The following is a 56,607-nucleotide window of genomic DNA, read 5'->3' as shown; positions in this document are numbered from 1 at the left end:
TCGGCAAGCTCACGATCGGCCGCAGCGACGACGAGTCCGCCGACTTCGGACCGCTGGTCAGCAAGGACGCCGTCGAGCGGGTGAACAGTTACATCCAGATCGGCATCGACGAAGGCGCGGAGGCCGTGATCGACGGCCGCGGCTTCACCCTCGAGGGCCACGAGAACGGCTTCTTCGCCGGCGCGACCCTGTTCGACAAGGTCACCACCGACATGCGTGTCTACAAGGAAGAGATCTTCGGACCCGTCCTACTGGTCGCCCGCGCCGCGGACTACGAGGAGGCGCTCCGCCTGCCCACCGAACACGAGTACGGCAACGGCGTCGCCATCTTCACCCGCGACGGCGACACGGCCCGCGACTTCACGAACCGCGTCAACGTCGGCATGGTCGGCGTCAACGTGCCGATCCCCGTGCCGATCGCGTACCACACGTTCGGCGGCTGGAAGCGCTCCGGCTTCGGCGACCTGAACCAGCACGGTCCCGACTCCTTCCGCTTCTACACCAAGACCAAGACCGTGACGCAACGTTGGCCCTCCGGCAAGAAGGAACAGACCAACCACTTCGTCATCCCCACCATGAACTGAACGGAACTCCATGTTCACCTTGACCGATGACGAGCGGGCGATCAGTGACACGGCCCGTGATTTCGCGGCCGAGCATTTGGCGCCGCATGCGGTGGAGTGGGATCAGACCAAGCATTTCCCGGTCGATGTGCTGCGGAAGGCGGCGTCGTTGGGGATGGGCGGGATCTACGTCCGCGAGGACGTGGGCGGCTCCGAGCTGACCCGGGTCGATGCGGCCCGGATCTTCGAGCAGTTGGCGAAGGGGTGCCCGTCGATCGCGGCCTATATTTCCATCCACAACATGGTGACCTGGATGATCGACCGGTTCGGCACCGAGGAGCAGCGGCATGCCTGGGTGCCGGGGCTGTGTGCGATGGATCAGCTGGGCAGTTACTGCCTGACCGAGCCGGGTGCCGGCTCGGATGCGGCGGCGTTGAGCACCCGGGCGGTCCGGGACGGCGACGACTACGTTTTGAACGGGGTCAAGCAGTTCATCTCCGGGGCCGGGACCTCGGAGGTGTATGTGGTGATGGCCCGCACCGGGGAGGGCGGGCCGCGCGGGATTTCGGCGTTCATCGTCCCGAAGGGTGCGGTCGGGCTGTCGTTCGGGCCGAACGAGGTGAAGATGGGCTGGAACGCCCAGCCGACCCGGCAGGTGATCTTCGAGGACGTGCGGGTGCCGGCGGCAAACCTGCTCGGCGACGAGGGTGGTGGGTTCCGGATCGCGATGGCCGGCCTGAACGGGGGCCGGCTCAACATCGCCGCGTGCTCGGTCGGTGGGGCGCAGACCGCGCTGGAGCGGGCGGTGGCGTATCTGGCGGACCGGAAGGCGTTCGGGTCGTCGTTGCTCGACTCGCAGGCGTTGCAGTTCCAGCTGGCGGACATGCGCACCGACCTCGAGGCGGCCCGGACCCTGTTGTGGCGGGCGGCGGCCGCGCTGGAGGACGGTGCCCCGGACGTGGTGGAGTTGTGTGCGATGGCGAAGCGGTTCGCCACCGACACCGGGTTCGAGGTCGCCAACCGGGCGCTGCAGTTGCACGGCGGGTACGGCTATCTTGCCGAGTACGGGATCGAGAAGATCGTCCGCGACCTGCGGGTGCATCAGATCCTCGAGGGCAGCAACGAGATCATGCGAGTGGTCATCGCCCGCAGCGTCGTCGGAAACCGAGGAGTGGCATAAATGAGCGAACCAATCACCGACCCCGAAGTCCTCATCGACCAGCGCGACGGTGTGGGCCGGATCGTGCTGAACCGCCCCAAGGCGATCAACGCCCTCAACCACACCATGGTCCGGCGGATTGCGGCGGCGCTGGCGGAGTGGGCCGGGGACGACGCGGTGCGGGCGGTGCTGATCACCGGCGCCGGGGATCGCGGGTTGTGTGCGGGCGGGGACATCGTGTCGATCTACCACGACGCCAAGGAGGGGGGTACCGGGTCGCGGGAGTTCTGGCGGGACGAGTACCTCCTCAACGCGACCATCGCGAACTACCCGAAGCCGTATGTGGCGGTCATGGACGGCATCGTGATGGGCGGCGGGGTCGGGGTGTCGGCGCACGGGAGTGTGCGGATCGTGACCGAGCGGTCGATGATCGGCATGCCCGAGACCGGGATCGGGTTCGTCCCCGACGTCGGCGGCACCTACCTGCTCGCCCGTGCCCCCGGGGAGCTCGGTACGCACATCGCGCTCACCACCGCCCGCCTGGGTGCCGGGGATGCGATCGCGTGCGGGTTCGCCGACCACTTCATCCCGTCGGAGAAGATCGAGCAGTTCGTGCAGAAGTTGACGGACACGTCGGTGGAGGAGGCGTTGGCGGCGTTCACCGAACCGGCCCCGGAATCGCCCCTGCTGGCCCAGCAGGGGTGGATCGACGCCGCATATTCCGCCGACAGCGTCGCCGAGATCGTCTCGCGGCTGCAGAACAGTGGGGTCCCGGAAGCGGCGAAGGCGGCCGAGCAGGTTTTGGCGAAGTCGCCGACCGCGTGCGCGGTCACCCTCACCTCGCTGCGCCGGGCGCGGGTGGCGGGCAGCCTCGAGGAGGTCCTCAACGAGGAGTTCCGGGTGTCGGTGGCCTGCCTGGGTTCGGCTGATCTGGTCGAGGGGATCCGGGCGCAGGTCGTCGACAAGGACCGCAACCCGCGCTGGTCACCCGCCACCCTCGACGACGTCACCGACGACGTCGTCGCACAGTTCTTCACCCCCCTCGGCGACCTCGAACTCGGCCTCACGGCCCCGCAACCGCAGCACTGACCACCAGCCACACGCGTCCAGGAGGGACTGCTATGAGCACTACCGTCGGATTTCTGGGACTCGGCCACATGGGTGGTCCCATGGCGGCCAACCTCGTCAAGGCGGGGCACACGGTGGTCGGCTTCGACCTCGCGCCCGCCGCACTCGAGCAGGCAGTGAAAGACGGTGTCACCGTCGCCGATTCGGCCATCGAGGCCGTACGGGAGGTGGACGTCGTGATCACGATGCTGCCGAGCGGCAAGCACGTTCTCGGGCTCTACGCGGAGATCCTGCCCGCCGCGAAACCGGGCACCCTGTTCATCGACTCGTCCACCATCGACGTCGCGGACGCCCGCGCAGCGCACGACGAGGCCGTCGAGGCCGGACACCGCTCGGTGGACGCACCCGTCTCCGGTGGCGTCGTCGGCGCCACCGCGGGAACTCTCGCGTTCATGGTCGGCGGCACGGCGGACGACTTCGAGTCCGCGAAGCCGTTGCTCGACGTGATGGGCAAGAAGGTCGTCCACTGCGGCGACCCGGGCAACGGTCAGGCCGCGAAGATCTGCAACAACATGATCCTCGGTGTGTCGATGATCGCCGTCAGCGAGGCATTCGTCCTCGGCGAGAAGCTGGGGCTGAGCAACCAGGCGCTGTTCGACGTCGCGTCCAACGCGTCGGGGCAGTGCTGGGCGCTGACCACCAACTGTCCTGTGCCCGGACCGGTTCCGACGAGCCCGGCCAACAACGACTACCAGCCGGGCTTCGCGGCCGCGCTGATGGACAAGGATCTCGGTCTCGCCGCGAACGCGCTGAAGACCAACGGCGTCGAGGCCGAACTCGGCCTCCGTGCCGCCGAACTGTACAGCCGGTTCCATGCCGCCGGCGGTGGTGGTCAGGACTTCTCGGCCATCATCAACGACATCCGCGAACGTTCCACCGAGGGAGAGCAGTGACCGACTTCGAGACCATCCTCCTGGAGCGCAAGGGCCGGGTGGGGATCATCACCCTCAACCGTCCGAAGGCGCTCAACGCCTTGAACTCCGAGCTGATGCGTGAGGTCGTGTCGGCGGTGGAGGAGTTGGAGAAGGATTCGGAGATCGGAGCCATCCTGATCACCGGTTCCGATCGGGCCTTCGCGGCGGGCGCCGACATCAAGGAGATGCAGCCCAAGTCGTACATGGACGTCTACCTGGACGACTTCTTCGCCGCGTGGGATCGCCTCGCCGCGGCCCGCAAGCCCACCATCGCTGCCGTCGCCGGCTACGCGCTCGGCGGCGGGTGCGAACTGGCGATGCTCTGCGACATCCTGCTCGCCGCCGACACCGCGAAGTTCGGTCAGCCCGAGATCAAACTCGGTGTCATCCCCGGCATCGGCGGCTCACAGCGCCTGACCCGCGCCGTGGGCAAGGCCAAGGCCATGGAACTGTGCCTGACCGGCCGGAACATGGACGCCGAGGAGGCCGAACGCGCAGGGCTGGTGTCGCGGATCGTGCCCGCCGCCGACCTCCTGGACGAGGCCCTGCAGACGGCGACCACCATCGCCCAGATGTCCCTCCCGGTCGCGATGATGGCGAAGGAAGCGGTGAACCGCTCCTTCGAAACCACCCTCACCGAGGGCGTCCGCTTCGAGCGCCGGGTGTTCCACTCGACGTTCGCCACCGAAGACCAGAAGGAAGGGATGGCGGCGTTCGTCGAGAAACGTCAGCCCGTCTTCAAGCACCGCTGAACAGCCGTACTCACCACTTGGTCGGCGCGTCTCCGGTGTCGAAATCGCCTGCCTCGCGGCGCAGTTCGGCGAGGATGGCGACCAGTTGTTCCAGCTTGTCACCGGACACGCCGGGGTGGGAGAACACCTGCGCGTTGAGCCGCTCGGTGGACTCGACCGCCAGTTTCCTTCCCGCGTCGGTGATCTCGATCAGCGTGGCGCGGCGGTCGCTCGGATGTGGAACACGCCGCACGAGATTCGCCGTCTCGAGCCGGTCGACGGCGTTGGTGACGCTCGTCGGGTGAACCTGAAGGCGCGCGCTGGCCTTCGCCATCGGAAGTGCACCGGTGCGCGTGAACGTCAGCAGTGTCAGCAATTCGTACCGGGCGAACGTGAGCCCCGACGGTTTGAGCACCTCTTCCACCCGCGCGATCATGATCTGATGGGCGCGCATCACCGAGGTCACCGCGGCCATGCCGTCGGCGACATCACCCCAGCCGTGCTTGGTCCACTGCCGGTGGGCCTCTTCGATGGGGTCGAGATGAAGTGGTGACGGTGGTGGCATGCGTCGATCATCCCATGTCGGGTGATGGGCCGTGAAAGTCTGCCGAGCGTGTCGTCAGCGGGCTTCCGCCTTCGCGGCGGCGGCCAGCGCCACCAACCCGAAGCCCGTGCACGCGGTCATGGTGACCGCAAGCGCGACGCCGGTGTTGCCCAGCACGCCCACCAGGGGAGCGATCAGGGCGCCGACACCGAACTGCAGGGCGCCGAGCAGCGCGGCAGCCGTGCCCGCCGCCTCCCCGTGCCTGCCGAGGGCCAGGGCCGGGGCATTGGGCAGGACGAAGCCGACACCGCCGAGGAGGAACCACAGGGGAACGACGAACCCGACGAGCCCGCCGAACTCGACATGCGCGGTGGTGATCAGCGCCAGCCCGGCCACCGTCGCGAAGCCGAGGGACGCCACGGTGATCTGCAGCGGCGACCAGCGCGCGAGGGCGCGGACGTTGAGTTGCGAGGCACCGATCAGGGCGATCGCGCCGGAGCTGAACAGCAGCGCGAACTGCTGCTCGTCCAGGCCGTACTGGTCCTGGAAGACGAACGACGCACCGGAGACGTACGAGAACAGAGATCCCATCGCCACGCTCGACACGAGGGCGAGCACCATGAACGCCCGGTCTCCGAGCAAGCTCCTGTAGGTGCCCAGCACGGCGACGAGGTTGCTCTTGCGGCGGCGCTCCGGCGGCAGCGTCTCCGCCAGACCCCACGCGCCGATCAACGCGGTCAGCGTGCCGATCACGGCGAGGACGACGAAGATCCCGCGCCAGTCGAGGGCGATGAGGAGCGCCCCGCCGATACTCGGGGCGAGCACGGGTGCGACGCCGAGGACGAGCATCAGCCGCGACATCACGACGGCGACGGTGTTCCCCGAGAACAGGTCGCGGACCACGGCGAGGGCGACCACCGCTGCGGCTGCGGCGCCGATGCCCTGGAAGACGCGGAGTACCCCCAGCACGGCCACGGTCGGCGCGAACACCGCGAGCACGGACGCGGCGACGTGCACACCGATACCGGCGATGAGGGGGCGCCTGCGCCCCAGACTGTCCGCCAGCGGTCCGACGATCAACTGCCCCAGCGCAAGGCCGAGCAGGGTGCCGGTGATGGTCAACTGGACCGCGGACGAGGATGCGCCGAGGTCGGTTCCGATGTCCGGTAGCGCCGGCAGATACATGTCGATGGTGAAGGGGCCGAGGGCCACCATCGCGCCGAGTACGAGGATCACCCGAAGGCTGGGCCGGGAGGTTGTCCGCTCGCCGGTCGGGGCGGCGCGTTCTTCGGTGTCGGTCATGAAGGAACACAGCAACGAGGGCACACGGTTTGTTCCCGCCCCGGCGTGTCGATTCAGAATCACCGTGAGCGCAACCCTCGCGCCCTCCGCGGCGGCGGGGCACAGTGGTCATCGATGCGGGTGTGACTGAGTGGTTGAGGTACCGGCCTGCAAAGCCGTTCACACGGGTTCGAATCCCGTCACTCGCTCGGGTGAGAACCGGCAGGTGATGCACCTGCCGGTTCTCTCGTGCGCGTGTTCACACGTCTTCGAGGCGAATGCCCTTGGTCTCCTTCATAAACAGGCACGCGACGCCGGTGAGGACGGCCAGCGCCATGATGTAGACGCCGAACACCCAGCCGAGGTCGAGTCCGAGGAGAAGCTGGTTCAGATACGGCGCCGTGCCACCGAACACCGCGACCGAGAACGAGTACGCGAACCCGATCGCCTGGGTGCGCAGTCGCGTCGGGAAACTCTCCGACAGCGTGGAGGACAGAATCGACGCCGGGACCGCGACGATCAGCAGCGCCACGGTGGTCGCGACCAGGAGGGTCCATCCGTCGGACGTGATCATCATGGTCAGCGGCAACTGCAGCGCGAACATCAGCACCGCGAAGGCACCCAGCATGGGTCGCCGGCCGATCTTGTCGGAGAGCAACCCGAGGAACGGCAGCGAGACCAGAGCGATCAGCTGAGCGATCACGAGCATCCAGTACGCGGTGTCGGGGTTCATGCCCTGCTGGGTGATCGCGTACGTGGAGACGTACGACGTCCAGGTGTAGTGCGCAGCCGTGATTCCCGACGTCATGCCGATCATCAGGAGGATCGCGCGGACGACGGTCCGGCGCGGGATCCGCGGCTGATCGTCGTCCTTCTGTCCGGCATCGAAAACGTCGCTTTCGTCCATGCTGCGGCGCAGGTAGAGGGCGACGAGCGCCAGCAGCGCGCCGATGAGGAACGGGACGCGCCAACCCCATTGACCGACAGCGGTGTCGGACAGGGAGGAGGTGACGACGCCGCCGATGGTGTACGCCAGCACCGAACCACCGAAGATCGCGACGAAGGCGACGCTGCCCCACATGCCGCGCCGGTGTGGAGGCGCGATCTCACCGACGTACGAGTACGCGGTCGCGGATTCGCCGCCGTGTGCGAAGCCCTGCATGACCCGCGCCGCGAGCAGGATCAGCGACGCCCACGCGCCGATGGCCGAATAGGTGGGCATGATTCCGATGATCAGGCTGCCGGCCGCCATCATCAGCATCGTCGTGACGAGGACGAACTTGCGTCCACGCTTGTCGGCGATCCGGCCGAAGATGATGCCGCCGAGGGGACGCATGAGAAATCCGACCGCGAACACGGCGAGCGTCGACAGCAGGGCCGACACGGGGTCGGACGTGCTGAACATCGCCGCCGCGATGAACGGAGCGAAGACCGCGTACGCACTCCACTCGTACCACTCGAGGACGTTGCCGACGGAGCTGGCGAGTAGCGATTTCTTACGGGAAGCGAGGGTGGGTCCGGACTGGGTGTCAGGCTGCGCCTGGCGAGTGATGTCGACGTTCACGTGCAGTCACTTTCATCGGGGGCGTGGAGTCGCTGGGGAGAGGGGAAGAGTCGTCAGCGCAGGTCGCTACGCCGGATCTTGCCGGTCTGCGTCTTCGGCAGATCAGAGATGATGTGGACGAGCCGCGGCCGCTTGTACGCGGCGAGCCGGTCGCGGGCGAACGCGACCAGTTCGTCCTCGGTGGCGCTCGCGCCCTTGCGAAGCGAGACGTAGGCGACCACCGATTCGCCCTGGTAGTCGTCGGGCTGCCCGACGACGGCCGCCTCGTGCACGGCCGGGTGTTCGTAGAGTGTGTCCTCGACCTCGCGGGGCCACACCTTGTAGCCGGACACGTTGATCTGGTCCTTGAGCCGGTCGACGAGGTACACCCACCCGGAATCGTCGACGATCGCGACGTCCCCGGTGCGCAACCGTCCGCCGGGCAGGGTGTCCCGGGAGGCGGTGGGGTTGCGCCAGTAGCCCGAAACCACCTGTGGTCCGGCGATTTCCAGTTCGCCGGCAGTGTGGGGTGCAACGGGGTCGCCATTCGGGTCGACGACCCGGAGGTCGACCCGCGGGAGCGGGAGACCGATGGACAGTGAGCCACTCGACGGGTCGACCGGTGCCCGCTGTCCGGGTGGCACCGCGATCACTCCGGCGGTGGTCTCGGTCATCCCGTACGCATTGTGGATGTACTTGCCGAACCTGGCCTCGAACTTCTCCACGGTCGCAGGCGGGATGGGCGCACCACCCGAGTAGAGGGTCTTCACCGAGGCGAAGTGGTCCGCGCTCACACCCGGCACCTCGGAGAGCGCGTTGAACACGGTGATCGAGCCGATCGTGTACGTCACCCGGTGCTCCACGAACGTCTCCAGCGCGACGGCCGCGCTGAACCGATTCGCGAACACGAGCACACAGTCCCGGATCAGGGCCACACCGGCATTGAGCACGGCGCCGGTGATGTGGAACAGGGGAGCGACCGCGAACACGACGTCCCCGTCGACGACCCCGGCGCAGTCGCCGAAGTCGAGTGCGGTGGCCAGCACGTTCGCGTGGGAGTTGAGCGCACCCTTGGGTGGGCCGGTGGTCCCGGAGGTGTAGGTGAGCAGGGCGAGGTCGCCTCCGCCGACTTCGACCCGTGGTGGTCGCTGTCCGCGGAAGCGCTCGAGCAGGTCGACGAGGTCGCCGTCCGCTGCCGGAGTGGCCCGCGCGGTGGCTTCGAACACTCGCGGATCGTTGCGGGTCTGGAAGTCGAGGGAGCTGGTGCTGATCGAGAATCGCACGCTGCTGTCGCGCAGCGTCTCGGCCGTCGCCGCGGCGGTCGCGTCCTCGCAGATGATGCCGATCGGTTCGGCGTCGTCGACGAGGCGGCGGAGTTCGTGTCCGCGGTACATCGGATTGAGCACGAGCGCCGCTGCGCCGACCTTCCACAGCGCCAGCAGGGCGAGCGCGTACTGCGGCACATTCTGCAGGTAGATGCCCACCCGGTCGCCTCGCCCGACACCCCGCTCGTCCAGCGCGACGGCGAGGGCGTCCGACAGATCGTCGACCTCGCGCGCCGTCAGGACGGCATCGAAGTAGGCGACGGCCGGGTGGTCGGGATACGCCTCCACCCGCGATCGCCAGGCGTCGAGAGCGGTCGCTACTGCTGGTTCCCGGCTTCCGTCGTTGTGCAACGTCGACGACACGCACGTCCCCTTTCTCCGGCTCCGATCCGAACGGGATGTCCGAATTCGAGCGGCCGACCGATCACTCGCTCGGTCAGTGTGGGCAAGTGTTGTGCGTCACACGTCGTGTGTCAAGTCGGCCCTGCGGGGAGTCACTGTCCGGCCATGATCTCACCGACCGTTGCGGCTCATATTTCCGTCTGGCAATATGAGGTCATGAGCGCCTACGCCGCACTGGCCGAGCCGCACCGAAGGCAGATACTCGACCTGCTGCGTGAGGGTGAGCGGCCCGCCGGAGAACTGGTCGAACGCATCGCGCTCAGTCAGCCCGGCGTGTCCAAGCATCTCAAGGTGCTGCGCGAGGCCGGGCTCGTCGTGGTGCGCGCGGACGGTAAGCACCGTCTGTATGCGCTGCGCCCGGAACCCCTCGCTGAGGTCGACCACTGGCTGGAGCCGTACCGCGCTTTCTGGTCGAGCCGCCTCGATGCACTCGAACGACACCTGGAGGAGAACCCATGACCGACGGAACCCTGGAGACGATCGACGGCCGCCCGGCGCTGCGCTTCGAGCGCACGCTCACCCATTCGGTCGAGCGCGTGTGGCGGGCGGTCAGCGAACCGGCAGAACTCGAGCGCTGGTTTCCCGCCGCCGCGGACTGGACGCCGGCCGCGGGGGAGACGTTCGAGGCATACGGCGCGACCGGAGAGGTGACCGAGGTCGACGCGCCGCATCGGCTCGCGTGGACCTACGGCGACGAGCGGTACAGCTTCGACCTGGCGGCAGAGGGCGACGGCTGTCGCCTGACCTTCACGCACGTGTTCGGTGACCGCGCGATCGCGGCGCAGACCGCAGCCGGCTGGGAGACCTATTTCGCGCGGCTCGAGCCGCATCTCGCCGGCGGGTACCTCTCCGAAGCGGAGGCGCACGGGTCGTGGGACCAGTGGGAGGAAATTCACGAACGCTACGCCGAGCGCTTCGGCGTCGATCCGACGCCCGGGCGGCGCTTTCTGGAGGCTCAGCGCGCCGGGCAGTGACCCCTTCGGGTCGTTTCGCGTGCGGTCGGATCAGCGTGTCACGTCGAGTGCGTCGACGTCGACGCCTGCCGCAGGAAGCAGGTGGTAGAACGCGCGCTCACAGAGGTCGATCATCTCGGTGCGTTCCATGCTCGGCTCGTCGAGCCACGACAGCACGACCTCCTCCATGAACGCCTGCCAGCCCGAGATCGCGGCGTCGAGCGCGGGTGTCGTCGGCACGCCGAACTCGGCCAGTGACACGCCGATCCACCGGGTGAACGTCCGCCGCATGCCCCGGTAGATCTGCCGCATCCTCTCGTCGCCGCTACCGGCCATCCCCATGACCGCGAGGTAGATGGTCGGGTGTTCGATCACCGCGTCCGCGAACGTTTCGACGCCCGCCCGGAGTTGTCCGTGCACCGGGAGCGTCGCGTCGGGTGTCATCCGCCGCTGCAGTTCGGACGCCGAGGCTTCGAGGACGGCGTTCCGAAAGCCCTGCTTGTTCTTGAAGTAGTGGAACAGCAGTGGCGCGGACACACCTGCGTCGGCGGCCACCTGGTCCATCGACAGGTCGTCGAACGACACCGTGTCGAGAAGTCGGACGGCCACGTCGAGGATCTGCGCGCGCCGATCTTCCGGAGAGCGGGGTGCGGCGGCCACCCCTGCACTCTATTGACGAACCCCCGGGCCGTCCATTGACTTTTACTCAACCGCATACGTAACCTCGGGTAACACATACCGAGTGTGAGGAGCGCGACAATGCCGGATTTCGATGTGGTCGTCAATGGTGGGCTGTGGTTCGACGGAACCGGATCCGCGCCGCTGCGCCGCAATCTCGGCATCCGCGACGGGGTCGTCGTCCGGGCATCGGCACGCCCGCTGCCCGTCGGCCCCGGCACCGAGGTCGTCGACGCCGCAGGCAAGTGGGTGCTCCCCGGGTTCGTCGATGTGCACACCCACTACGACGCGGAGGTGCTCGTCAGCCCCGGCTTGCCGGAGTCGGTACGACACGGCGTGACCACCGTCGTCCTCGGAAACTGCTCCCTGTCCACCGTGTACTCGACGCCGCGCGAGTGCGCCGACCTGTTCAGCCGGGTCGAGGCGGTGCCGCACGACTCCGTGCTCAGGATCCTGGAGGAGAACAAGATCTGGCAGAGCCCTGCGGAGTACGTCGAGGCACTCGAGTCGCTGCCGCTCGGCCCCAACGTCGCCGGGTTCATCGGGCACTCCGACATCCGCACCCACGTCCTCGGCCTCGGCCGGGGCACCGACAAGCGGATCGAGCCGACCGCGCCCGAACTCGAGCGGATGGGCGCGATGCTCACCGACGCCGTGGACGCCGGCTTCCTCGGCCTCTCCTCCATGACGAACGCGCTCGACAAGATCGACGGCGACGAATACCGTTCCCGCTCACTGCCGTCCACGTACGCGCGGTGGAAGGAGTTCCGCTTCCTCAATCGCATCCTGCGCGAGCGCGGCAAGATCCTGCAGAGTGCGCCCACGATCAACCTGCACCCCAACATTGCCGGATTCTTCGCGGAGAGTTCAGGCTTCGGGCGGCGCAAGCCACTCAAGACGTCGCTGCTGTCGGCTGCGGACTCGAAGGCCTACCCGCCGATCGTGTACTTCATGCTTGCCGCGGCGCCGCTGCTGAACCGCTTCGCCAAGACCGATTTCAAGTGGCAGCACCTGCCGGTGCCGTTCACCGTCTACGCCGACGGCATCGACCTCGTCGTGTTCGAGGAGTTCGGCGCAGGCGCGGCGGCACTCCACCTCGAGGATCAGGTGGAGCGAAACGCCCTGCTGCAGGACGAGTCCTACCGACGCCGGTTCCGCAAGGACTACGACAACAAGTTCAGCCCCCGCATCTGGCACCGCAACTTCTACGACGCGGAAATCGTCGGGTGCCCGGACGAGACGCTGATCGGCAAGACGTTCGGCGCCGTGGGCGACCTTCGCGGTGTGCACCCGGTCGACGCGTACCTCGATCTCGTCGTGAAGTACGGCACCGACCTGCGGTGGCGGACCACCATCGCCAACCATCGCCCCAGGTTCGCGAAGAAGCTCGCGGCCAGTTCCGGGGTGCAGATGGGATTCGGCGACGCCGGCGCCCACCTGCGCAACATGGCGTTCTACAACTACCCGATCCGCTTGCTGAAGAAGGTCAAGGACGCGCAGTCCGACCGCAAGCCGTTCCTGACCGTCGAGCGGGCTGTTCACCGGCTGACCGGCGAGCTGGCCGACTGGTACGGCATCGACGCCGGCCACCTCCGCGAAGGTGACCGCGCCGATCTGGTCGTCGTCGACCCGGCGGGTCTCGACGCCACGGTGGACGGATTGTTCGAGGCGGAGGTCCCCGAATACGGCGGGTTGCGGCGGATGGTGAACCGCAGCGACGGCGCCGCGGTCGCGACGGTGATCAACGGCAGGCTCGTCTACCGCGACGGCGATTTCACCGGCGGATTCGGGGTCACCAGGACGGGACGCTTCCTCCGCGCCGGAGAGTCGTCCGCAGACCGCAGCGAGCGTGAGACGATCGTCGGATGAGTCGCACGGAGCGGATCGGCACGTTCACCCGCGACGGACTGGTGTTCGACGTCCGCGACGAGGGCCCGATCGACGGCACACCGGTGGTGCTGTTGCACGGGTTTCCGCAGGACTCGCGGTCGTGGGAGGCGCTGGCGCCGCTGCTGCATCGGCGCGGGTTCCGCACCCTGGCCCCGGACCAGCGAGGCTATTCGCCCGGTGCCAGGCCCCGCGCCCGCCGCGCGTACCGCAGCACGGAACTGATCGCGGACGTCGTCGCGCTCATCGACCGGGCAGGCCTCGGCCCGGCGCACGTGGTCGGACACGATTGGGGCGCGGCGGTGGCCTGGGGTCTCGCCGCCGAACGCCCCGACCGGGTCCGCACGCTCACGGCGCTGTCGGTGCCGCACCCGGCGGCGTTCGTGCGGGCGATGCTCACCAGCCGTCAGATCCTGAAGTCCTGGTACATGTTCGCGTTCCAGCTGCCGTGGATCCCGGAGCGGGTGCTCACCCCGGACGGCTTCGGCTACCGGGCCCTGCTCGCCAGCGGCCAGTCGCCGGACGACGCGAAGCGCGACCTCGGGCCCATGCGCGATCGGACGCGGGCCCGGGGCGCCCTGAACTGGTATCGCGCGATGCCGTTCATCTCGCCCCGATCTGCCTCCCGGAAGGTCCGGGTGCCCACGCTGTTCGTGTGGAGCGACGGCGACACGGCGATCGGTCCGGTGGGGCCGAAGCTGACCAACCGATTCGTCGACGCCCCGTACACGTACGAGGTGCTCCGCGGCGTGAGCCACTGGATCCCGGACGAGGCGGCCGAGCGCGTCGACGAACTACTCGGCAAGCACCTGCTCGATCAGTCGTGACGCCGATCGATCCGTCCGCGCCACGTCGCCGGTGACCAAGCGGTCGAGGAGGATTCCCCGCAGTCCGGACACCGCGACCGTCGCATTCTCGCGGGCGTCCTGAGCAGTGGTTCCGCATCGGACCATCGCGTCGGCGACGGCGTCGATCAGCGTGTGGATGGCCGATGTGGCGAAGTCGGCGAACGGGCCCCGCTGCACGCTCGCCACCCCCATCACCTGCAACAGAATCTTCGTGCTGACAGACGATTCGCCCTGTGTGGTCGACGTCCACAACTCCGCGAGGCCTGCACGCAGCCCGTCCCGGTCCGTGACGCCGGAGAACAGGGACGAGAACCCAGGATGCTGCGTCGCCAGCGCCTGGACCAGCAGCTCCTCCTTGGTGCCGAAGTAGTAGATGAGCATGCGTGAACTGGTGCCCAGCGCGGCGGCGAGCGGCCGGAGCGACAGGTCCGCGAGTCCGTGTTCGGCGATGTAGCGGACGACGTCGGCGAGGAGCTGCGCACGCTTGGCGTGGTCGAGGGGGCGGGCCATTCGGTTGACTGTAGCGGACGGTACAGGTATTCATAACGACATGACTGTAACGACTGCTTCAGAAACGCGGAAGCTCGGGCGGCCAGTGGTGGTCACGGGATTCGCCGCCGCCACGTCGATCGCGGACGACGCCGACGGAACGTGGGAAGGGTTGTTGCGCAACCAGTCCGGCATCGGCTCGCTCGACGAGCCGTTCGTCGACGACTACGACCTTCCCGTCCGGATCGGCGGCAAACTCACGGCGCACCCCGCCGAGCACCTGTCGCGTGTGGAGCAGCGCCGCCTGTCGTTCGTCGAGCAGAGCGCGCTCGTCCTCGGTCGGCGGGCCTGGGCGAGCGCGGGCGCACCCGACGTCGACGGCGAGCGGCTCGCCGTCGCGATCGGCACCGGCCTGGGCGGCGGGGACGCCCTGGTCGGGGCCGTCGATGCGATGCGCGCGAACGGGTACCGCAAGGTCTCGCCGATGTCCGTTCCCATGGTCATGCCGAACGGTCCCGCCGCCACCGTCGGGCTGGAGATCGGTGCGAAGGCGGGGGTGTTCGCGCCCGTGTCCGCGTGCTCGTCCGGATCGGAGGCGATCGCGCACGCCTGGCGGCTGATCGCCACCGGCGAGGCGGACGTGGTGGTGGCCGGCGGGGTCGAGGGGCAGATCGACGCGGTGCCCATCGCGAGTTTCGCGATGATGCGCGCGATGAGTACCCGCAACGACGAACCCGCACGGGCATCACGGCCGTTCGATCGCGACCGGGACGGTTTCGTGTTCGGTGAGGCCGGCGCGGTGCTCGTGCTCGAATCCGAGGAGCACGCCCGGTCTCGCGGTGCGGAGACCCACGGCCGGATCCTGGGGGCCGGAATCACCTCGGACGCTTACCATATCGTCGCCCCTGATCCGCAGGGCGCCGGAATTGCGCGCGCCATGCGAAAGGCGCTCGACACGGCGGGACTGATCGGCGCGGACGTCGATCACGTCAACGCCCACGCCACCTCGACGACTGTCGGCGACGCCTCCGAGGCCATCGCGATCGCCGCCGTCGCCGGACAGGCGTCGGTGTACGCACCGAAATCGGCACTCGGGCATTCCATCGGCGCGGTCGGAGCCCTCGAGACGATCCTCACGGTCCTGACGGTGCGCGAACAGGTCGTCCCGCCGACACTCAACCTCGACAATCAGGACCCCGCTATCGACCTGGACATCGTCACCGGGTCACCCCGCCGTCAGCGCATCGACTACGCACTGAGCAATTCGATCGGTTTCGGCGGGCACAACGTCGCGCTCGCCGTCGGGCGGTACTGATCGGCTGTCCGCTGTCGGTGAACGCCGCGGCGTCCGGGTGCGTCGTCTGGAAGACTCCGGAGGTATGGAAGCTCAGCGCAGACTGACGCTGGTCACGGCCGCCCCCGAGCGTTCGCGGGAGGAGCCGCTGGTGCGTGAGCTCTACGGACGGGTGCTCCGCGAGGCGCGCCGGGACCAGGACCGGAGCCTCGAGGACGTCGCTGCCGCCGTCGGCATGTCGAAGCAGTACCTCTCCGAGATCGAGCGCGGGAAGAAGGAGCCGTCCTCCGAAATGCTGCGCGCCGTGTGCGGCGCCCTCGGTCTCCCGGTCGAGCACCTGCTGTTCCGGTCCGGGCGCCGGCTCGGCGCGGCGAACCGGAACTCGGCGACCGGGAACCCGAACCGGCAGGTGCCCACCCTGCTCGCCGCCTAGTCTTCGCAGTCACTCCGCGACGAGCGTGTCGGCCAGGCCGTAGTCGATGGCCTCCTGAGCCGTGAAGATGCGGTCCCGGTCCGTGTCCCGGCGCAGGCGTTCGACGCTCTGCCCGGTGTGTTTGCTCAGAATCGCCTCGGTCTGCGAACGCACCCGCATGATCTCGGCGGCCTGCAGCGCCAGGTCGGAGATCGTGCCGTTGCCCTGCGTCGACGGCTGGTGCAGCAGCACCCGGGAATGCGCCAGGACGTGGCGGTGGCCCGTGGTTCCCGCTGCCAGGAGAACCGCCGCGGCGGAGGCGGCCTGCCCCATACAGTAGGTGGCGATGGTCGGGCGCAGGAACTGCATCGTGTCGTAGATGGCGAGCATCGCGGTCGTGGAACCACCGGGAGAGTTGATGTACAGCCCGATCTCCTGATCGGAACTGTCCGCCTGCAGGTGCAGCAGCTGTGCCATCACGACATTGGCGACGCCGTCGTCGATCTCCGTGCCCAGGAAGACGATCCGCTCGTTCAGCAATCGGCTGAAGATGTCGAACGACCGCTCGCCTGCCGGGGTGCGTTCGATGACGTGGGGAATGGTGTATTGGGACATGGCTTCACAATCCAATTCTCGGGGCGGTGGTGTGCGGGGCGATCTCCGCGAACGAGGACACGACACGGTCGACGATCCCGTAGTCGCGGGCCTCGTCCGCGGTGAACCACCGATCCCGGTCGCTGTCCTCGGCGATCTGCTCGACCGGATGCCCCGTCTCCGCGGCCAGGATCTCCTGCGACTGTCGCTTCATCCGTTCGAGGCTCTCGGCCTGGATGGCGATGTCGACGGCGGTGCCTCCGATTCCTGCCGAGGGCTGGTGCATCATGATGCGGCTGTGCGCCAGGCTGATCCGCTTGCCGTGGGTTCCCGAGCACAGCAGCACCTGGCCCATGCTGGCGGCGAAACCCATGGCCACGGTCACCACGTCGTTGGGGACGAGTTTCATCGTGTCGTAGATCGCCAGGCCGGCGAAGACGGAACCACCCGGCGAATTGATGTACAGCACGATGTCGCGTTTGGGGTCGGCGGCCGCGAGCAGCACCAGTTCGGAGCAGGCCCGCTCGGCCATGGCGTCGTCGACCTCGCCGGTGAGGAGGATCGTGCGCTGGCGAAACAGTCTGTCCGCCAACAGGTCGCGGTAGTTCAGGTCGGGTAGCGCGGCTGTGGTCATGTCTTCATTACTACCGCCGCGCCGGTGCCGGGCCGTCCATTGTCTGCTGTGGGCGGACGACAGTGAATGGGGTGTTCGTGAATCGAGGTGACCGTGAGGAGTCCGGCGGGTGAACGACCCACCACGCGCGGGTGAACTGTAAGAACAGACCGCTCGGACAGTGGAATCGGGCTCGCTTGTGGGCGGAGCCGCTGGTTAGGGTGCCCTCATGCACGTTCTGTTCGTCTGTAGCGGAAACGTCTGCCGCTCGCCGATCGCAGAGCGTCTGACGCGCGCGTACGCGCTGGCCCACGATCTGCCGCATCTCACCGCGGAGAGCGCCGGCGTCCGCGCCCTCGTGGGCTTTCCGATCGAACCCGTCGCCGCCCGCGTCATCGAGGGCCTCGGTGCGAGCGCCGACGGCTTCCGGGCGCGCCGCCTGCATCCCGAGATGATCAAACGCGCCGACCTCGTCCTGGCGATGACCGAGCAGATCCGTGACCGTTCGATGGAACTGCTCCTCGGGACGAGCCACTGCACGTTCACCCTGCGGGAGGCACGCAGGATCGCCGCCGCAACGGGGGCCCGCACCGTCGCCGAACTCGCGGTCGCCCGCCGGGACTACGGGACGGTCGAGGAGCCGAACATCAGCGACCCGGTGGGTCTGGCCGAGTCGGCGTTCACCGAGGTGGGCGACCGGATCGCCGCCGAGTTGATACCGCTGCTCGACGCGCTCGACCTGGGCAGCGGTACGACGTGGTCGCCGGAACCGGAAGCCGAACCGGATCCCCGACCCGAACCCGAGCCGCCGCTTCCCCCGGTCGTCCACCTGCCGCTGTCGCCCAGGCCACTGATCGCGGCGCGGGCGGCGTCGTCGATCCTCGACTATCCGGTCAGCTGGACGCGCTGAACTGGTAATCGGCGAATCTCTCGTCCACCTGCTCGGCCGTCAGCCCGAACTCCTCGAGCGTGTACTTGTGCGAGGGGCGGCGGTCGCCGCTGCGGCTCTCGGCGTGCATCGCCTCCATCGCCGCCCGGGCGGGCCCACCGAGATCGAGCCCGAAGTGCGTGTAGACCCCCTCGACGGTGCCGAGCGGATCGGCCACGAAATCCCGGTAGTCGACGTCGACGAACTGGGCGGGGTCGTGCCGGGCGCGGGCCGCGGTGAACTGTTCGAGCCCCCGGGCCCACAGTTCGAGCTGGCTCTCGCCGATGACGCTGCCCCGGAACTTTTCCGACCACCCTTCCGTCGCCTGTTCCGCGAGGCTGCACACCGACGGGACGATCGTGCGCGGCGGCCGGTGGGTCTGGACGATCAGCGCGTCCGGGTAGACCGCGAGCAACTCGTCGAGCGCGAACAGGTGACTGGGGTTCTTGAGCACCCAGCGGCGGTCCCGGTCGGGCAGTCCGATCAGCTGCAGGTTCTTCTTGTGCCGCTGATAGGCGTTGGTCCAGTCCTGATGTTCGAGCCAGCGGGAATACGTCGGGAGCGACGCCAGGCACTCGTAGGAGATCGACTTGAACGTCTGCCGCAGCAGTTGCCAGCACTCCTCGACCTCGCTCGCCGACATGTAGTGCACGCCCATGAACTCGGGGCGTTCGATGTGGTGTCGGCTGAAGCCCTCCTCGATCTTCTGGAACACCGGATTCGATTCCCACGTCTCACGCGGCGGCCGGGGTTGCGGCATCTCGGTCAGCCACATCTCCAGCCCTTGATGCGACGGGTCTGCGGTGAGCAACCGGTGCAGCGCGGTCGTCCCCGTGCGGGGGAGGCCGGTCACGAAGATGGGCCGCTCGATCCGCACGTCCGCATGCTCGGGGTTCTGCTTCCACGCCGCCTCGCTCAGCAGCCGGGCCACCAGAGCGCCGCGGAGGAACACCCGGGACGCCTTGCTGCCGAGCGGTGTCAGTTGCTCGTCGGTGTGATACGAATCCAGCAGGACGCCGAGGGCTTCGGTGTAGTCGTCCACACCGAAGTCGGTGAGACCGGTCAGCCGGGTGGCCGAGGCGTGCAGGTCCTCGACCGTGCCGACCGTAGTGCGCTCGCTCATGATGCTCCGGTCCTGTTCGCTAGTGGTGGAATTCGCCGCAGTTGACGTCGAGGCACTGGCCGGTCACGCCGCTCGCCAACGGGGAGGCCAGGAAGATCACCGCGTCGGCGACCTCCTCGGTCGTGGGGAGCCTCTTCAGATCGGTGTTCGCGGCGGTGTGCTCGTAGATCTGCTCGACGGTCGTCCCGTACTTCTCGGCCTGGTGCGTGAAATACTGCTTCAACGTGTCTCCCCAGATGTAGCCGGGAGCAACGGAGTTGACGCGGATGCCCTGTGGTCCCAGTTCCGTGGCGAGCGACTGCGACGTCGCGAGCAGGGCGGATTTGGCCATCTTGTAGCTGCCGTACCGTTCCTGGGAATGCCGCAGCACCATCGAGTTGATGTTCACCACCGCGCCGTTCGCCTCGGCGAGTGCCGGAGTGAACAGCTGGGTCAGCCGCAACGCCCCGAGCACGGTCAGCTCGAAACTGCTGCGGATGTGGTCGAACTCCGTGCGGGCCAGCGGTTTCATCGACGGAACCGAGAATGCGTTGTTGATCAGCACGTCGACCATGCCGTACGCGTCGACGGCCGCGGACACCAGGTTCTCGGCCGAGGCCTGATCCGTGATGTCGGTCGGGACGGTCACCGCGCGCCGGCCGACGGCGATGATCTCCTTGGCCACTTCGTCGAGGCGCGACGCTGTCCGGGCGGCCAGCACCACGTCGGCGCCGGCGGCTGCGCAGCGGACGGCGAGGGTACGGCCCAGGGCCGGTCCGACGCCGGAGATGACGACGACCTTGTCCTGTAGCAGCTGTGGAGTAGTCATGGCGGTCATCCCAGCATCCGGTCGGCCACCGCGGCTTGGCGTGCGGCGATGCGTGCAGCGAAGTCCTCGGGGGAGATCTTGTTGGAGTCGTAGTACGGCAGTGTTCGGTGGATCTCGTCGAACTTCACGACCTCGACCCGCGGACCGTCGTCCGGGGTCAGTTCGCGGGAGACGCGCTGCCAGCGGAACTGCAGGTAGCCGCGGAGGTGCCCGACGGTGGCGATCCAGTTCGTGATGCCGGGATTGCGCTCGCACACGACGAGACGGATGTGGTCGTCGGGATCCACCTGCGACTGCGCGACGTTCAGCGACGTCTGGTGGTTGACGTAGTCGAGGGAGATGTACCACATGCTGCCGAGCTGAAAACCCTGGTAGGGCACGTCGGCTTTGGGGACGGTGATGACGACGGCTTCGTCCTCGGCGAGTTCGTAGTGCCCGACGGACGAGTACTGGGTGGCGAGACCGCCCGGAGTGAGCCGCGGCTCGGTCATCGTGTTCACCGGCAGGTTCAGGTAGAACCACTCCGGGAATTGCAGCCACGTCTTCACCCGCGCGACGAGGGCCTTGCCCGCACGCGCGTACCGCTTTTCGACGGTCTCGCGGGTGAGCGGACCCGGGGCGGTGCCGACCGTATCTGCCCTGGCGATGCGAATGGTGCCGCGCCGCTGACCCCACTCGCTGTACACCTCCCGGACCACCAGTTGCGACGAACCCGGCGCGAGGGTGAAGTAGTTGCGCCTGCCCGCGCTCTCATCCGGGCCGAACCGCACCTCGAACGATCCGTCGGGCGCGATGTCGATCTCGCGGTCGTCGAATGCGGTGACGCTGCCGGGAACGTGTGTGGCCGTGTAGTTTCCGCTCAGCACCTGGAAGCTGAGGTCCGCCGTGGTGCCGCGCAGGCCGGTGACCACGTATTCGACGTCGTCGTCGATCCGCGCGCCGAAGTAGAGGGTGTCCGGGTTGTCGAGGCCCATCTTCATGTACGGGCCGGTGCCCGAGATGAACGTCGGGTGCGACCGTTCGGTGGCCCAGGCCGCGTGTGTCGTGGCGAGGATGCCGCCTGCGAGGTACTGGTAGCCCTCCAGTAGGTCCTGTTCGGTGCGGATGTGGGGGGCGCTCTCGATCAGTTTCTCGGCCTCGGCCATGGCGTCGGCGAATGGGTCGGTCAGCACACCGTGCTCCTCACGAGGGGGTGGTACAAATATGTACCTGCGTGGTAGAACATTGATGAACCGACAATAGAACGTGTTCTAAGGAGTGGTCAATGGGGCGCGAGGACGAGATGCCCGACCGGGCGCACGGCCGGCGGTCGCCGCCGACCGAACGGGTGGTGCAGGTGCTCGACTTCCTGGTGGCCCGCAAGGAACACCGATTCGGGCTGTCCGAGTTGGCCCGGCAACTCGACATCAGCAAGCCGACGTGCCTGGGGATCCTCACCGAACTGGCCCGCGGCGGCTACCTCGTCCGTGATCCGGCGACGAAGACGTACGGCCTCGGACCCGCGCTCATCGCGGCGGGCCGCGCGGCCCAGCAGGGGTTCGCGGCCGGACCGGTGGCGCGCAGGCATCTCGTCGTGCTCAGTGACGAGTTCCGGACCACGTGCACGGCGTCGGCGGTGGTCGGCGACCGCATCGCCGTCCTCGAGCTGACCAGTCCGCCGGGGATGCGCGCGGCCGCCAAGGTGGGGGAGATGTACCCGTTCGCGCCGCCCGTCGGGTTGATGTACGTGCTGTGGGACGGCGACGACGCCTTGCAGTCGTGGCTGCGGCGTGAGCCCACACTGCCGGTTCGTCTCGACCGGGAACGGTTGCGCATCGTGGTGGAGGAGTGCTCGCGCACCGGGTATCTCGTGGAGACGCTCACCCCGGTCGGGCAGCGCCTGCACACGCTCATGGCCGGGGTCGCCGCGCACGACCTGCCGCCCGAGTTGCGCGACGTGCTCGGCGAGATGGTGTCCAGCCTGGGGGAGCGGGTGTACCTGGACGCCGAGCGCGCGGACCCCGCGTCGCCGCACCCCGTCAGCCTCATCGCGGCGCCGACGTACGACGCCGAGGGTCACCAGGCCATGGTCCTCACGCTCTACGTGGGTGCCGAACTCGCGCCGTCCGAGATCGCGCGGCGGGGCAAGGCCCTCGCCGCGGCCGCGGACGCGATCACGACGGAGGTGGGTGGCCGCCGGCCGCGGTGACGAGGGGCGGGCATTGACCGCAATCTGAAACACGTTCTATTCTCGGAGGTGCAATTATTTTCGACCGGGCTGGTCCAAATATGGAACAGTGACCGGTAAGGCACTCGCGACGAGGAGTCGCCCATGACCGCACCGCCCGTGTACGAGTTGTCCCACCTCGGCGCGCTCGAAGCCGAAGCCGTGCACATCTTCCGAGAAGTGGCCGCCACATTCGAGCGACCGGTCCTGCTGTTCTCCGGCGGCAAGGACTCGGTGGTGATGCTCCACGTGGCCGCCAAGGCGTTCTGGCCCGCGCCTCTCCCGTTCGCTGTCATGCACGTCGACACCGGGCACAACTTCGACGAGGTCCTCGATTTCCGCGACCGGACCGTCGACCGCCTCGGCCTGCGGATGGTGGTGTCCAGCGTGCAGGACGACATCGATGCCGGTCGCGTCAGCGAGGATTCGGGGCCGCGGGCCAGCCGCAACCGGCTCCAGACCACGGCGCTGTTGCGCGGCATCCGCGACCACGGGTTCGACGCCGTCTTCGGCGGCGCCCGGCGCGACGAGGAGAAGGCCCGCGCGAAGGAGCGGGTGTTCAGCTTCCGGGACGAGTTCGGGCAGTGGGATCCGCGGGCGCAGCGCCCGGAACTGTGGAGCCTGTACAACGGCAGGCACCGCACGGGGGAGCACATCCGGGTGTTCCCGCTGTCCAACTGGACCGAACTCGACATCTGGCAGTACATCGGCGAGGAGGGGATCGAGCTCCCGTCCCTGTACTACGCGCACCGCAGGGAGGTCGTGCCCCGCGACGGAATGCTGTTGGCGCACACCCGGTTCCTGACTCTGCTCCCCGGTGACGAACCGTACGAGGCCCTCGTCCGCTTCCGGACCGTCGGCGACGCCACATGCACCGGCTGCGTCGAATCGTCGGCAACCAGCCCCGCGGCCGTCGTCACCGAGGTCGCCGCGAGCAGGCTGACCGAGCGCGGGGCGACCCGGGCGGACGACCGGATCTCCGAGGCCGGCATGGAAGACCGCAAGAAGGAAGGGTACTTCTGATGCCGCAGTTACTCCGGGTCGCGACCGCGGGCAGCGTCGACGACGGCAAGTCCACCCTCATCGGCCGGCTGCTCTACGACTCCAAGGCGATCTTCGAGGATCAGCTCGAGGCGGTCGAGCGCACCAGCCGCGAACGGGGCGACGAACACGCGAACCTGGCTCTGCTCACCGACGGCCTGCGCGCCGAACGCGAGCAGGGCATCACCATCGACGTCGCGCACCGCTATTTCGCCACACCGCACCGCAAGTTCATCATCGCCGACACCCCGGGCCACGAGCAGTACACCCGGAACATGGTGACCGGCGCGTCGACCGCCGACCTGGCCCTGATCCTCGTCGACGCCCGTAAGGGGATCCTCGAGCAGACCCGTCGGCACGCCTTCATCGCCAGCCTTCTCGGAATTCCGCACCTCGTGCTGTGCGTCAACAAGATGGATCTCGTCGGGTGGTCCGAGGAACGGTTCGAGGAGATCAAGGAGGAATTCCGGCAGTTCGCGATCAAACTCGAGGTCCACGACCTCACGTTCATCCCGGTGTCGGCACTGCGCGGCGACAACATCGCGCAACGTACCGCCAACATGCCCTGGTACGAGGGGGCGTCGCTGCTGCACTACCTCGAGCAGGTGCACGTGGCGTCCGACCGCAACCTGATCGACGCGCGGTTCCCGGTGCAGTACGTGGTCCGGCCGCAGCGCCAGACCGATTCGGTGTTGCACGATTTCCGCGGCTACGCGGGGACGGTCGCCAGCGGGGTGTTCAAGCCGGGCGACGAGGTGGTGGCGCTGCCGTCGGGATTCACATCCACCGTCAGTGCCATCTGGGGTCCCGGCGGAACCCGCCTCGACGAGGCGTTCGCCTCGTCGGCGGTGTGCGTGCAACTCGCCGACCAGTTGGACGTGAGCCGTGGAGACGTGTTGTGCCGTCCCAACAACCGCCCGCTCGTCGGGCAGGAACTCGACGCGATGATCTGCTGGTTCAGTGAACAGTCGGCGCTGACACCGGATGCCCGGTACACGCTGCTGCACACCACCCGTGCCACCAGGGCGTCGATCGCGCGGCTCGACTACCGGCTGGACGTGAACACCCTGCACCGCGACGAGTCCGCGCAGTCGCTGTCGCTCAACGAGATCGGCCGTGTGCAGCTGAGAACCTCGCAGCCGCTGATGTTCGACCCGTACCGCCGCAACCACGTGACGGGCAGTTTCATCCTCGTCGACGAGTCGACCCACAACACGGTCGCCGCCGGCATGATCACCGGGCCGACGCTGTCGCGGTCGAAGGTGGTGTGGCACGCGGCGGCCGTGTCGCGGGAGGAACGGGCGACACGCGGCCGCACCGTCTGGCTGACCGGACTGTCGGCGTCGGGAAAGTCGACGGTCGCGGTGGAACTCGAGCGCCGCCTGGTCGCGTCCGGGGTGCCCGCCTACCGGCTCGACGGCGACAATCTGCGGCACGGCCTCAACGCCGACCTCGGGTTCAGCGCGCAGGACCGCGCCGAGAACGTGCGCCGCGTCGGCGCCGTCGCGCAACTGCTGGCCGACTCGGGGGTGGTCGCGATCGCATCGCTGATCAGCCCGTACCGCGAGGACCGGGACCGGGTCCGGGAACAGCACCGGGCTGCCGGGCTCGACTTCGTCGAGGTGTTCGTCGACACGCCGGTGGACCAGTGCGAGGCGCGCGACCCCAAGGGCATGTACGCGAAGGCCCGCGCCGGGGAGATCACGGGATTCACCGGGGTCGACGACCCGTACGAGGCGCCCGAGAACGCCGAACTCGTGCTCCGGCCCGAGGACGGCACGCCGACCGAACAAGCCGCGAGAATTATGGAATTGTTGACACGTGATCACTGACGCACGACTCGCGGCCGACATCGCCTCCGGTGCCGGCGCCCTGCTGCTGGACATCCGCACCGCGGGACTGGGATCGGCCGACGGTCGTGAACTCGGCAGGCGCGGCGACATCGCCGCCGATGCGTTCATCCTCGGCAAACTCGCGGCGGAGCGACCCGAAGACGCGATCCTCTCCGAGGAGTCGGCCGACGACCGGTCCCGGCTGGAGCGGTCGCGGGTGTGGATCATCGACCCTCTCGACGGTTCCAAGGAGTACGGACTACCCGGGCACTCGGACTGGGCGGTGCACGTCGCGCTGTGGGAACGCGGTCGCGGCATCACGGCGGCCGCGGTCGCGCAACCGGCACTGGGCGCCGTGTACGCCAGCGACGACGACAGTCACGCGGTCCATGCCGAACAGCTGCCTGCCCGCCCGCGGATCGTCGTGTCCGCCAGCAGGCCGCCCGCGTTCGTCGACGCCGTCGCGACGGACATCGGTGCCGAGGTCTCCACCATGGGTTCGGCGGGCGCGAAGGCGATGGCGGTGCTCCGCGGAGACGTCGACGCGTACATCCACGCGGGCGGGCAGTGGGAATGGGATTCCGCGGCCCCTGTCGGCGTCGCCGTGGCCGCGGGCCTGCACTGCTCGCGGATCGACGGAACCCCGTTGGACTACAACGAATCCCACCCCTACCTACCGGACCTGCTGATCTGCCGGCCGGAACTCGCCGCGCCCCTGCTTGCGGCGATCGCGAAACATGCCACCGACACGGCCGACAGCGGACGCGTCGCGATGGCAAGGACATACATCGACGCACTGGTCAGTCACGACGCCACCAAGGTGCGTCTCGCGGACAACGCGTGGCGGGTGGAGAACGGGCAGCACACGGGCGAATCGGGGGCGTTCATCCGGGACGAGCTCGAGAACGGACTGCAGTACCAGGCCATCCAGGCCGTGCGCGAACTCTCCTTCCACGAATGGGGCGACAACGTGGTGGCCCGGTTCGTGCTCGACCTCGGGGCGACACCCACCGAGGTGACGTCGGTCCGGATCACGGAGCATTTCGACATCCCGGCCGGGGCGATCCAGTCCGTCATGGCCATCATCGAACCGGTCGCGATCGAGAGGGAGAACCGATGACACCGGACCAGCTGGTCACCCAATTCTGCGCCGAGTGGATCGAGCCCGATCCGGCGAAGATCGCCGAATATTTCGCGGAAGACGCTGTTTATCACAACATTCCGATGGAACCCGTCACCGGGCGTGACGCGATCCGCGAGTTCATCGCCGGCTTCATCGCAGCCTTCGGCGGCATCGACTTCCGGGTGCACCGGCAGGTCACCGACGGCGGCCAGAGCCCCAACGCCGAGGAGTCGAGCGGGGTGGTGATGAATGAGCGGATCGACGTGTTCACCCTCAACGGCATTGTCGTCGAACTGCCGGTCGTCGGCGTCTTCGAGATCACCGGCGGCAAGATCACCACGTGGCGCGACTACTTCGACATGGCGCCGATCCAGGCCGCGGCCGGTGGTGGTGACTCACCGCAGTGAATGTTGACGTCAGGTTCAAGTTGGCCCTACGCTGAGCCCTGGGGGTATGACGACGGTCGCACCCGGAGAGGCGAATGGCATGTCGCGCCCGCGAACCGCACCCACACCACCGGTCACCGCCCGGGGCGTCCGCACCCGTGATCGCCTCGTCGCCGCGGCCCGGGTGGTGTTCGAGCGCGAGGGATACCTCGACGCCCGCCTCGTCGACATCAGCAAAGAGGCCGGACTCTCGACCGGCTCCTTCTACACCTACTTCGCCGGCAAGGAGGAAGTGTTCGCGGCGGTCGTGGAGGTGACGCAGAACGACCTGCTGCATCCCGGGATGGGGCGGGTCGAGGACGAGGACGACGTGCACGCGGTCGTAGAGGCGAGCATCCGAGCATACCTGCACGCGTGCCGCCGGAATGCACGTCTGCTGGCCCTGCTCGAGCAGGTCGCGCACGTCGACCCCGCATTCCGTGACCTGGAGCGCTCGCGGGACGAGACGTTCTACCTGCGCAACGCGCGGGCGATCGCCGATCTGCAGGCTCGGGGTCTCGCCGACGCGTCGCTCGACCCGATGCTGACGTCGAAGGCGTTGTCCGCCATGGTCGGGAGAATGGCCTACGGTTATTTCGTCGGACCGCCGAGCGAGCGGCGAACACTCTCGTTCGACGAACTGAACGCCGGGCTCGCACGGATGTGGACGAACGCTCTGCGCGTCCCCGACCGGGGCTGAGGGCCGTCAGTAGCCGGGCGCGTGGAGGATGCGCAGAACGAGATCGGCGTTGATGTCACCCAGTTCCTCCGGCGTGAATTCGCCGTCGGGGCTGTACCAGCGGCAGATGTCCACCGCGAGGGACATGATCGCCAGAACGGCGACGCGGGGGTCGGGAATGAGGAACACACCCTGATCGAGCCCGTTCTGCACCTCGCGCATCGCGGCGACCCGGATCTGGAGCCGGGTCTCGGCCACCGTCTCGCGGTGTTCGGTACTGAGATGCCTGCTCTCGTACTGGGCGATGCGCGCCCGCCGAAAATTCCGGGCGTGCATGATGCTGAACTCGCGGACCAGTGCCCGGACGCGATCGACCGGGTCGGTGAACGGCGCGACCGCGCTGAGCACCAGCGCGAGGGCGCGTTCGTTCGACCGGCGGACCAGTTGGAAGAGCAGATCCTCCTTGGACGGAAAGTGCACGTACATCGCGGACGGGCTCATTCCGGCCGTGGTGGAGATGTCCCGCGTGCGCGTGGCTTCGAAACCCTTGTCGGAGAACAGCGTCGTCGCCGCGCGGAGCAGGCGCTCCTCGGATGTGAGCGGACCGGGGCCCGGCTCCTCGGTCGCGAACACGTCATCTCGCAGTTCGGTCATGGGTGGTCCTCTCCGCCGCATCGAGCTTCGTCCGCACCGGCGGGATTCGGCAAGGTCAATCTCCTCGAGTGATTGACATCACACCGCTATTCAAACACACTAAGCAAGCGCTCACTGACTTGAAGTTGGCGTCATGTTCTGAAAAATCGCGATCCCACATCCACCCGTAGACCTATCTCGAGGAGTGATCGGATGACATCATCCGCGGTGCAGCCGAGCAAGGACGCGGCCGGCGACACGGCCGTCTCACGCACGCGTGCACATCGGAAACTGCTTGCGGCGGGACTGGTCGGCAGCTCGATCGAGTGGTACGACTTCTTCCTGTACGGAACCGCTGCGGCACTGGTCTTTCCCCACGTCTTCTTCCCCGGCTCGTCGGCGTTGGTGGGCACCCTGCTCTCGTTCAGCACCTTCTGGGCAGGCTTCGTCGCCCGCCCGCTGGGCGGCCTGGTCGCCGGTCACTTCGGCGACAAGTACGGCCGCAAACCGGCGGTCGTGACCTGCCTGCTGTTCATGGGGCTGGCGACGTTCCTGATCGGCTGCCTTCCCGGTGCCGCGACCATCGGTGTCGCGGCCCCGATCCTGCTGGTGGTCCTGCGATTCGTCCAGGGCCTCGCGTGCGGCGGCCAGTGGGGTGGCATCGTGCTGCTGCTGACCGAATCGGCCAGTCCCAAGCGCCGGGGGTTCTCCGGCACCTTCGGGCAGATGGGTGTCTCGTTCGGTGTCCTGCTCGGCAATCTCGTGTTCCTCGGCGCCACCGCGGCGATCTCGAACGAGGCGTTCCTCAGCTGGGGCTGGCGGATCCCGTTCTTCGCCAGCGCACTGCTGTTCCCGGTCGTGCTCTACATCCAGACCAAGGTCGAGGACACCCCCGAGTTCCGGGACCTGCAGGAACAGGCGCAGAAGAAGAACGAGACCGTCGTCCGCGCACCGCTGACCCAGGCGATCAGGGAACACTGGCGCAAGATCCTGCTCGGCTGCGGACTGCTCGCGGCCACCAACTCGCTGTTCTACATCTCCATCGCCGGGGTGCTCAGTTACGGCACCGCGGAACTGGGAATGAAGCGCAACGACCTGCTCGCGATCTCCCTGCTCAGCGCGGCGCTCACGGTCGGTGTGGTGCTGTGGTCCGGGCACATGTCCGACAAGATCGGGCGCAGGCCGATGATCCTGATCGGCGCGGCGATGATCATCGTGTGGGCGTTCCCGTACTTCTGGCTGATCAACACCCGGAACCTGGTGCTGTTCTTCATTGCCGTCACGGTCGGCAGCGTCTTCCAGTCCATGACGTACGGGCCGATCGCCGCGTACATGGGTGAGTTGTTCGCTCCCAACGTCCGGTATTCCGCCGCCTCGCTGGCGTATCAGCTGGCGGCGATCACGGTGAGCGGCGGCACCCCGTTCATCATGACCGCGCTGATCGCCAAGACCGGGACCACCACGTTCGTCGCCGTCTTCGTTGCGCTGATGGGGCTGGTGACGTTCCTCTGCGCGTGGAAGCTCCGCGAGACCAACACCGCCGAGGTCCGCAGCGATCCCGTCGCCGTACCCGGCGCCCAGTTCTACTAGACGGCCGCCCCTTTTCGCGACGATGCCCACCGCCGGATCTCGGCGGTGGGCATCGTCGTCACCTCGCGCTCAGCTGATCTTCAGCACCAGCTTGCCGGTGTTGGCGCCGTCGAACAGCAGGTTGAGGGTGCGGCCGAACGCCTCGACGCCTCCGGTCTCGACCTGTTCGCGGGTCACGATCTCGCCGGCGCGGATCCACTCCGACATCGCCTCCATGCCCTCGGGGAACCGGTCGAGGTAGTCGAACACGATGAACCCGGTCATCGACGCACGGTTGACCAGTAGCGACAGGTACCGGGACGGCCCGGGCTGCGGGTCGGTGGCGTTGTATCCGGAGATCGCGCCGCACAGCGCGACCCGGGCGTTCTTGCGGAGCCGGGCCAGCGCGGCGTCGAGGATCTCCCCGCCGACATTGTCGAAGTAGAGGTCGATCCCTTCCGGCGCCGCGGCGCGCAGCGCCTTCCCGACCGATTCGGACTTGTAGTCGATCGCCGCGTCGAAACCCAGATCCTCGGTCAGCCACGCGCACTTCTCGGGGCCGCCGGCGATGCCGATCACCGTGGCGCCCTTCAGCTTGGCGATCTGCCCGGCGATGCTCCCGACCGCTCCCGCCGCCCCCGAGATGAGCACGGTGTCGCCCTTCTCCAGCCTGCCGACGTCGGTGAGACCGAAATAGGCGGTCATGCCGGGAAAGCCGAGCGCGCCCAGCCACGTCGGTGCCGGGGCGAGCGACTCGTCGACGGCGAGCGCGCCGCGGCCGTCGGAGAGCGCGTACTCCTGCACGCCGAACTGCCCGGACACGAGCTGTCCTTCGGGGAACTTCGCGTTCTTCGACGCCACCACCCGGCCGACGGCGTGAGTGCGCATCACCTCGCCGATCGCGACCGGCGGCACGTACGACTTCACGTCGTCGAGCCACCCGCGCATCGCCGGGTCGAGGGACACGTAGTCCACCTTCACGGTGAATTCGCCGTCCGAGGGTTCGGGTATCGGTTCCGACGTGATCTCCCAGGTGGAGTCGTCGGGACGGCCGACCGGACGCTTCGCCAGCCGGACCTGCCTGTTCACGGTTGTCACGGTGTTCACCTTTCGGGTGCTTCTGCGGTCAGTGCGTCGTTTCTCAATGCGGTTCTGTCGATCGACCGTTTGAGGATCTTTCCGGTCGACCCCTTGGGGAGGGAGTCGACGATCGCGACGATCCGGGGAATCTTGTATGCGGACAGCCGTTCCCGGGCCCAGCCGGTCAGTTGGGCGCCGTCCAGCCCGGAACCGGGGACAGTGGCCACGACCGCAGCCACCTCCTCGCCGTAGTGATCGTCGGGGACGCCCACGACGGCGGCCTCGAGGATGTCGGGGTGCGTGTACAGGACCTCCTCGATCTCACTCGGGTACACGTTGTAGCCGCCCCGGATGATGAGATCCTTCACCCGATCGACGATGCGCAGATCCCCGTCCGCATCGATCTCGCCCAGGTCCCCGGTGCGCAGCCAGCCGTCCGGGTCCAGGACGGCGGCGGTGTCGGACGGCCGGTTCCAATAGCCCTTCATCACCGTCGCACCCTTCACGAACACCTCGCCGACGGTCCCGGGCGGGCAGGCGAGCCCGTCGTGGTCCCGCACCTCGACCGCAAGCCGGGGCACCGCGCGACCCGTGTAGCCGATCTTCCCGCCGCGGTCGATGTCGTTGAACGTGCCGAACGCGGTGGTCTCGGTGAGCCCGTAGCCCTCGAGGATGGTGCATCCGAAGCGAGACTCGAATTCGCGGGCCACCTCGCCCGGAAGTGATGCGCCCCCGGAGATGGCGATGCGCAGTTGCGTGAAGTCCTGCGAGTCGGTGCCGTCCGCGGCATGCAGCATGGCGTTCCACATCGTCGGCACACCGGCCATGATCGTCAGGCGGTCCCGGCGGAGCAGGGCGAGCATCGCCGCCGGATCGAATCGGGCCAGCAGCGTCAGCGACCCACCGCCGGTGAACGTCGCCATCATGACCGAGGCCTGGCCGAACACGTGGAACAGGGGAAGTCCGGTGCCGGTCCGGTCTTCGCTCGAACCGCGACTGCATTCGGCGCCGATCTCGCCGCCGGACAGCAGGTTCCCCACCGTCAGCTCCGCGCCCTTCGGCCGCCCGGTGGTGCCGGACGTGTAGAGGATGGCGGCGGTGTCGTCGCGGTCCCGCTCGGCGACGGGAACAGGCTCGGTGTCCGGCGACGCACTGTCGGGGGTGAGCGTCCAGACGGGGATGTGCAGTGCGGCGGCCGCGTCGGCGATCGCGGGCCCGAGTTCGTGCCACACGATGGCGAGTGCGGCGCCGGCATCGGTGAGGACGTACTCGGTCTCGGGCCGGGTCGACATCGTGTTCACCGGCACCACGACGCACCCAGCCGCCTGAATGCCCAGGTACGCGACCACGAACTCGGGCACCGAGGGTGCGGCCAGAAGGACTCGGTCGCCGGGGGACAGGCCCGCTTCGTTGAGTGCTCCCGCGCACCGGGTGCTCGCGGCGCGCAACTGCCCGTAGGTCAGGGTGCTGTCCGCACCTCGCAGCGCGATGTTGTCGGGAGTGGCGTCGGCGTGGCGGGACACCGGATCGAGCACATTCGCCCGTGAGTAGTTGTCAACCGCGGGCGGTTCACAAGTGCTCACGGCTGCTGGCCGGCCTCGACGACGCGGGCGACGGATTCGGACACGACCACCGGTTTGTCGGAGCCCTCGCGCTCGACCACCTGGGACATGGTCACCTGGATGCCGCCCCCGACCTGTTCCGCGGATTGGATGGTGGCCCGCATCCGGATGCGTGAACCCACCGGCACCGGCGCGGGGAAGCGGACCTTGTTGTAGCCGTAGTTCAGGCTGTGGGCGAAACCGTCGAAGCGCAGCAGGGTCGCCGACAGGGCCGGTCCGAGGGACAGGCTGTAGAGGCCGTGCGCGATGGTGCCGCCGAGCGGGCTGGCGGCGGCGCGCTCGGTATCGATGTGGATCCACTGGTGGTCGCCGGTGGCGTCCGCGAAGGCGTTGACGCGTTCCTGGGTGACGTCGTGCCAGTCGGTGGGGCCCAGCTCCTCGCCGATCAACGCCGTGAGCTCGTCGAAGCTCGCGGGGCGAACGGGCAGTGCGGTGGTGTCGGTCATCTGTCTCCCTCGATTCCGGGTGGTGCAGGGCCTGGATGTGTCACGTTGGCTGCATCGGAAGTCGGGTGTTCTCGGACTCCAACACTTGAACTTGACGACGGATTCAACTATACAAAAGAGAGACGCGAGTCACAACGCACGGCGAAGGAGAGGACACCTCGTGAAGGTTGCACAGAAAGTCGCCATCGTGACCGGCGGTGGCGGCGGAATCGGCGGGGCGATCGCACACCGTCTCGCCGAACAGGGCGCCAAGGTGCTGGTCGCCGATCTCGACCCGGACGCAGCCGCCGCCGTCGCGGACGGCATCAACGCCCGCCACCCGGGATCCGCCGTCGCCGACGGTGGCGACGTCGCGGACACCGATCAGATCCGGCGCATCATCGACCGCGCGGAGACCGAGTTCGGGCCGGTCGATCTCTACTTCGCCAACGCCGGCATCGCGGGAGCGCCCGGCCTCGACGCCGGCGACGCCGACTGGGACCTCGCGTTCGACGTCAACGTCCGCGCCCACATCCGCGCCGCCCGGCAACTCGTGCCGAAGTGGATCGCGCGCGGCGAGGGCTACTTCGTGTCGACCGCCTCCGCGGCCGGCCTCCTCACCCAGATCGGCTCGGCGACCTACGCGGTCACCAAACACGCGGCCGTCTCGTTCGCCGAATGGCTGTCGGTCACATACGGGGACGACGGGGTTCGCGTCAGCTGCCTCTGCCCGATGGGAGTCGAGACGAAGTTGATGCGCTCCGGCGAGAACTCCGGTGACCCCCTCGGCGTCGCTGCCACGAAGGCCGTCGTCTCGGCGGGGGAGGTGCTGCAGCCCGGGCAGGTCGCCGACATCGTGCTCGACGCCGTGGACCGGGAGACGTTCCTGATCCTGCCCCACGAGAGCGTCCTCACCATGTACCGGCAGAAGGGGTCCGACTACGACCGCTGGCTGCGCGGAATGCGCCGCTACCAGAGTTCGCTGCTGGAGCACGCGTGACCGGCGAGCCTGCAGACCTGGTCCTCGCCGAGCGGCGCGGACCGGTCCTGGTGCTGACGTTCAACCGGCCCGGCAAGCTGAACGCCTGGACCGACGACCTCGAGGACCGCTACTTCACGCTGCTCGTCGACGCCGCGGTCGGGGCCGATCTCGTCGAGGGCGTCCAGAGCCACCTCGACAAGCGCACACCCGTGTTTCCCTCACTACCCGTCAGGAGTTCTCATGTCCCTGTTTGACATTTCCGCACGCGCCCAGCAGTTGCAGGTCGATCTGCGGGGGTTCATGGATTCGCACGTGTATCCGGCGGAGGCGGTGTACGAGGAGCAGATGCGGGAGTCGGGGGATCCGCATTTCCAGCCGCCGGTTCTGGAGGAGCTCAAGGTGGAGGCGCGGCGCCGGGGTTTGTGGAATCTGTTCCATCCACACCCGGGTACGGGTGCCGGGTTGACGAACCTCGAGTACGCGCCGTTGGCGGAGATCATGGGGCGCAGCCATATCGCGTCGGAGGCGTGCAACTGCAATGCGCCGGACACGGGCAACATGGAGGTACTGGAGCTGTTCGGCACGGCCGAGCACAAGGAGAAGTACCTGAAGCCGTTGCTGGAGGGGACGATGGCGTCGGCGTTCGCGATGACCGAACCCGCGGTGGCGAGTTCGGACGCGACCAACGTGGAGTTGTCGATGGTCCGTGACGGCGACGAATATGTGCTGAACGGCCGAAAGTGGTTCGCGTCGAACGCGTTGCACCGCAACTGCAAGGTGCTGATCGTGATGGGCAAGACGGATCCGTCGGCGGCGCCGCACCGGCAGCAGTCGATGATGGTGGTGCCGATCGATGCGCCCGGGGTGACGGTGATGCGGGGGCTGCCGGTGTTCGGGTATCAGGACCGCGAGGGGCACGCGGAGATCGATTTCGCGGATGTGCGGGTGCCGGTGACGGACGTGCTGAAGGGCGAGGGCGAGGGATTCGCGATCTCCCAGGCCCGGCTGGGGCCGGGCCGGATCCACCACTGCATGCGGGCGATCGGGATGGCGGAGCGGGCACTGGAATTGATGTGCCGCCGGGCGTCGTCGCGGGTGACGTTCGGGAAGCCGGTCAGTGAGAACGCGAACATCCAGGACTGGATCGCGGAGGCGCGCATCGAGATCGAGATGATCCGGTTGCTGACGCTGAAGGCGGCGTATCTGATGGACACGGTGGGGAACAAGGAGGCGCGGACGGAGATCGCGGCGATCAAGGTGGCGGCTCCGAACATTGCGCTGAAGATCGTGGACCGGGCGATTCAGGTGCACGGCGGCGCGGGCGTCACCGACGACTTCCCCCTCGCCATGGCCTGGGCGCACCTGCGCACGCTGCGCCTGGCCGACGGTCCCGACGAGGTCCACAAGCGCGCCATCGCGCGGCAGGAACTGCGGCAGTACCGCGACACCGCCCACGCTTCCACCAACGGACACAAGGTTGCGGTGAGCTGACATGGCCGGACTCGACCTCACCGGACGCACCGCGATCGTCACCGGCGCCTCGCGGGGCATCGGGCTGGCCGTCGCCCGGGCCCTCGTGGCCGCCGGCGCCGACGTGGTGCTCACCTCACGCTCCCAGGAATCGGCCGACGCCGCCGCGGCGCAGGTCGGGGGTACCGCGATCGGCGTCGCCGCGCACGCCGTCGACGAGGAGGCCGCCCGGCGGTGCGTCGACACCACCGTCGAACGCTTCGGCAGCCTGGACATCCTGGTCAACAACGCGGGAACCAACCCCGCCTTCGGACCGGTCATCGACCAGGACCACGCACGGTTCGCCAAGACCTTCGACGTGAACCTGTGGGCGCCGGTGCTGTGGACCGGCCTGGCCACCAAGGCGTGGATGGGCGAGCACGGCGGCGCCGTGGTCAACACCGCGTCCATCGGCGGCATGGCGTTCGAGGCGAACATCGGCCTGTACAACGCGTCGAAGGCCGCGTTGATCCACCTCACCAAGCAACTGGCACTGGAACTCTCACCGAACGTGCGGGTCAACGCCGTCGCTCCCGGTGTGGTGCGGACCAAGCTGGCCGAGGCGCTGTGGAAGGACCACGAGCAGGCCGTGTCGGCGTCCACGGCGCTGGGGCGGATCGGCGAACCCGAGGACATCGCGTCCGCGGTCGCGTTCCTCGTCTCCGATGCCGCGAGCTGGATCACCGGCGAAACCATGGCGATCGACGGCGGGCAACTGCTCGGCGACGCAATCCCGTTCCGGCAGGGGGCCCAGCTCGGTGTCTAGCGTGGACGTCGTCGGCATCGACACCGAGGCCGTGAGCCGCTGGATCGGCACGCTCGGCATCGACACTGCCGGACCGCTGACCTTCGACCGGATCGGCCTAGGCCAGTCGAACCTCACCTACCTGGTCCAGGACCGGGCGGGTGGCAGATGGGTGCTCCGGCGCCCACCCCTCGGGCACCTGCTCGCGTCGGCCCACGACGTCGCCCGCGAGGCGCGGATCCTCTCCGCCCTCGAGGACACCGCGGTGCCCACCCCGCGGGTGTTCGGGCTCACCGACGACCCGGAGGTCACCGAGGTACCGCTGCTGCTGATGGAGTTCGTCGACGGCCAGGTCGTCGACCGCATGTCGGTCGCGGAATCCCTGACGCCGGAACGTCGCCGGGCGATCGGCCTGTCGCTGCCGCGGACGCTGGCGAAGATCCATGCGGTGGACCTCGAGAGCACCGGGTTGACCGACCTGGCCAGCCACAAGCCGTACGCGCAGCGTCAGCTCAAGCGGTGGTCGGGTCAGTGGGAGAAGTCGAAGACCCGCGAGCTGCCCGCTCTCGACGACCTGACCAGGCGGCTCACCGACTCGGTGCCGGAACAGCGGGAACTGACGCTCGTGCACGGCGACTTCCACCTGCGCAACGTCATCACCTCCCACGAGACCGGGGCGGTGACCGCCGCCCTGGACTGGGAATTGTGCACGCTGGGCGAACCGCTTGCCGACGTCGGCAGCCTGCTCGCCTACTGGCCGGAGCCCGGCGAGACCACCGGCGGCGACTTCCCGGCATCCACCCTCGACGGTTTCCCGGACCGGGCGGAGATCGCCGGGGTGTACCTCGACGAGACCGGACGCGACCCGAAGGCCCTGGCGTTCTGGCACGTCCTCGGCCTGTGGAAGGTGGCGGTCATCGCGGAGGGCGTCATGCGCCGTGCCCGGGACGAACCGCAGAACAAGGCGGCCGCGGGAACCCCGACCGTCGAGCGTATCGACGACCTCGTGGCCAAGGCGTGCGACATCGCCGCCCGGGCCGGAATCTGACCGAAGGACTGAGGACGATGAGCACTGACGAACAGGCGATCGCACGCGACCTGAGCGGCCGCATCGCGACCCTCCTGGAACAGAACGACCAGTCGGATCCGGTCCGGTTCCTCGGGGCCCGCTTCGACGCCGGCCTCGCGTGGGTCCACTTCCCGCCCGGGCGCGGCGGTCTGGGTCTGCCGCAGAGCTTCCAGGCGCAGGTCGACGCCGAACTCGCGGCCGCAGGGGCGCCCGGCCCGGCGAAGAGCCGCAACGGGATCGGACTGGGCATGGCCGCGCCGACCATCGCCGCGTTCGGCACCGACGAACAGCAGCAGAAGTACCTTCGGCCGATCTTCACCGGCGAGCACATCTACTGCCAGCTGTTCAGCGAACCGGGGGCGGGTTCCGACCTCGCCGCCGTCGCGACGCGAGCCGTCCGTGAGGGTGACGGCTGGACGGTCAACGGGCAGAAGGTGTGGACATCGGGGGCGCAGAACGCGCAGAGGGCCATCCTCGTGGCCCGCACGGATCCGTCGGTGCCCAAGCACGCCGGGCTCACCTACTTCCTCTGCGACATGAGCGATCCCGGAATCGACGTCCGGCCGCTGCGGCAGATCACCGGTGAGGCCGAGTTCAACGAAGTGTTCCTCACCGACGTCCACATTCCGGATTCCGATCGGCTCGGCAGCGAGGGACAGGGCTGGAAGGTCGCCACCGCGACCCTCAACAACGAACGGGTGGCGATCGGCGGTTCCGCGGCCGCCCGCGAGAGCGGCATGATCGGACCGGTCGCGCGCGCCTGGCGCGAACAACCCGAACTCCGCGACCCCGCGATGCACGACGAACTGCTCCGGCTGTGGGTCGACGCGGAAGTCGCACGGCTGACCGGCGAACGGCTGCGGCAGCAACTCGAGGCCGGGCAGCCCGGCCCCGAGGGATCCGGACTGAAGCTGGCCTTCGCCCGGCTCGCGCAGACCATCTCGGGTTTCGATATCGAACTCCACGGTGAGGCCGGGCTGCGCTACGACGACTGGACCATGCGCCGCCCGGACAAGGTCGACTTCACCGGCCGCGAACCCGGATACCGGTACCTGCGCGCGAAAGGCAACTCGATCGAGGGCGGCACGTCCGAGATCCTGCGCAACGTCATCGCGGAACGGGTCCTCGGCCTCCCTCCGGAGCACCGCGTCGACAAGGACATCGCCTGGAAGGACCTGCCCCGATGAACACCGCAGATCTGCTGTACTCCGACACGGAAGACGCCCTGCGCGACAGCGTCCGCCGGCTGCTCGCCGACCGCTGCTCGCACGAACTGGTCGTCGGGGCGTACGACGGGACGCCCGCCGACTTCTCCGGGGTGTGGAAATCCCTCGCCGTCGAACTCGGCCTGGCCGGCCTGCTCGTCCCCGAGGAACTGGGCGGCGCCGGGGCGAGCGCCCGTGAGGCCGCGGTGGTCATGGAGGAGATCGGACGCGCCGTCGCACCCGTCCCGTACCTGTCCAGCGCCGTACTCGCGACGGTCGCGCTGCTGACGGCGGGCGACACCGAGACGGTCGGCGTACTCGCCGACGGCACCACCACCGGTGCGCTCACGGTCGGGCTCGCGACCGCACCCGGCCGGTTCACCCCGGCCGTGCGCCGGGACGGCGACTCCCTCACCGGGACCGTGACCGGTGTCGCGGGCGCCGCGGAGGCCGACATCCTGATAGTGCCGGTCGAGGGTCCGGACGGGCTCGAACTGCACACCGTGCCCGCGGGCACCGCCGGGGTCACCGTCACCCCCGTGCTCGCGCTCGACATGACCCGGCCGCTGTCCGACGTCGCGTTCGACGCCGCAGCGTCCATCCGCATCGACCACGGCAACGCCGCGGACGCGGTCCAGGAGGCCCTCGTTCTCGGCGCCGCACTGCTCGCCTCCGAGCAACTCGGGCTCGCGCAGTGGTGCTTCGAGACGACGCTGGCGTACGTCAAGGACCGAACCCAGTTCGGCCGCGCCGTCGGGTCGTTCCAGGCGATCAAGCACCGCCTCGCCGACCTGTGGCTCGAAGTGACGTCCGCGGCCGCCGCGGCCCGCTACGCCGCCGACACCGCCGCCCGGGGCGACGCCGACGCCGAGGTCGCGGCCGCCGTCGCGCAGGCGTACTGCAGCGGGGTCGCCGTCCACGCCGCGGAGGAGTGCGTTCAGTTGCACGGCGGAATCGGCATGACCTGGGAATACCCCGCCCACCTGTACCTGAAGAGGGCGAAGAGCGACCAGTTGGCATTCGGCACCGCCTACCGTCACCGCGCGCACCTCGCCGGCCTCATCGACCTGCCCGCGTAACCCGGGCCCCACCACCGACAGTCAGGAAGCAATCCATGAAGGCATGGCGTGTCCACGAACTCGGCGAGCCGCGCACCGCGCTGCAGCTCGAGGAGATCCCGGACCCCACGGCAGGCCCCGGACAGGTGCTGGTCCGGGTCCTCGCCGCACCGGCGAACTTCCCCGACGTGCTGCTGTGCCGCGGCGAATACCAGATCACGCCGCCGCTGCCGTTCACGCCCGGAGTCGAGCTGTGCGGCGAGGTGGTCGCGGTCGGTGAGGGTGTCACCCGCTTTGCCGCCGGCGACCGGGTGATCGGCAACCCGAACCTGCCCGGCGGCGGATTCGCGCAGATGGCCGTGATGGACGAGGTCAATACGTTCGCAGCCCCGTCCACGCTCGATGACGCCGAGGCGTCGGCGTTGAGCATCGGCTACCAGACGAGTTGGTTCGCGCTGCACCGGCGGACGCAACTGAAGCCGGGGGAGACCCTGCTCGTCCATGCTGCCGCGGGCGGAGTGGGCAGCGCCGCGGTGCAACTGGGCAAGGCGGCGGGCGCGAAGGTCATCGGCGTCGTCGGTGGCGCAGACAAGGCCGACTACTGCCGGCGGCTGGGCGCGGATCTGGTGATCGACCGGCACACCGAGGATTTCGTCCCGCTGGTCAAGGAATTCACCGGCGGACGCGGAGCGGATGTCGTCTACGACCCGGTCGGCGGCGACGCCTACGCGAAGTCCACCAAGTGCATCGCGTTCGAGGGCCGGATCCTGATCATCGGCTTCGCAGGCGGCACCATCCCGACGCCCGGCCTCAATCACGCCCTGATCAAGAACTACTCCATCATCGGACTGCACTGGGGCCTGTACAAGCAGTACAACCAGCAGGCGATCGCCGACTGCCACGAGGAGTTGACCCGCCTCGCCGAGTCCGGGGCCATCAGGCCGCTCATCAGCGAGCGGTTGTCGCTCGCGGACGTGGCCGACGGTATCGGCCGGCTCGGCGACGGCAGTACGGTCGGCCGCCTCGTTTTCCAACCCTGAAGTCCTCCAGTCCTGAAAGGGAACGCACATGGATGCAGGTTCGCTGTTCGACGTCGCAGGCAAGACCGTGGTGGTCACCGGAGGTTCGCGGGGTATCGGCCGGATGATCGCGCAGGGGTTCGTCCAGGCCGGGGCGACCGTCGTGATTTCCGCCCGCAAGGCGGAGCCGTGTGAGAAGGCCGCCGCCGAACTGTCCGCCCTCGGCCCGGGCACGTGCCACGCCCACCCCGCCGACCTGTCCACCGAGGAGGGGATCGCGGGGCTGGTCGCGCGGGTCGCCGAGGTGTCGCCCCGACTGGACGTCCTGGTGAACAATGCCGGCGCGACGTGGGGTGCGCCGATCGACGAGTTCCCCGCCGCCGGGTTCGACAAGATCTTCGACATCAACGTCAAGGGCGTGTTCCTGCTCACCCAGGCGTTGCTGCCGAGTCTGCGGGCCGCCGCGACGGACGGCGACCCCGCCCGGGTGATCAACATCGGGTCGATCGACGGACTGGTGGTGTCCGGTACCGAGAACTTCTCGTACGGGGCGAGCAAGGCCGCGGTCCACATGCTCACCCGCAAGCTCGCCGCGGCGCTGGCCGCCGAGCGGATCACCGTCAATGCCATTGCGCCGGGACCCTTTCCGAGCAAGATGATGGCCTTCATTCTCGACGACCCGGAGCGGAAGGAGGCGATCGAGGGATCGGTGCCGCTCGGCCGGGTCGGCACACCGGAAGACGTCGCGGGCACCGCGATCTTCCTCGCCTCACGCGCCGGGGCCTACGTCACCGGAACCGTCGTCCCCGTCGACGGCGGGATGTCGGGCACACGCTGAACAGCAGGTCACACAGTCGGAACACGGAACGAGCGAGAGGCGGCACGGCGACGATGAGCTGGTACGACGACAGGCCCTGGATGGACCGGTACGACGAGAACACGCGTTCCGTGGGGGAGATCCCCGCCCGGACAGCGCTCGACATGTTCTCGGCCGCGGTCGAGTCCGCCCCGGACGGGCCCGCCGTCCGGTACCTCGGCGGCACCCTGAGCTACCGCCAGGTCGACGAACTCAGCGACGGCGTGGCCGACTACCTCGCGGAGAACCGCTTCGGAACCGGCGACCGGCTCGCGATCTACCTGCAGAACGTCCCGCAGTTCGTGCTGGCGTTGATCGGCACGTGGAAGGCCGGAGGGGTCGTCGTCCCGCTGAACCCGATGTACCGGGACGAGCTCGCCCACATCCTCACAGACGCCGGAGTCACCGCCATTGTGTGCAGCGAGAACGCGTGGGCCGATCGAGTGGGGGAGCGCGCGTCCGCCGCCGGCGTGCGGATCGCGCTGACCGCCAGTGAACTCGACATCCAGACGTCGGGCGACGCACGGGTCTTCGGGGGAGTGACCCGGGCGCGCGCCGAGGGCGTGCCCGACCTGCTCGAGGTGGCCCGGGCACGCGCGGGCGCCGACCTGCCGGATCCCGGGCTGGTTCCGGACGACATCGCGCTGGTGTCCTACACGTCCGGAACGAGTGGAGTCCCCAAGGGCGCCACCAACACGCACCGGAACCTCACCGTGAACAGTTCCATCCTGCGCCTGTACGAGAGCAAACCCGCCGGTTCGCCGATCTTCGCGCTCGCGCCGCTGTTCCACATCACCGGCATGGTGTGCCAGTTGCTCACCGCGATCGACCTGGCGTCGCCGTTGATCCTCGCGTACCGGTTCGAGGCCGGCGTGGTGCTCGACGCTCTCGAGCGGGAGCGGCCGGTGTTCATGGTCGGCCCGTCCACCGCCTACATGGCGCTGATGGCGCACCCCGACTTCTCCCGTGAGCGCTTCGCCTCGCTGGAGGCCGTGATGTCCGGTGGCGCCCCGCTGCCACCCGCCATCGTCGAACGGTTCCGGGAGCTGACCGGAAAGTACATCCGCAACGGGTACGGGCTCACCGAGACCAGCGCGCCGTGCGTCGTCGTTCCACCGAATCTGGAGGCGCCCGTCGATCCGTCGTCCGGCACGCTGGCGATCGGCCTGCCGCTGCCCTCCGCCGTGATCCGGATCGTCGGGGAGGACGGCGCCGACCTCGATCCACTCGAAGTCGGGGAGATCGCCGTCGACGGACCCATGGTCGTGCCCGCGTACTGGAACAAGCCGGACGCCACCGCGCAGTCGCTGCCCGGCGGCCGGTTGCTCACCGGCGACGTGGGATTCATGGATGCCCAGGGCTGGGTGTACGTCGTCGATCGCAAGAAGGACATGATCAACGCGTCCGGTTTCAAGGTCTGGCCGCGTGAGGTCGAGGACGTCCTCTACCGGCATCCCGCCGTCCGGGAGGCAGCCGTCGTCGGCGAACCGGACAGCTACCGCGGCGAGACCGTCGCCGCGTTCGTCAGCCTCCGCCCCGGGCAGAGGGTGGAGACGGACGATCTCGTCGAGTACTGCCGGGAGCGGCTCGCGAGCTACAAGGCGCCGCGGCGCGTCGAGATCGTCGACGAACTGCCCAAGACGGCCAGCGGGAAGATCCTCCGACGCGAGATGCGCCGCAGCACCCCGGCCTGAGCCCGCCACGTCTCCGACGAACGGGACGCTCGTAGCGTCAGATCGAACGGGCGTCCCGTTAGTCCCGTCGATCAGGCACGAAAAAAGCTGCACCGCCGGAGCGGTGCAGCTTTGTCGTGTGCCCCCGGCAGGATTCGAACCTGCGACCTTTCGCTCCGGAGGCGAACGCTCTATCCCCTGAGCTACGGGGGCGCACCGGAGAACCGGTGTGCCGATTGGGCTGGCCAATGGTAGCGCATAGGTAGGGGGATCGACCAAATCGGTCCCCCTACTTCGTGGACTCGCCCCGGTAGGGGCCCGAACACGCCTAGTGTCGGGAGGACGTGGACGCTCGCGAACTCTCGGGGAGGGGTCGAGGATGACCGATGTACGGCAGCCGGGATCGCAGGATTCCGACGGGCACTATTCCGATGCCGACCTCGAGTCGGACCTGCGGTGGTGGGCGGCGGCCAACTATCTGACGGTCGCGCAGATCTACCTGCAGGACAACACGCTTCTGCGGGAGCCGTTGCGCCCGGAGCACATCAAACCGCGGTTGCTCGGGCACTGGGGAACGAGTCCGGGGCTGTCGATGGTCTACGCCCTGCTGAACCGTCTCATCCGCCGGACCGACACCGACTGCCTCTACGTGACCGGTCCCGGTCACGGTGGTCCGGCGCTCGTCGCCGCCACGTACCTGGAGGGAACGTACTCGGAGGTGTATCCGGGCGTGTCCCGCGACGCCGCGGGTATCCACCGGCTCTGCAGGCAGTTCTCGACGCCGGGCGGCATCCCGAGTCATGTCAGCGTGCAGACTCCGGGCAGCATCCACGAGGGAGGCGAACTCGGCTACGCGCTCGCACACGCCGCCGGGGCGGCTTTCGACCATCCGAATCTGTTGGTGGCGTGTGTGATCGGAGACGGAGAGGCGGAGACGGGACCGCTGTCGGCGTCGTGGAAACTGCCCGCATTCCTCAATCCGGAACGCGACGGTGCAGTGTTGCCGATCCTGCACGTCAACGGTGCGAAGATCGCCGGGCCTACCGTCCACGGCCGCAGCAGCGACGCCGACCTCGAAGCGTTCCTCGGCGGTCAGGGGTGGGCGCCGGTCGTCGTCTCCGGCGACGACCCGCGGCAGGTGTTCCCCGCGCTGCATCGCGCGCTGACCGACGCCCACACCGCGATCGCGGACCTTCGGCGGGAGGCACGGGCAGGCAGGCGCAGCGCCGCCCGGTGGCCGGCGATCGTGCTGCGGACCCCCAAGGGCTGGACCGGTCCGCGCACCGTCGACGGCGTGCTCGTCGAGGGCACGCACCGGGCGCACCAGGTTCCGCTGTCGGGGGTCCGGACCGACGAGGCCCATTTGCGTCAGCTCGAGGAGTGGATGCGGTCGTACCGCCCGGACGAACTGTTCGACTCGTCCGGCGCACTCGTGCCGGACCTCGTGCGGTTGGCGCCGCAGGGCGACAAGAGGATGGGTTCGTCGCCGTACGCGAACGGCGGCCGCCTGCGCGCGAATCTTCCCGTGCCGCCCCTGGAGAAGTACGCGCTCCCCATCGAGGAACCCGGCACCACCCACCACGAGACCACCCGGGTGCTCGGGGAACTGCTCCGCGACCTGTACACCGCTACCACCACGCCCGACGGCGGTGGATACTTCCGGCTGTTCTGCCCGGACGAAACGTCCAGCAACCGGTTGGGCGCCGTCTTCGAGGTGACCGACCGGTGCTGGCAACTTCCGGTCACCGACTACGACGACGGACTGTCGGCCCGTGGCCGGGTGATGGAGGTGCTCAGCGAGCACCTCTGCGAGGGCTGGCTGGAGGGGTACCTGCTGTCGGGACGGCACGGACTGTTCGCGAGCTACGAGGCCTTCGCGATGGTGAGCGTGTCGATGCTCGTCCAGCACACCAAGTGGCTGCAGCATGCGGTGGATCTGCCGTGGCGGGCGCCGGTGGCCTCGCTGAACGTCCTGCTCACCAGCACCTGCTGGCGCAACGACCACAACGGTTTCAGTCACCAGGGGCCCGGCATGATCGACGCCGTCATCCCGCTCGCACCGGACGTGGTCCGGGTGTGGCTCCCACCGGACTCGAACACCCTGCTCTCGATCGCCGACCACTGCCTCCGCAGCACCGATCACGTCAACCTCGTCGTGGTCGACAAGCAGCCGCACCTGCAGTACCTGACCCTCGCGGAGGCGCACGCGCACTGCGCTGCGGGGGCGTCGGTGTGGGAGTGGGCCGGAACGGAGTCTTCTGCGGGCACCGAACCGGACGTCGTCCTCGCCGCCGCCGGAGACGTCCCGACTCAGGAGATTCTCGCCGCCGCGCAGTTGCTGCGCGAACACACCCCGGAACTGGTCACCCGGGTGGTCAACGTCGTCGACCTGATGGGGCTGCTCACACCCACCGAACACCCGCACGGATTCGACGCGCGCACGTTCCTCGACCTCTTCACCGCGGACACCCACGTGGTGTTCGCGTTCCACGGGTACTCGCGCGCCATCCACGAGTTGATGCACGGACGTCCCGCACCGGACCGCTTCCACGTCCGCGGCTTCAGCGAACAGGGCACCACGACCACACCGTTCGACATGGTCGTGCTCAACAGGATGAGCCGCTACCACCTCGCCCTCGCCGCGCTGCGCCGCACGCGGCGCGAACCGGCCGGTGCCACGGAGTTGGCCGACTTCTGCCTCCGGCAACTCGAACGGCACGGCGAATACGTCGTCGCGCACCTCGAGGACATGCCCGAGGTGCGCGACTGGACGTGGTCGTGACGCCGGACGTCAGTTCATAGGCAGGGGAGCGGCGCCCTTCGCGGTGAGCATGTTCGTCATCACCGTCGCCTCGCTCTGCTGGGTGTCCACCATCGTCTGCGCGAGGCTGCGGACCGCGTCCTCCGACGCGTGCTGGGCCGCGTACTCCATCATCGGGAGCCCGCCCTGGTGGTGCCGCAGCATCAGCTGGAGGTACAGGACGTCGACGGCCGGGCCGGTGGCCTGACGCAACGCGGCCATGTCCTCCGACGACGCCATGCCGGGCATCTTCGACATCGACCCCATGTGCGAGTTCTCGGCGGTCCCGTGTGTGTGACCGTCCGAGTGCTCCGATCCCATCCAGCCCATGTAGCCGCCGGACGGCAGCGCCGGCTGATCCCACAGCGCGAGCCAGCCCTGCATCTGTCCGAGCTGGTTCTGCTGCGTGGTGAGGATGTCGTACGCGAGGCTGCGGACCGCCGGGTCGGTGGCATTGGCCAGCGCAATTGCCGACATCTCCACCGCCTGGCTGTGATGCACGCTCATGTCCTGCGCGAATCCGACATCGACGGAACCGGCCTCGGGAACCGGGGTGCCGGAGTCCTCGAGCGGAAGCCGGGCGAGGAACCCGAGCGCGAATCCGAGCGCGATGGCGCCGATCAGTCCGATGACCAGCAGCGCTGTGCGCTGACTGGGCCGGGCCGGGGCCGCCTCGTCGACGGAATCGGTCTCGGGTCCGTGCCCGGGTTCGGCAGAACTAGCCATTGCCGCCCTCGGCCGGGGCCTGCTGCAGATCGGACGGCAGCTGCAGGTCGGACGGGAGCTGCATGCCGCTCGGCAGCTGCGCCCCCGCGCCGCCGGACTCCGACTGGTCCGGGCTGATTCCGCCACCGTCCATCGGCACCGCGTCCGCGCCCGGTGTGGACGGATCGAACGGCGGCGGGTTGTCCGGGTCGAAACCGGAGCCCGGGATGGACGAGCAGCTCGCGCCGACCTCGGGGTACGTGTTCTTGTTGATCCGCAGCGCGGTGACGAACTGGTCGATGCGCTCGTCGTCGACGCTGTCCACCTTCAGCTGGTGGCCCCACGACTGCACGGAAACGGGGCTGTCGAGGCCCGGGTACGGCGACAGCAGCGTGTACGTCTCGCCGTCCACCTTGTCCTTCAGTGTCTCGACCTGGTCGGCGGACAGCTCGTCCGGGTTGTAGGCGATCCACACGGCGCCGTGTTCGAGTGAGTGCACCGCGTTCTCGGTGCGGATCGCGTTCGGGTAGACCGTTCCGGTGCACGTCGCCCAGATGGCGTCGTGCGGGCCGCCGAACGGCGGCGACTGGTCGTACGCGACGCGCTGCGTCGGCTGGATGTGGATGCCTGCCGGGTAATCGACCTTCACGACGCCGTCGATGTTGACCGACGGGTCGGGGTTCTCGGCGCTCGGCGCGTACTTCGCGGCCTCTTCCTTGGCCTGATACTTGGGAATCAGATTGATCGCGAGGACCGCCACGAGCGCGAGAACGGCCGCTCCGGCGCCGATCGTCAACCACGGGATGTTCCGCGGAGCGGACGCGCCGCCCTTGTTTTTCGCGCCGCCGCTCTTCTTCTTGGCGGCCTTGATGGCCTTCGCCGACTTCGCGCCCGAGTTCTTATCGGGACCGCGACTTTCCGAACCGCTTGGCATCGATTGTGATCTTTCGGTGAGTGGGTTACGGGCGCTCGACCCCCGGCGACCGGGAGCTGAGAGCCGGGACTCAGGGCGATCCCACTGTACTTACCCACCCTGAGCGCAACCTGGGAGAGTGGCCGGGCCCACGCTCGCCGGCGGTCGCCGGGACTCGCGGGAAGCCGGATCACCGCTCGGGACGCGTTGGCCATAGGATAGATACCTGTGACTCCAGCTGACCTTGCCGAACTGCTCCGCGGAACCGCCGCGAAAGTGCTCGCCGAACGCGGACTCGACGTGTCCGTGCTTCCCGAAACTCTCACGGTCGAGCGTCCGCGCAATCCCGAGCACGGCGACTACGCCACCAACGTCGCGATGCAGGTGGCCAAGAAGGTCGGTACCAATCCGCGTGAGCTGGCCGGCTGGCTCGCCGACGCGTTGACCGCGGCCGCGGGCATCGACAGCGCCGACATCGCGGGCCCGGGCTTCCTCAACATCCGCCTGGCCGCCGACGCGCAGGGCGCGATCGTCGCGAAGATCCTCGAGGCGGGGACGGCGTTCGGGTCCGGCCACACGCTCGACGGCAAGAAGATCAACCTCGAGTTCGTCTCCGCGAACCCCACCGGCCCCATCCACCTCGGTGGAACCCGCTGGGCCGCGGTGGGCGACGCGCTGGGCCGGATCCTGTCCACCCAGGGCGCGGCGGTCACCCGCGAGTACTACTTCAACGACCACGGCGCCCAGATCGACCGGTTCTCCCGCTCGCTGATCGCCGCCGCCAAGGGCGAACCCGCCCCCGAGGACGGATACGCGGGCGCCTACATCGCCGACATCGCCACCTCGGTGCAGCAGCAGCGCCCCGACGTGCTGGACCTGCCCGCAGGGGAGCAGCAGGAGGTCTTCCGCGCCATCGGCGTCGACCTGATGTTCGCGCACATCAAGCGCACCCTGCACGAGTTCGGCGTCGACTTCGACGTCTACTTCCACGAGAACTCGCTGTTCGAGTCCGGCGCGGTGGAGAAGGCCGTCGAGACGCTGAAGGATTCCGGCAACCTCTTCCAGGAGGACGGCGCCTGGTGGCTCAAGAGCACCGACTTCGGCGACGACAAGGACCGGGTCGTCATCAAGAGCGACGGCAACGCGGCGTACATCGCCGGTGACATCGCCTACTTCCAGGACAAGCGCTCCCGCGGCTTCGACCTGTGCATCTACATGCTCGGTGCGGACCACCACGGGTACATCGGCCGGCTCAAGGCGGCCGCGGCCGCGTTCGGCGACGACCCCGACACCGTCGAGGTGCTCATCGGCCAGATGGTGAACCTGGTCCGCGACGGTGTCGCCGTGAAGATGAGCAAGCGTGCCGGCACCGTCATCACCCTGGACGACCTGGTCGAGGCGATCGGCGTCGACGCGTCGCGGTACGCCATGATCCGGTCGTCGGTGGATTCGAGCATCGACATCGATCTCGAACTGTGGACGAGCACCGGCAACGAGAACCCGGTGTACTACGTGCAGTACGCGCACGCCCGGCTGTCGGCCATCGCCCGCAATGCCGCCGACCTCGGTATCGCCGTCACCGATCCCGACTTCTCGCTGCTGACCTCGGAGCAGGAGGGCGATCTGATCCGCACCCTCGGCGAGTACCCGCGGGTCGTAACCAGTGCTGCGAATCTGCGTGAGCCGCACCGCATTGCGCGTTATCTCGAGGAATTGGCCGGCGCCTACCACCGGTTCTACGGTGCCTGCCGCATCCTGCCCCAGGGCGACGAAGAGGTTGGCCCGCTGCACCTTGCGCGACTGGCGCTGTGCGACGCGTCCCGTCAGGTTCTGGCCAACGGACTCGCCCTGCTCGGCGTCAGCGCACCGGAGCAGATGTGAACGCGCACCCCGCCGGTCCGAAGCACGCCGAGCAACTGCACGCGCCCGGTCTGCCCGAACGTCCCGCCGGCGCCGCCGCATTCGCCGCGCTCTCTCCGGAGGTGTGGCCTCGCAACGCCCGCCGCGCCGCGGACGGAGTGGTGAGCCTCGCGGGCATCCCGGTCACCGAACTGGCCGAGAAGTACGGCACCCCACTGTTCGTCGTCGACGAGGACGACTTCCGGTCCCGCTGCCGCGACATGGCCCGCGCCTTCGGGCCGACGGCCAAGGTGCACTACGCATCCAAGGCGTTCCTGTGCGGCGAGATCGCCCGCTGGGTCGCCGACGAGGGCCTGTCCCTGGACGTCGCGTCGGGCGGCGAACTCGCGGTCGCGCTGCACGCCGGATTCCCGGCGGAGCGAATTGCCATGCACGGCAACAACAAATCGGTCGCCGAGCTGACCGCCGCCGTGTCGGCCCGGGTCGGGCACATCGTGCTCGACTCCGCCACCGAGATCGACCGCCTCGACAAGGTGGCCGCCGAAGCCGGTGTGGTGCAGGACGTCCTGATCCGCGTGACGGTCGGAGTCGAGGCGCACACCCACGAGTTCATCTCCACCGCCCACGAGGATCAGAAGTTCGGGTTCTCGCTCGCCGGCGGCAAGGCGATCGACGCGGTCCGGCGGGTCTTCGCCGCCGACAACCTGCGCCTCGTCGGTCTCCACAGCCACATCGGCTCCCAGATCTTCGACGTCGACGGCTTCGAGGTGGCGGCGCACCGTGTGATCGGGCTCCTGCGGGACGTCGTCGCGGAGTTCGGCGTCGAGAAGACTGCCCAGATCTCGATCATCGACCTCGGCGGCGGCATGGGAATCTCGTACGTCCCCACCGACGACCCGCCGCCGGTCGACCAGCTCGCCGCCAAACTCGGCGACATCGTGCGCCACGAGTCGGCGCTCGCCGGTCTGCCGGAGCCGACGCTCGCCGTCGAACCCGGCCGCGCGATCGCCGGACCCGGAACGGTGACGCTGTACGAGGTCGGCACCATCAAGGACGTCACCGTCGGCAGCAACCTGACCCGCCGGTACGTCAGCGTCGACGGCGGTATGAGCGACAACATCCGCACCGCGCTGTACCAGGCGGAGTACGAGGCCAAACTGGTCTCGCGGGTCAGCGACGCGGCGCCGGTGGTGTCCCGCGTCGTCGGCAAGCACTGCGAATCCGGTGACATCGTGATCCGCGACACCTGGATGCCCGAGGACATCGACGCCGGCGACTTGCTCGCCGTCGCGGCCACCGGTGCATACTGCTATTCGATGTCGAGCAGGTACAACCTGCTCGCCCGCCCTGCCGTGGTGGCGGTGCGCGACGGACAGTCGCGCGTGATCCTGCGGAGGGAAACCGTGGAAGACCTGTTGAGCTTGGAGGTACAAGAGTGACGAGCGAATCGGCGCATCGCGCTATCGGTGTGGCCGTCCTCGGCCTCGGCAACGTCGGGAGCGAGGTCGTGCGCATCCTGCAGGAGCACAGCGAAGACCTCGAGGCTCGCGTCGGCGCCCCGCTGGAACTGCGTGGAGTGGCCGTCCGCCGCCCCGGCAAGGACCGCGGAATTCCCGAGGAGTTGCAGACCACCGACGCGGAGTCCCTCGTGGCCCGCGACGACGTCGACCTGGTCGTCGAGGTGATCGGGGGCATGGATCTGCCCCGCAAGCTGATTCTCTCGGCGCTGAACTCCGGCAAGTCCGTCGTCACCGCCAACAAGGCGCTCCTCGCCGATCACACCGGTGAACTGGCCGAGGCCGCGGAACTGCACAATGTCGACCTCTACTTCGAGGCGGCCGTGGCCGGTGCGATCCCCGTGATCCGCCCGCTCATCCAGTCGCTGGCCGGCGACCGGGTGAACAAGGTCGCCGGAATCGTGAACGGGACCACCAACTTCATCCTGTCGGCGATGGACGAGACCGGCGCGGACTACGCCGCGACCCTCGCCGAGGCCGGACGCCTGGGATACGCCGAGGCCGATCCGACCGCCGACGTGGAGGGCTACGACGCCGCGGCCAAGGCGGCCATCCTCGCGTCGATCGCGTTCCACACCCGGGTCACCGCCGCCGACGTGTATCGCGAGGGGATCTCCAAGATCACCGCCGCAGACCTGACGTCGGCACGCGCACTCGACTGCACGATCAAGCTACTGTCCATCTGCGAGCGGATCACGACCCCCGAGGGCAAGGAACGGATCTCCGCGCGGGTCTACCCGGCTCTCGTGCCGCTGGAGCACCCGCTGGCCTCGGTCAACGGCGCGTTCAACGCCGTCGTCGTCGAGGCGGAGAACGCCGGGCGCCTGATGTTCTACGGTCAGGGCGCCGGCGGTGCACCCACCGCGTCGGCCGTGATGGGCGACCTGGTGATGGCCGCGCGCAACAAGGTGAACGGCGGCCGCGGACCCCGCGAGTCCAAGTACGCCAAGCTGAAGATCGCGCCGATCGGCGACATCCCCACGCGCTACTACGTCAACATGCAGGTGGCGGACAAGGCCGGGGTCCTGTCGGCGGTGGCGGCCGAATTCTCGCAGCACGGCGTCAGCATCTCCACCGTGCGGCAGGAAGGCGCCGGCGACGGCGCACGCCTCGTCGTCGTGACCCACGTCGCGACGGATTCCGCCCTGTCGGAAACCGTTGAGGCCCTGAGCAAACTCGAATTCGTCACCGCTGTGACCAGCGTGCTGCGACTGGAAGGCACCGAACAATGACCGGCACCCGTAACCCCGTTCACACCCCCTGGCCGGGGCTGATCGAGGCTTACCGCGACCGCCTCGCCATCGGACCGAACTGGAAGACGGTCACCCTGCGCGAGGGCGGCACCCCGCTGCTGCCCGCCGGGCACCTGTCGGAGATCACCGGTTGTGACGTCTACCTGAAGGTCGAAGGGCTCAACCCCACCGGTTCGTTCAAGGACCGCGGCATGACGATGGCCGTCACCGATGCGCTGGCCCGCGGTCAGCAGGCCGTCCTGTGCGCGTCCACGGGTAACACGTCCGCCTCCGCCGCCGCGTACGCCGCCAAGGCGAAGATGACCTGCGCCGTGCTGGTGCCGCAGGGCAAGATCGCGATGGGCAAGCTCGCGCAGGCCGTCATGCACGGCGCGCGGATCATCCAGGTGCAGGGCAACTTCGACGACTGTCTCGAACTGGCCCGCAAGACCACCGCGGAGTTCCCCACGATCGGGCTCGTGAACTCGGTCAACCCGGTCCGCATCGAGGGTCAGAAGACCGCGGCGTTCGAGATCTGCGACGCCCTCGGCAAGGCCCCCGACGTGCACGCCCTGCCGGTCGGCAACGCCGGAAACATCACCGCCTACTGGCGCGGGTACTCCGAGTACTACGCGGACGGGCTCACCAGCGTGAAGCCCCGCATGCTCGGCGTTCAGGCCGCGGGCGCGGCGCCGCTCGTCCACGGTGCGCCGGTGAAGGACCCGGAGACCATCGCGACCGCCATCCGCATCGGCTCGCCGGCATCCTGGAACGGTGCGGTCACCGCCAAGGAAGAGTCGCACGGCGCCTTCCGGGCGGCCACCGACGACGAGATCCTCGAGGCGTACCGGCTGATCGCCAGGACGGAAGGGGTGTTCGTCGAACCCGCGTCGGCCGCGAGCGTCGCGGGCCTGCTCGCCGCGCGCAAGGAGGGCTGGCTGGACTCCGGGCTGACCGTCGTCTGCACGGTCACCGGTAACGGCCTCAAGGACCCCGACACGGCGCTGGCCGGTATGCCTGAGGTCCAACCGATCCCGGTCGACCCTGTCGCTGTCGCCTCGGCCCTCGAGCTGGCGTAGTGGGGGCGCCCACGCCCACCACGCCGCAGGACCAGACCGCCACCATGACACAGACCCTCCCCGCGGGCCTCACCGTGACCGCCCGCGTGCCTGCGTCGAGCGCCAACCTCGGCCCGGGTTTCGACACGCTGGGCATCGCGCTCGGACTGTACGACGAGATCACCGTGACCACCACGGCTTCGGGGCTGAACATCCGGGTCGAGGGCGAGGGGGCCGACGACGTGCCGTGGGGTCCGTCCCATCTCGTGGTCCGGGCGATCGAACGCGGCCTGGAATCGGCCGGAGTGTGGGCCGACGGCCTGGATGTGGTGTGCCGCAACGTGATACCCCATTCCCGGGGTCTGGGGTCCTCCGCCTCCGCCGTCGTGGGGGGACTCGCGGCCGCCAACGGCCTGGCGATCAAGCTCGACCCCGAACTCGGGCTGTCGCTCGATCAGCTCGTCCAGCTGTCGTCCGAATTCGAAGGGCACCCCGACAACGCGTCGGCGAGCGTGCTCGGCGGCGCCGTCGTGTCGTGGAGTTGCGCGGGCGAGCAGGCCGACGGAGCCCCCGCGGCCACCGACATCTACTCGGCCGTCGCGCTGAAGGTGCACCCCGCGATCCGGGTCGTCGCGCTGGTTCCGGGGGAGCGGTCGTCGACGGCCCACACGCGGGGTCTGTTGCCGGAGACGGTTCCCCACCGGGATGCCGCGTTCAACGTCAGCCGTGGGGCCCTCGCTGTGGTGGCGCTCACAGAGCGTCCCGACCTTCTCATGTCGGCCACCGAGGACCGGCTGCATCAGACGCAGCGCGCTCCGGCGCTTCCGCTGACGACGCGATGGATCGCCGTCCTCCGCAAGGCGGGTATCGCCGCCACCGTCTCCGGAGCCGGACCGACCGTCCTGGCATTGACCACGGAGCCTTTCCCCGTGGATCTTCGAGCGCAGGCCGAGGCCGAGGGGTTGCAGGTTCTCGAACTGGACGTCGCCGACGGCGTCAGGACCAGCTGACACGCCGTAGGGGCGTCTCCTTGCCCCTACGGGCGTTCACAGCTATCCTGGGCAATGTCCGTACATCGTGCGCATCAGACGCCGGTGCTTCACCAGGGCAATTACTCCAGGTCAATCGGGGTTGACGGCTCCTGGCACGATCCTCCGCACTATCTGTCGTGTAGGGATTGCGAGTACGCGCCTGTTTCAAGGGTGATGTGATGGCGGGCAAGCCGGCAGTTCTTCACATGCAACTACGTACGGCACATCCGAATTCGGTATTCGAAACCGAATTACGGGACGAACCCTCGACTCTGCGCAGCGCGAGTGAGGGAAGGAAAGGACCTCCGTGACCGATACGGACCTCATCGCCGCTCCTGTGCGCGCCTCCTCGGTGGATACCGTTGGCGCGCAGGCAGGCGACTCTTCACAGGCGTCATCAGTGACGGCCTCCACAAAGCGCGCCGACGCGCGCCGAGGTGCCGGGCTGTCCGGAATGGTGCTCACCGAGCTCCGCTCTCTCGCAGGTGAGCTGGGCATCAAGGGCATTTCGGGGATGCGCAAGGGCGACCTGATCGCCGCGATCAAGGAGCGTCAGGGCGGTTCTGCGGCCCCGGCCGCTGCCGCGACCGACACCGCTCCCCGGACCCGGGCAACGCGTGCAAAGCGCGAACAGTCCGCGCAAACCGAACTCGAAGTGACTCCGCAGGCGGAGCCCGCAGAGAAGGCCGCCGAGCCCAAGACGGCCGAACCCGCGACGGGCGACGGCGCAACCGGCGACACCGACACCGCCGAAGGTGGACGTCGTGGCCGCCAGCGCCGCGGATCCGCGCGTCGGGCAGGCGCTCCCGAGCAGGGTGACCAGGGCGGCAACGCTCAGGACACCGCCTCGGCGACTGCCACCGACACTCAGCAGGCCGAGCGCAAGCAGGCCGAAGACCGTCAGGATTCGGCCGAGAAGCCGGCCAAGCAGGACGGCTCCGGCGAGCAGGGCGGCGACCGCAACCGACGTGAGCGCGGCGGCGACCGTGGCGATACCCGCGGTGACCGGGGCGACCGCGGTGACCGTAGTGACCGCGGTGACCGCGGTGACCGCGACAACCGTGGCGACCGCGGCCAGGGCGGCAACGGCCCGCGCACCAACGACAACCGTCCCGGCGACGACGAGGAAGGCGGTCGCGGACGCCGCGGACGTCGCTTCCGCGAACGTCGTCGTGGACGCGACCGCGGCGAAGGCGGCGGCGGTGACGCCCGCGAGACCGAGATCCGCGAGGACGACGTCCTGCAGCCGGTCGCGGGCATCCTGGACGTCCTCGACAACTACGCGTTCGTGCGGACCTCCGGCTACCTGGCCGGACCGAACGACGTCTACGTGTCGATGAACCTGATCCGCAAGAACGGCCTCCGTCGCGGCGATGCCATCACCGGCGCAGTCCGGGTGGGACGCGAGGGTGACCAGGGCAATCAGCGGCAGAAGTTCAACCCGCTGGTCCGCATCGACACCGTCAACGGCGGCGACGTCGAAGCGGCCAAGAAGCGCCCCGAGTTCGGCAAGCTCACCCCGCTGTACCCGAATCAGCGGCTGCGTCTGGAGACGACGCCGAACATCCTGACGACGCGTGTCATCGACCTGGTGATGCCGATCGGCAAGGGACAGCGTGCGCTGATCGTGAGCCCGCCGAAGGCCGGTAAGACCAGCGTTCTGCAGGCCATCGCGAACGCCATCGCGACCAACAACCCCGAGTGCTACCTCATGGTCGTGCTGGTCGACGAGCGTCCCGAAGAGGTCACCGACATGCAGCGTTCGGTGAAGGGCGAGGTCATCTCCTCGACCTTCGACCGCCCGCCGGGAGACCACACCTCGGTCGCCGAGCTCGCCATCGAGCGTGCGAAGCGCCTGGTGGAGGCGGGTAAGGACGTCGTCGTCCTGCTCGACTCGATCACCCGCCTCGGCCGCGCGTACAACAACTCGTCACCGGCGTCGGGACGCATCCTCTCCGGTGGTGTCGACTCGACCGCGCTGTACCCGCCGAAGCGTTTCCTCGGTGCTGCGCGCAACATCGAGAACGGCGGTTCGCTCACGATCATCGCGACGGCCATGGTCGAGACCGGTTCCACCGGCGACACCGTGATCTTCGAGGAGTTCAAGGGCACCGGTAACGCCGAGCTGAAGCTCGACCGCAAGATCGCGGAACGTCGCGTGTTCCCGGCCGTGGACGTGAACCCCTCCGGCACCCGCAAGGACGAGCTGCTGCTCAGCCCGGACGAGGCCGCGGTGCTGCACAAGCTCCGGCGCGTGCTCTCGGGACTCGATTCGCACCAGGCCATCGATCTGCTGATCGACCGGCTCAAGAAGAGCAAGAGCAACCTCGAATTCCTCATGCAGGTGTCGAAGACTGCTCCGGGCGCGATCGACGACTGATCATCGACCCGTAGCGGGGGGGGGGGGAGGTGGGGGGGGGGGGGGGAGGGGGTGCAGGGCGGCGCGCGCGGCTGGACGCAGCGGGTGGTCGAAAAGCGGGTCGGCGAGCGGGTATAGAAGGAGCTGGTGCGGTTCCGCGACCA

52 protein-coding genes, 2 tRNA genes and 1 pseudogene (1 of these 55 only partly in view) are annotated in these 56,607 nt (G+C 68.5%); 37 read left to right on the top strand and 18 right to left on the bottom strand.

Features of this window, described 5'->3' with window-relative positions:
* The 5 genes in view from ACFU5V_RS36885 to ACFU5V_RS36865 are tightly spaced (at most 10 nt apart) and all read left to right on the top strand, a layout consistent with a single transcriptional unit that may run on beyond the window.
* Positions 1-584, top strand: partial view of a CoA-acylating methylmalonate-semialdehyde dehydrogenase gene (locus ACFU5V_RS36885; RefSeq protein ID WP_378441973.1) — the end only. 919 nt of this gene lie to the left of the window's left edge; 584 of the gene's 1,503 nt are visible here — the last part of the coding sequence; its start codon lies beyond the left edge, outside the window; its stop codon occupies positions 582-584.
* A gap of 10 nt (positions 585-594) precedes the next feature.
* Positions 595-1,743 carry an isobutyryl-CoA dehydrogenase gene (locus tag ACFU5V_RS36880; RefSeq protein WP_378705633.1) on the top strand — a complete coding sequence of 383 codons (1,149 nt, stop codon included), beginning with the start codon at positions 595-597 and terminating at the stop codon, positions 1,741-1,743.
* Complete coding sequence (locus ACFU5V_RS36875; protein ID WP_378705632.1) at positions 1,744-2,811, top strand: enoyl-CoA hydratase/isomerase family protein; 1,068 nt, start codon at positions 1,744-1,746, stop codon at positions 2,809-2,811.
* Positions 2,808-3,743: a 3-hydroxyisobutyrate dehydrogenase gene (gene mmsB, locus ACFU5V_RS36870; RefSeq protein ID WP_378705696.1), complete on the top strand. Its 936-nt coding sequence runs from the start codon at positions 2,808-2,810 to the stop codon at positions 3,741-3,743. Before ACFU5V_RS36875 ends, mmsB begins: the two co-directional genes overlap by 4 nt.
* Entirely contained in the window at positions 3,740-4,516 is a 777-nt protein-coding gene (locus ACFU5V_RS36865; protein ID WP_378441440.1) for an enoyl-CoA hydratase, read from the top strand. The genes mmsB and ACFU5V_RS36865 overlap by 4 nt, the downstream gene beginning before the upstream one ends.
* A 10-nt stretch (positions 4,517-4,526) precedes the next feature.
* Here the strand turns inward: ACFU5V_RS36865 and ACFU5V_RS36860 are convergent, their stop codons facing one another.
* Both ACFU5V_RS36860 and ACFU5V_RS36855 read right to left on the bottom strand, forming a co-directional pair.
* Positions 4,527-5,060 (bottom strand): MarR family winged helix-turn-helix transcriptional regulator, encoded by a 534-nt coding sequence (locus ACFU5V_RS36860; RefSeq protein WP_378441442.1) that lies wholly within the window; start codon positions 5,058-5,060, stop codon positions 4,527-4,529.
* Between the two features lie 54 nt (positions 5,061-5,114).
* Entirely contained in the window at positions 5,115-6,365 is a 1,251-nt protein-coding gene (locus ACFU5V_RS36855) for a multidrug effflux MFS transporter (RefSeq protein WP_378705630.1), read from the bottom strand.
* 92 nt (positions 6,366-6,457) lie between these two features.
* Between ACFU5V_RS36855 and ACFU5V_RS36850 the strand changes: the two genes are divergently transcribed.
* Positions 6,458-6,529: transfer RNA gene (locus ACFU5V_RS36850), tRNA-Cys, on the top strand.
* Positions 6,530-6,579: 50 nt separating this feature from the next.
* Here the strand turns inward: ACFU5V_RS36850 and ACFU5V_RS36845 are convergent.
* Complete coding sequence (locus ACFU5V_RS36845; RefSeq protein WP_378441446.1) at positions 6,580-7,884, bottom strand: MFS transporter; 1,305 nt, start codon at positions 7,882-7,884, stop codon at positions 6,580-6,582.
* 53 nt (positions 7,885-7,937) lie between these two features.
* On the bottom strand, positions 7,938-9,551 hold the full coding sequence (locus ACFU5V_RS36840; RefSeq protein WP_378705627.1) for a class I adenylate-forming enzyme family protein: 1,614 nt from the start codon (positions 9,549-9,551) through the stop codon (positions 7,938-7,940).
* Positions 9,552-9,746: 195 nt separating this feature from the next.
* Here ACFU5V_RS36840 and ACFU5V_RS36835 point away from each other — a divergent pair, with 195 nt between their 5' ends.
* Positions 9,747-10,049 carry an ArsR/SmtB family transcription factor gene (locus ACFU5V_RS36835; RefSeq protein ID WP_378441026.1) on the top strand — a complete coding sequence of 101 codons (303 nt, stop codon included), beginning with the start codon at positions 9,747-9,749 and terminating at the stop codon, positions 10,047-10,049.
* Positions 10,046-10,564 carry an SRPBCC domain-containing protein gene (locus ACFU5V_RS36830; protein WP_378441022.1) on the top strand — a complete coding sequence of 173 codons (519 nt, stop codon included), beginning with the start codon at positions 10,046-10,048 and terminating at the stop codon, positions 10,562-10,564. Before ACFU5V_RS36835 ends, ACFU5V_RS36830 begins: the two co-directional genes overlap by 4 nt.
* A gap of 30 nt (positions 10,565-10,594) precedes the next feature.
* Here ACFU5V_RS36830 and ACFU5V_RS36825 read toward each other — a convergent pair whose 3' ends face one another.
* Positions 10,595-11,203: a TetR/AcrR family transcriptional regulator gene (locus tag ACFU5V_RS36825; RefSeq protein WP_378441020.1), complete on the bottom strand. Its 609-nt coding sequence runs from the start codon at positions 11,201-11,203 to the stop codon at positions 10,595-10,597.
* Positions 11,204-11,302: 99 nt separating this feature from the next.
* On the opposite strand from ACFU5V_RS36825, the gene ACFU5V_RS36820 reads away from it, so the two are divergent.
* Together ACFU5V_RS36820 and ACFU5V_RS36815 are read left to right on the top strand one after the other, a co-directional pair.
* Complete coding sequence (locus ACFU5V_RS36820; protein WP_378705625.1) at positions 11,303-13,090, top strand: amidohydrolase family protein; 1,788 nt, start codon at positions 11,303-11,305, stop codon at positions 13,088-13,090.
* On the top strand, positions 13,087-13,935 hold the full coding sequence (locus tag ACFU5V_RS36815) for an alpha/beta fold hydrolase (RefSeq protein ID WP_378705622.1): 849 nt from the start codon (positions 13,087-13,089) through the stop codon (positions 13,933-13,935). Before ACFU5V_RS36820 ends, ACFU5V_RS36815 begins: the two co-directional genes overlap by 4 nt.
* Here ACFU5V_RS36815 and ACFU5V_RS36810 read toward each other — a convergent pair.
* A complete protein-coding gene (locus ACFU5V_RS36810; protein WP_378705620.1) occupies positions 13,903-14,466 on the bottom strand; it encodes a TetR family transcriptional regulator in 564 nt (187 codons plus the stop codon). The genes ACFU5V_RS36815 and ACFU5V_RS36810 overlap by 33 nt on opposite strands.
* Before the next feature lie 40 nt (positions 14,467-14,506).
* Between ACFU5V_RS36810 and ACFU5V_RS36805 the strand changes: the two genes are divergently transcribed.
* Positions 14,507-15,760 (top strand): KasA/KasB family beta-ketoacyl-ACP synthase, encoded by a 1,254-nt coding sequence (locus ACFU5V_RS36805; protein ID WP_378705617.1) that lies wholly within the window; start codon positions 14,507-14,509, stop codon positions 15,758-15,760.
* Between the two features lie 64 nt (positions 15,761-15,824).
* Positions 15,825-16,172 (top strand): helix-turn-helix domain-containing protein, encoded by a 348-nt coding sequence (locus ACFU5V_RS36800; protein ID WP_206012811.1) that lies wholly within the window; start codon positions 15,825-15,827, stop codon positions 16,170-16,172.
* Positions 16,173-16,181: 9 nt separating this feature from the next.
* Here ACFU5V_RS36800 and ACFU5V_RS36795 read toward each other — a convergent pair whose 3' ends face one another.
* Together ACFU5V_RS36795 and ACFU5V_RS36790 are read right to left on the bottom strand one after the other, a co-directional pair.
* A complete protein-coding gene (locus ACFU5V_RS36795) occupies positions 16,182-16,766 on the bottom strand; it encodes an ATP-dependent Clp protease proteolytic subunit (protein ID WP_378705615.1) in 585 nt (194 codons plus the stop codon).
* A gap of 4 nt (positions 16,767-16,770) precedes the next feature.
* Positions 16,771-17,379 carry a ClpP family protease gene (locus tag ACFU5V_RS36790; protein WP_005568279.1) on the bottom strand — a complete coding sequence of 203 codons (609 nt, stop codon included), beginning with the start codon at positions 17,377-17,379 and terminating at the stop codon, positions 16,771-16,773.
* A 208-nt stretch (positions 17,380-17,587) separates the two neighbouring features.
* Here ACFU5V_RS36790 and ACFU5V_RS36785 point away from each other — a divergent pair, with 208 nt between their 5' ends.
* Entirely contained in the window at positions 17,588-18,268 is a 681-nt protein-coding gene (locus tag ACFU5V_RS36785) for a low molecular weight phosphatase family protein (RefSeq protein WP_378705613.1), read from the top strand.
* Here ACFU5V_RS36785 and ACFU5V_RS36780 read toward each other — a convergent pair.
* The 3 genes from ACFU5V_RS36780 to ACFU5V_RS36770 are packed head-to-tail and all read right to left on the bottom strand — an operon-like array spanning position 18,252 to position 21,389.
* A complete protein-coding gene (locus tag ACFU5V_RS36780) occupies positions 18,252-19,409 on the bottom strand; it encodes a sulfotransferase family protein (protein WP_378705610.1) in 1,158 nt (385 codons plus the stop codon). The two genes, ACFU5V_RS36785 and ACFU5V_RS36780, sit on opposite strands and share 17 nt — an antisense overlap.
* Positions 19,410-19,428: 19 nt before the next feature.
* Positions 19,429-20,226, bottom strand: coding sequence for an SDR family oxidoreductase (locus tag ACFU5V_RS36775; RefSeq protein WP_378705607.1), 798 nt, complete (start codon positions 20,224-20,226; stop codon positions 19,429-19,431).
* On the bottom strand, positions 20,223-21,389 hold the full coding sequence (locus tag ACFU5V_RS36770) for a hypothetical protein (RefSeq protein WP_378437702.1): 1,167 nt from the start codon (positions 21,387-21,389) through the stop codon (positions 20,223-20,225). Before ACFU5V_RS36770 ends, ACFU5V_RS36775 begins: the two co-directional genes overlap by 4 nt.
* 92 nt (positions 21,390-21,481) lie before the next feature.
* On the opposite strand from ACFU5V_RS36770, the gene ACFU5V_RS36765 reads away from it, so the two are divergent.
* From ACFU5V_RS36765 to ACFU5V_RS36740, 6 genes are all read left to right on the top strand, one after another.
* Positions 21,482-22,405: a helix-turn-helix domain-containing protein gene (locus tag ACFU5V_RS36765; RefSeq protein ID WP_378437704.1), complete on the top strand. Its 924-nt coding sequence runs from the start codon at positions 21,482-21,484 to the stop codon at positions 22,403-22,405.
* 123 nt (positions 22,406-22,528) lie between these two features.
* The gene (gene cysD, locus ACFU5V_RS36760) at positions 22,529-23,446 is read left to right on the top strand and encodes a sulfate adenylyltransferase subunit CysD (RefSeq protein ID WP_378705605.1); all 918 of its coding nucleotides are present in this window, start codon (positions 22,529-22,531) and stop codon (positions 23,444-23,446) included.
* Positions 23,446-25,296, top strand: a complete 1,851-nt coding sequence (cysC, locus tag ACFU5V_RS36755; RefSeq protein WP_378705602.1) for an adenylyl-sulfate kinase — start codon at positions 23,446-23,448, stop codon at positions 25,294-25,296. Before cysD ends, cysC begins: the two co-directional genes overlap by 1 nt.
* A complete protein-coding gene (locus ACFU5V_RS36750; RefSeq protein WP_378437710.1) occupies positions 25,286-26,416 on the top strand; it encodes a 3'(2'),5'-bisphosphate nucleotidase CysQ in 1,131 nt (376 codons plus the stop codon). The genes cysC and ACFU5V_RS36750 overlap by 11 nt, the downstream gene beginning before the upstream one ends.
* Positions 26,413-26,826, top strand: a complete 414-nt coding sequence (locus tag ACFU5V_RS36745) for a nuclear transport factor 2 family protein (protein WP_378437712.1) — start codon at positions 26,413-26,415, stop codon at positions 26,824-26,826. The genes ACFU5V_RS36750 and ACFU5V_RS36745 overlap by 4 nt, the downstream gene beginning before the upstream one ends.
* 79 nt (positions 26,827-26,905) lie before the next feature.
* Entirely contained in the window at positions 26,906-27,544 is a 639-nt protein-coding gene (locus ACFU5V_RS36740; RefSeq protein WP_378437714.1) for a TetR/AcrR family transcriptional regulator, read from the top strand.
* A gap of 6 nt (positions 27,545-27,550) precedes the next feature.
* Here ACFU5V_RS36740 and ACFU5V_RS36735 read toward each other — a convergent pair whose 3' ends face one another.
* Positions 27,551-28,177, bottom strand: a complete 627-nt coding sequence (locus ACFU5V_RS36735) for a TetR/AcrR family transcriptional regulator (RefSeq protein ID WP_378437716.1) — start codon at positions 28,175-28,177, stop codon at positions 27,551-27,553.
* Positions 28,178-28,369: 192 nt separating this feature from the next.
* On the opposite strand from ACFU5V_RS36735, the gene ACFU5V_RS36730 reads away from it, so the two are divergent.
* Complete coding sequence (locus tag ACFU5V_RS36730; protein WP_378705599.1) at positions 28,370-29,746, top strand: MFS transporter; 1,377 nt, start codon at positions 28,370-28,372, stop codon at positions 29,744-29,746.
* Between the two features lie 69 nt (positions 29,747-29,815).
* On the opposite strand, the gene ACFU5V_RS36725 is transcribed toward ACFU5V_RS36730, so the two are convergent.
* Genes ACFU5V_RS36725 through ACFU5V_RS36715 form a run of 3 tightly spaced genes read right to left on the bottom strand, consistent with a single transcriptional unit; the run spans position 29,816 to position 32,873 of the window.
* The gene (locus ACFU5V_RS36725) at positions 29,816-30,823 is read right to left on the bottom strand and encodes an NADP-dependent oxidoreductase (protein ID WP_378705597.1); all 1,008 of its coding nucleotides are present in this window, start codon (positions 30,821-30,823) and stop codon (positions 29,816-29,818) included.
* Positions 30,824-30,828: 5 nt separating this feature from the next.
* The gene (locus ACFU5V_RS36720) at positions 30,829-32,388 is read right to left on the bottom strand and encodes an AMP-binding protein (protein ID WP_378705594.1); all 1,560 of its coding nucleotides are present in this window, start codon (positions 32,386-32,388) and stop codon (positions 30,829-30,831) included.
* The gene (locus ACFU5V_RS36715) at positions 32,385-32,873 is read right to left on the bottom strand and encodes a MaoC family dehydratase (protein ID WP_378705591.1); all 489 of its coding nucleotides are present in this window, start codon (positions 32,871-32,873) and stop codon (positions 32,385-32,387) included. The genes ACFU5V_RS36720 and ACFU5V_RS36715 overlap by 4 nt, the downstream gene beginning before the upstream one ends.
* Before the next feature lie 160 nt (positions 32,874-33,033).
* Here ACFU5V_RS36715 and ACFU5V_RS36710 point away from each other — a divergent pair, with 160 nt between their 5' ends.
* The 10 genes and pseudogenes from ACFU5V_RS36710 to ACFU5V_RS36665 all read left to right on the top strand — a co-directional run bounded on the left by ACFU5V_RS36710 (position 33,034) and on the right by ACFU5V_RS36665 (position 42,989).
* The gene (locus ACFU5V_RS36710) at positions 33,034-33,852 is read left to right on the top strand and encodes an SDR family oxidoreductase (protein ID WP_378438510.1); all 819 of its coding nucleotides are present in this window, start codon (positions 33,034-33,036) and stop codon (positions 33,850-33,852) included.
* Positions 33,849-34,004: pseudogene (locus tag ACFU5V_RS36705) on the top strand (enoyl-CoA hydratase); the annotation flags it as partial. The gene ACFU5V_RS36710 and the pseudogene ACFU5V_RS36705, both read left to right, overlap by 4 nt.
* A gap of 70 nt (positions 34,005-34,074) precedes the next feature.
* On the top strand, positions 34,075-35,325 hold the full coding sequence (locus ACFU5V_RS36700; RefSeq protein WP_378438508.1) for an acyl-CoA dehydrogenase family protein: 1,251 nt from the start codon (positions 34,075-34,077) through the stop codon (positions 35,323-35,325).
* Position 35,326: 1 nt separating this feature from the next.
* On the top strand, positions 35,327-36,109 hold the full coding sequence (locus ACFU5V_RS36695; RefSeq protein ID WP_378705588.1) for an SDR family oxidoreductase: 783 nt from the start codon (positions 35,327-35,329) through the stop codon (positions 36,107-36,109).
* Positions 36,102-37,136, top strand: a complete 1,035-nt coding sequence (locus ACFU5V_RS36690) for a phosphotransferase family protein (protein ID WP_378705585.1) — start codon at positions 36,102-36,104, stop codon at positions 37,134-37,136. Before ACFU5V_RS36695 ends, ACFU5V_RS36690 begins: the two co-directional genes overlap by 8 nt.
* A gap of 17 nt (positions 37,137-37,153) precedes the next feature.
* Positions 37,154-38,344, top strand: coding sequence for an acyl-CoA dehydrogenase family protein (locus ACFU5V_RS36685; RefSeq protein ID WP_378705583.1), 1,191 nt, complete (start codon positions 37,154-37,156; stop codon positions 38,342-38,344).
* Entirely contained in the window at positions 38,341-39,441 is a 1,101-nt protein-coding gene (locus ACFU5V_RS36680; RefSeq protein WP_378705581.1) for an acyl-CoA dehydrogenase family protein, read from the top strand. Before ACFU5V_RS36685 ends, ACFU5V_RS36680 begins: the two co-directional genes overlap by 4 nt.
* 35 nt (positions 39,442-39,476) lie before the next feature.
* Complete coding sequence (locus tag ACFU5V_RS36675) at positions 39,477-40,460, top strand: NADPH:quinone oxidoreductase family protein (RefSeq protein ID WP_378438497.1); 984 nt, start codon at positions 39,477-39,479, stop codon at positions 40,458-40,460.
* Between the two features lie 28 nt (positions 40,461-40,488).
* Positions 40,489-41,277 carry a RhlG family 3-oxoacyl-ACP reductase gene (locus ACFU5V_RS36670; RefSeq protein WP_378438495.1) on the top strand — a complete coding sequence of 263 codons (789 nt, stop codon included), beginning with the start codon at positions 40,489-40,491 and terminating at the stop codon, positions 41,275-41,277.
* A 53-nt stretch (positions 41,278-41,330) separates the two neighbouring features.
* On the top strand, positions 41,331-42,989 hold the full coding sequence (locus tag ACFU5V_RS36665; protein ID WP_378705576.1) for an AMP-binding protein: 1,659 nt from the start codon (positions 41,331-41,333) through the stop codon (positions 42,987-42,989).
* 119 nt (positions 42,990-43,108) lie between these two features.
* Here the strand turns inward: ACFU5V_RS36665 and ACFU5V_RS36660 are convergent.
* Positions 43,109-43,181 (bottom strand) — tRNA-Arg (locus tag ACFU5V_RS36660).
* Positions 43,182-43,347: 166 nt separating this feature from the next.
* Between ACFU5V_RS36660 and ACFU5V_RS36655 the strand changes: the two genes are divergently transcribed.
* Positions 43,348-45,750 (top strand): phosphoketolase, encoded by a 2,403-nt coding sequence (locus ACFU5V_RS36655; protein ID WP_378705573.1) that lies wholly within the window; start codon positions 43,348-43,350, stop codon positions 45,748-45,750.
* 9 nt (positions 45,751-45,759) lie between these two features.
* Here ACFU5V_RS36655 and ACFU5V_RS36650 read toward each other — a convergent pair whose 3' ends face one another.
* Both ACFU5V_RS36650 and ACFU5V_RS36645 read right to left on the bottom strand, forming a co-directional pair.
* Positions 45,760-46,494, bottom strand: a complete 735-nt coding sequence (locus ACFU5V_RS36650; RefSeq protein WP_378705570.1) for a DUF305 domain-containing protein — start codon at positions 46,492-46,494, stop codon at positions 45,760-45,762.
* A complete protein-coding gene (locus ACFU5V_RS36645) occupies positions 46,487-47,407 on the bottom strand; it encodes a DUF3105 domain-containing protein (RefSeq protein WP_378438455.1) in 921 nt (306 codons plus the stop codon). The genes ACFU5V_RS36650 and ACFU5V_RS36645 overlap by 8 nt, the downstream gene beginning before the upstream one ends.
* Positions 47,408-47,614: 207 nt before the next feature.
* Between ACFU5V_RS36645 and argS the strand changes: the two genes are divergently transcribed.
* The 6 genes from argS (at position 47,615) to rho (ending at position 56,464) form a co-directional block, all read left to right on the top strand.
* On the top strand, positions 47,615-49,267 hold the full coding sequence (gene argS / locus ACFU5V_RS36640; protein WP_378705567.1) for an arginine--tRNA ligase: 1,653 nt from the start codon (positions 47,615-47,617) through the stop codon (positions 49,265-49,267).
* Positions 49,264-50,685: a diaminopimelate decarboxylase gene (gene lysA, locus ACFU5V_RS36635; protein ID WP_378705564.1), complete on the top strand. Its 1,422-nt coding sequence runs from the start codon at positions 49,264-49,266 to the stop codon at positions 50,683-50,685. Before argS ends, lysA begins: the two co-directional genes overlap by 4 nt.
* Positions 50,682-51,995, top strand: a complete 1,314-nt coding sequence (locus ACFU5V_RS36630) for a homoserine dehydrogenase (protein ID WP_276141416.1) — start codon at positions 50,682-50,684, stop codon at positions 51,993-51,995. Before lysA ends, ACFU5V_RS36630 begins: the two co-directional genes overlap by 4 nt.
* On the top strand, positions 51,992-53,074 hold the full coding sequence (gene thrC, locus ACFU5V_RS36625; RefSeq protein ID WP_072946109.1) for a threonine synthase: 1,083 nt from the start codon (positions 51,992-51,994) through the stop codon (positions 53,072-53,074). Before ACFU5V_RS36630 ends, thrC begins: the two co-directional genes overlap by 4 nt.
* A gap of 44 nt (positions 53,075-53,118) precedes the next feature.
* A complete protein-coding gene (thrB, locus tag ACFU5V_RS36620) occupies positions 53,119-54,063 on the top strand; it encodes a homoserine kinase (RefSeq protein WP_378438448.1) in 945 nt (314 codons plus the stop codon).
* Positions 54,064-54,391: 328 nt separating this feature from the next.
* On the top strand, positions 54,392-56,464 hold the full coding sequence (rho, locus tag ACFU5V_RS36615; RefSeq protein WP_378705561.1) for a transcription termination factor Rho: 2,073 nt from the start codon (positions 54,392-54,394) through the stop codon (positions 56,462-56,464).
* Positions 56,465-56,607 lie beyond the last annotated feature (143 nt).

Origin of the sequence: Rhodococcus sp. NPDC057529, from assembly GCF_042802055.1 — a bacterium.
GTDB lineage: Bacteria > Actinomycetota > Actinomycetes > Mycobacteriales > Mycobacteriaceae > Rhodococcus_F.
The sequence above is the reverse complement of the archived record's forward strand: the minus strand, read 5'-3'. Positions and strand labels throughout refer to the sequence as shown.

What these genes read in the sequence shown, in the direction of transcription:
- ACFU5V_RS36735 (WP_378437716.1), bottom strand. Translation starts at nt 28,177, where the DNA reads ATGACCGAACTGCGAGATGACGTGTTCGCGACCGAGGAGCCGGGCCCC.
- ACFU5V_RS36745 (WP_378437712.1), top strand. Translation starts at nt 26,413, where the DNA reads ATGACACCGGACCAGCTGGTCACCCAATTCTGCGCCGAGTGGATCGAG.
- ACFU5V_RS36655 (WP_378705573.1), top strand. Translation starts at nt 43,348, where the DNA reads ATGACCGATGTACGGCAGCCGGGATCGCAGGATTCCGACGGGCACTAT.
- ACFU5V_RS36820 (WP_378705625.1), top strand. Translation starts at nt 11,303, where the DNA reads ATGCCGGATTTCGATGTGGTCGTCAATGGTGGGCTGTGGTTCGACGGA.
- ACFU5V_RS36740 (WP_378437714.1), top strand. Translation starts at nt 26,906, where the DNA reads ATGTCGCGCCCGCGAACCGCACCCACACCACCGGTCACCGCCCGGGGC.
- ACFU5V_RS36860 (WP_378441442.1), bottom strand. Translation starts at nt 5,060, where the DNA reads ATGCCACCACCGTCACCACTTCATCTCGACCCCATCGAAGAGGCCCAC.
- ACFU5V_RS36800 (WP_206012811.1), top strand. Translation starts at nt 15,825, where the DNA reads ATGGAAGCTCAGCGCAGACTGACGCTGGTCACGGCCGCCCCCGAGCGT.
- ACFU5V_RS36675 (WP_378438497.1), top strand. Translation starts at nt 39,477, where the DNA reads ATGAAGGCATGGCGTGTCCACGAACTCGGCGAGCCGCGCACCGCGCTG.
- ACFU5V_RS36875 (WP_378705632.1), top strand. Translation starts at nt 1,744, where the DNA reads ATGAGCGAACCAATCACCGACCCCGAAGTCCTCATCGACCAGCGCGAC.
- cysD (WP_378705605.1), top strand. Translation starts at nt 22,529, where the DNA reads ATGACCGCACCGCCCGTGTACGAGTTGTCCCACCTCGGCGCGCTCGAA.
- ACFU5V_RS36805 (WP_378705617.1), top strand. Translation starts at nt 14,507, where the DNA reads ATGACTGTAACGACTGCTTCAGAAACGCGGAAGCTCGGGCGGCCAGTG.
- ACFU5V_RS36695 (WP_378705588.1), top strand. Translation starts at nt 35,327, where the DNA reads ATGGCCGGACTCGACCTCACCGGACGCACCGCGATCGTCACCGGCGCC.
- ACFU5V_RS36780 (WP_378705610.1), bottom strand. Translation starts at nt 19,409, where the DNA reads ATGAGCGAGCGCACTACGGTCGGCACGGTCGAGGACCTGCACGCCTCG.
- ACFU5V_RS36700 (WP_378438508.1), top strand. Translation starts at nt 34,075, where the DNA reads ATGTCCCTGTTTGACATTTCCGCACGCGCCCAGCAGTTGCAGGTCGAT.
- ACFU5V_RS36815 (WP_378705622.1), top strand. Translation starts at nt 13,087, where the DNA reads ATGAGTCGCACGGAGCGGATCGGCACGTTCACCCGCGACGGACTGGTG.
- ACFU5V_RS36810 (WP_378705620.1), bottom strand. Translation starts at nt 14,466, where the DNA reads ATGGCCCGCCCCCTCGACCACGCCAAGCGTGCGCAGCTCCTCGCCGAC.
- ACFU5V_RS36835 (WP_378441026.1), top strand. Translation starts at nt 9,747, where the DNA reads ATGAGCGCCTACGCCGCACTGGCCGAGCCGCACCGAAGGCAGATACTC.
- ACFU5V_RS36665 (WP_378705576.1), top strand. Translation starts at nt 41,331, where the DNA reads ATGAGCTGGTACGACGACAGGCCCTGGATGGACCGGTACGACGAGAAC.
- thrC (WP_072946109.1), top strand. Translation starts at nt 51,992, where the DNA reads ATGACCGGCACCCGTAACCCCGTTCACACCCCCTGGCCGGGGCTGATC.
- ACFU5V_RS36790 (WP_005568279.1), bottom strand. Translation starts at nt 17,379, where the DNA reads ATGACCACAGCCGCGCTACCCGACCTGAACTACCGCGACCTGTTGGCG.
- ACFU5V_RS36715 (WP_378705591.1), bottom strand. Translation starts at nt 32,873, where the DNA reads ATGACCGACACCACCGCACTGCCCGTTCGCCCCGCGAGCTTCGACGAG.
- ACFU5V_RS36785 (WP_378705613.1), top strand. Translation starts at nt 17,588, where the DNA reads ATGCACGTTCTGTTCGTCTGTAGCGGAAACGTCTGCCGCTCGCCGATC.
- ACFU5V_RS36880 (WP_378705633.1), top strand. Translation starts at nt 595, where the DNA reads ATGTTCACCTTGACCGATGACGAGCGGGCGATCAGTGACACGGCCCGT.
- ACFU5V_RS36645 (WP_378438455.1), bottom strand. Translation starts at nt 47,407, where the DNA reads ATGCCAAGCGGTTCGGAAAGTCGCGGTCCCGATAAGAACTCGGGCGCG.
- ACFU5V_RS36795 (WP_378705615.1), bottom strand. Translation starts at nt 16,766, where the DNA reads ATGTCCCAATACACCATTCCCCACGTCATCGAACGCACCCCGGCAGGC.
- ACFU5V_RS36650 (WP_378705570.1), bottom strand. Translation starts at nt 46,494, where the DNA reads ATGGCTAGTTCTGCCGAACCCGGGCACGGACCCGAGACCGATTCCGTC.
- thrB (WP_378438448.1), top strand. Translation starts at nt 53,119, where the DNA reads ATGACACAGACCCTCCCCGCGGGCCTCACCGTGACCGCCCGCGTGCCT.
- ACFU5V_RS36765 (WP_378437704.1), top strand. Translation starts at nt 21,482, where the DNA reads ATGGGGCGCGAGGACGAGATGCCCGACCGGGCGCACGGCCGGCGGTCG.
- ACFU5V_RS36775 (WP_378705607.1), bottom strand. Translation starts at nt 20,226, where the DNA reads ATGACCGCCATGACTACTCCACAGCTGCTACAGGACAAGGTCGTCGTC.
- ACFU5V_RS36730 (WP_378705599.1), top strand. Translation starts at nt 28,370, where the DNA reads ATGACATCATCCGCGGTGCAGCCGAGCAAGGACGCGGCCGGCGACACG.
- ACFU5V_RS36685 (WP_378705583.1), top strand. Translation starts at nt 37,154, where the DNA reads ATGAGCACTGACGAACAGGCGATCGCACGCGACCTGAGCGGCCGCATC.
- cysC (WP_378705602.1), top strand. Translation starts at nt 23,446, where the DNA reads ATGCCGCAGTTACTCCGGGTCGCGACCGCGGGCAGCGTCGACGACGGC.
- ACFU5V_RS36680 (WP_378705581.1), top strand. Translation starts at nt 38,341, where the DNA reads ATGAACACCGCAGATCTGCTGTACTCCGACACGGAAGACGCCCTGCGC.
- ACFU5V_RS36830 (WP_378441022.1), top strand. Translation starts at nt 10,046, where the DNA reads ATGACCGACGGAACCCTGGAGACGATCGACGGCCGCCCGGCGCTGCGC.
- ACFU5V_RS36670 (WP_378438495.1), top strand. Translation starts at nt 40,489, where the DNA reads ATGGATGCAGGTTCGCTGTTCGACGTCGCAGGCAAGACCGTGGTGGTC.